This window comes from Stieleria sp. JC731 (genome assembly GCF_020966635.1).
Taxonomy (GTDB): Bacteria; Planctomycetota; Planctomycetia; order Pirellulales; family Pirellulaceae; genus Stieleria.
Window position 1 is genome coordinate 519045 of the sequence record NZ_JAJKFQ010000029.1, and the last position, 57671, is coordinate 576715.

Below are 57671 nucleotides of genomic sequence, written 5' to 3' on the forward strand. Positions count from 1 at the left end.
GCTGCCCATTTTGTCGAGCACTTCGTGGACACCCGGAACGACGTTTTCACCATCAACCAAAATCTCCGCATCACGCGGCGCCCTCAGGGCGGTATGCAAAACGGCTCGATCTTCGGTGATGTTGATCTTCTCACCAGTCATCATCGCTTCGATTCGCTCAGCCAACTTTGATTGGCGAGCAAGATCCAACAACAGCTCGATGGTCTCGGCGGTGATTCGGTTCTTCGAATAGTCGAGAAAAATACCGCAGGCGTCGACGGAAAATTTTTGACCGCGTTGGTCGTCAGATTCAAAAAGCTCACGCAGATGCTTGGTTTTGATCGACTCGTGGTGAGTGGTCAACTTTTGCCATGCTGTCTGGTCAGTCAAGCTGGTCATCGATATCGCCCGGAGATAGAAATTTGCTGAGTTAATGACTGTCAAAGAAAGGGCCATCCAGCCCCGAAATGCCATAGATTGAAATATCCGCCATCAATCGCGTCTGCAGTGTAGCGACCTGGTGGTATTCCGGGGACGGTAGGCAATCGGACATCGTGTGATGACGAAACGACCGGCGATTCATCCGAAATGCGATTCTATTGGGCCGCGAAATCGGAAACAGGCGATTGCGAGATGACAAAGAGCCCCTCACCGGTTACAAATACCGACACGAGTCACGGGCGAGTATTCACCAGCCCCCCGGAAACACCAGAAATCCGCTGATCGGGCCCGATTCCCCGAAAAAATACAGCGGAATTAGCCCTGTACGCACCTGCAGTCGGCCGATACACTCTGGGGCCCGAAATCGAACAAAATTACGTCCTCGGTTAAATAAACGAGATCAATGTACGCCATTATCGTTGACGGCGGTCGCCAGTACCGCGTCGAGCCAGGCATGGAAGTTGACCTGGACTACCGCGAAACTCCCGCCGGTGAAAGCCTGAAGTTTGAAAAGGTCCTTGCAGTCGGTGGCGACTCGGGCCTGAAACTTGGCGCTCCAACCGTCGACGGAGCAAGCGTGACCGCTTCTGTCGTCGGAGCAAAGCAAGGCAAAAAGATTTACGTTCAAAAGTTCCGCCGTCGCAAGCACAGCAAGAGCCGTGTTGGCCACCGCCAACTCTTCACCCGCGTTAAGATCACCGATATCGCAGGTGCCTAATGCCTTCCGACCAGCTCACTGATTACGAGCTGGGCGATATCCTAGGCGTCGGAACCGTTGGCACGATCTACCTGGCAACGGAAAAAGAATCAGGGCGCCAAGTCGCCCTGAAAAAGCTCCACCCCAAAGTCAGCCAAAACACCCTGATCCGCGCTCGCTTCAAGCGAGAGATGACGATCATGGAGCGACTGCGACACCCCAATGTTGTCGCATATCTTGGTGGAGGTCGCGTCGATGGCGACCAAACACTCTTCTATGCGATGGAAGTCGTCTCCGGCGGCACCATTGCCGACCTGCTGGAAAACGGCGGGCCCCTGCACTGGACCGCCGTGGTCGAAATTTCGCGGCAAATCTGCAGCGCACTGCAATGCCTGCACAACCACGGCGTCGTCCACCGGGATCTCAAACCCAGCAACCTGTTCCTGACACCCGACGGCATCGTCAAACTTGGCGACTTCGGAATCGCACGCGACCTAACCGCTGGCGACCTGACCGTCGGCCAAGTCACCGTCGGGACGCACGCCTACATGGCCCCAGAACAGATCACCGCAGACCGAAACGTCTCCGGCAAGGCAGACCTCTACGCCCTGGGTTGCTGCATGTTCGAAATGCTGACCTGCCGAAAAGTTTTCCTGGGCGAAAACTACGCACAGCTCTTCGACCAACACCTCAAACAAAAACCGCCATCGGTACGCGACTTTGCAGACTGCCCCGCCGAAGTCGAAGAAGTGATCCTGAAGCTACTAGCCAAAAAACCAGACGACCGACCCTTCAACGCCAGACAAGTCCAAGCCGCCATGCTTGAGGTCGCTGACAGCTACCGACAAGACCATGGTGAGGCACTGCTACCCGCAGAGGAACACACTTTTCCCGCCGGCCGCAAAGAACTGATCGAGCGAATTCGCAGGCGATTGGAACCAGAAACGCGGGAAATCAACGGCACCCGCTTGGCAATCGCAGCATCGATCATCGCTGGGGCAATCATTGCCCTGATCGCCATCGCGTCCATCACCGGGGCCTAAGAAGACGGCGAGCAAAACCCATCCAGGCAAAGCTCAGCCAGGCCCCAAGAACTAGCCTCGCGTCAATTACGCAGAGACAACGTTGATTCGGCGACCCTTTTGGTCGAACATGACATTGCCATCGACCAGGGCGAACAAGGTGTAATCGTTTCCTTGTCCTACACCGCGTCCAGCACGCCATTTCGTGCCACACTGACGGATCAGGATGTTGCCTGCTCGCACAGCTTCGCCACCAAATTTCTTGACGCCACGACGCTGAGCATTCGAATCACGACCGTTGCGGCTTGAGCCTTGTCCTTTCTTGTGTGCCATTGTTCCAAGTGGGTGAAATGGGCGTTGATCTATAAATAGATGTGTTTTGTTTTTTTAGGGCCCAGGAGAATATCGCCGAAACGCCGGCGATTCAAGACGCATCCGGGGGGAAAGCACCAGTAATTCCCGGTCAAAATGGGCCGCCATTCGCTACAGACGCGGTCGCAGCCCCCTCTCGAGCATCGCTCTCCCCAAGTACGGGAACGGCGACGGGGCTCCTGAACCACTTTATCGCAGTGGATTACATCGTACAGAAACGCCAGAATTCTTTAATCGCAGGCTTTTGGCGGTGAAAACCTCCCGGCCCACACGGGACGAGTGCTTCGTTCCATATGAAAACACGGGTTCGAGTCATCAGCCGATGGGCATTAGCCCCGGTTACTGCACTGAAACCGTGGCTAACGCCATACGGCTAATCCAAAAATCGAGTTGAAACGAAGCACTAGGTCCGAATGTGGCCGTTGCCTTTGACGATGTATTTGTATGTTGTCAGCTCTCGCAGGCCACATGGACCGCGAGCGTGGAATTTGTCGGTTGAGATTCCGATTTCGGCTCCCAATCCGAATACGCCACCGTCGTTAAACCGGGTGCTTGCATTGACCATGACGGATGAACTGTCCACACCACCAGTAAAGATCTCAGCCGCGGACAGCGTGCCGGTCACGATCGCTTCGGTGTGATGCGAACTGTATTTGTTGATATGGCGAACGGCTTGCTGAATCGAATCGACGATTGCCACGCTAATGATCGGGCCTAGGTACTCGGCCCCCCAATCCTCTTCGGTCGCAGGGACGCTCTCAGGGATTAACTTTTGAGCCCGCTCGTCGGCGCGAATCTCGACCGAGTGCGCCCGCAGCTTCTCAACGATCTTCGGCAAAGCAGCCTCGGCGATCGATTCGTGCACCAACAGAGACTCGCATGCGTTGCAGACCCCCATCCGCTGACACTTTGCATTTTCTACGATCTTGGCAGCCATCTCGATATCGGCGGTCTCATCGACATAGACGTGACAGTTCCCGTCATAGTGCTTGATCACAGGCATCGTTGCCTCCGCGGCCACCCGTCGAATCAAACCTTCGCCACCGCGTGGGATCGCCACATCGATTAGCTCGCCAAGTGCCAGGAACTCGCCCACAGCAGCCCGATCGGTGGTCCCGACCAACTGCACCGAATGCTCAGGAAGCCCACACCGAGCAGCAACTTCGCACATCACCTGCACGATTTCCTTGCTGCTGTGGATCGCTTCCTTACCGCCACGAAGGATGACCGCGTTGCCGCTTTTAACGCAAATCGCTGCCGCGTCTGCGGTGACATTTGGACGGCTTTCGTAGATAAAGAAGACCACGCCCAGCGGCACACGTTTTTTGATAACCTGCAATCCACCTGGCCGAGTGAACCCATCCAGGACTTCGCCGACCGGATCAGGCAACATCGCGATTTCACGAAGTGCCGTGGCGATCGACTCGATTCGTCCGCGGTCCAAACGCAAGCGATCGATTGCAGCATCACTGAGGCCATAGTCTGGCGCGGCTTGCAAGTCATTTTCGTTCGCTTTGATAATCCGTTCCGCCGCCTCAACCAATGCATCGGCGGATTCGTTCAACCAGCGGTTTTTGACGGCGGTATCAAGAGTTGCCAGCTGGGCTGATGCCTCCTTGGCATTTTGTGCAGTCTCGGCGCAATAGGCAGCTAGATCAGTGGTCGTGGCTGCGGTGTTCATAGATCTCAGGGTGTTGTAACTACAAGAAGTAGGGAGTCATTGTCAGCGGAGCATTCCAACCGGGACCACAGATGAGCCTGGCGGATGTTGATTTTGCTCGGATGAAATACGACAGCGACACAATCCTTGTTACGGATCGGGGAACCCGCACAACGGAGGCAAGTCGCGGTAAACAGAACTATTCTCTCTGCCCAGCGGATTGTGGCAACACCTACAATCTGTCTTAACGAAGGTGTCGCGAGCGTTGACGGCCAACTTTGCCGCCGTTACGGTTGAGCCTTCTGCTGCCCACAGATCCCCTAGCGGCGTCTGCAGCCGAAATGCTTGGCGAACACTCGGGCAAAGAGACATCGAGGCTCCCGACAGCAACTATGCCAACCGAACGGCCAATTCCGAGTTGCGATTTTCAATCTCGGCCGATTACCAAACTGCTTTTCCACCAACACGGCGAGTCAATCGACCACCATGAAGTTTCTATTCCTCGGTGATATCGTCGGCAAACCGGGGATGAACGCGGTCCTGCAAAACGTACAACGCATCCGCGAGGAACGAGACCTGGACTATGTCATCGCCAACGCCGAAAACGCATCCGACGGCTCGGGCCTGATGCCCAAGCAATTCGAACTGCTGATCGACAACGGAATCGATGGCGTCACCCTTGGCGACCATATTTTTCGCCGCAAAGAAATCATTTCGTCGCTGCAGAAAAGCGATCGGATCGTCAAGCCGGCGAACTATCCCCACAGCGCGGCAGGTCGGCGATGGACGCTTATCAAACGTTCCGGGCGCCCGCCACTGGGATTGATATCGCTAATGGGACGTGTCTTTATGAAGCCGGTGGACTGCCCATTCGAAGCGGTCGACGACGTGCTGTCAGAACTGGAAGAACATACCGATCACATCCTGGTCGACGTCCACGCCGAAGCGACCAGCGACAAGCAGTGCCTAGCCAGATATCTGGATGGGCGAGTCACCGCGGTCCTGGGAACGCACACGCATGTTCCCACAGCCGATAGCTGCATCCTGCCTTCGTCGACCGCGTTTCAATGCGACGTCGGAATGTGCGGCCCCTACGAAAGCATCATCGGTCGTGACATCGAACGCGTATTACACACAACACGCACTGCAGAACCGTGTCACTTCCATGTCGCGACCGGCGACGTCCGGCTTTGCGGAGCCATCGTCGAATCTGACGATGAAGGACGAGCGATCTCAATCAACCGCTTTGAACAGCGAGTTGTTGTCAACTGAGTCGCAGATAAGTCACAGAGATCACGCTCGCCGTGAGAGAGTCCCGGGATCAATGAGGGACGAACGACACGCCGCTGCGATCGTCACGAACTGACGCAAGTACAGCCCATGATAAAGCGGCATTGTTTCACTTATCCCATGGCTTCAATGATCGCCAGGCGGCAGCGAACGCATGAGGCCGCAATTGGGTGGAGCCACCTAAAGGCTCACCGCACCGGATGCACCGAAGCACATCGAAAGAATGCGTTTCGCTTGATACGGCAGAGTCTTCGCTCTGCTCTCTGACTAGCATCGTGCACAAATGAGCGTTGCGCCAACCAGCCCAACCCAATCAGTTCTGCACACTGACATAGTTCACAACTTGCTTTCCACATGCGACCGGAAAGATCGCTTCTTGCGCAAGTTGCTTGTGATAAAAGCTTCGCACGCTACCGCGCAGTTGAAGTTCGTCACTTTGTTCGTCAACGCGCAATGTTCGCAACTCAGGTACTGAACTGCTGGCCAAAGCTTGTGACGCTGCCACTGCGATTTCTTTTGTGTCCGTAGTTTCCATCTTTTGCCCGAAGTCTTTTCGCTTAATAAAAGAGGCTGCCCCAATAACTCTTCACACAACAACTATTTCACACATCAACCAAACGGACCAATTGATTTCCGTAAATTCTGACGGTTGAAGATTCGTTGTTTCACGTTCGTCACATGTGACTGCAACAAAGCGTGTCTTTGTTCTAACCCAACAACCAAGTGTTGGCGCTGCAAACAATACCACATGCATCTATTTTCTTGAGTCTGATTCATTGATAGCAAAAAGATTCAAGAAAGTATTTCAGCAGTTCGAATCGATTTGCCTTGACCCCTGCTGCAGGGCTCACGTATTCTCCGGCCATCGCGGCAAGGGAATCAAACGATCCTTCGATCACTTGTTTTTCATGTCGTTGATCAAGCCAAATGACTGGCGGGATCCTGCACAGGCACCATGACAAACCATTGTTTTGGTCGCTGCGGACGCTTCGCGAATTATCATGAGATGGAGATCACAGATAGTCGCGTGAGGTCATTCAAGTTGGCTTTATTCAAGTGTTCGACCGGCGACCGCAAGGATGCAGGTTGTCCAGTCGAACCAACCAGCCACCGGCTCCCGGTCCGATAGCACGTAATCCTCCGCCCCCCTAGGATCTCGTACTGGACCGGGGGCTTTTTTTTATGCGCCGCACTATCACTAGCGCTTCGTTCGATATGAAAATACGGGTTCGGGTCATCAGCCGATGGGCGTTCGCCCCGGCTATTGCACTCAAACCGTGGCTAACGCCATACGGCTAATCATAAATTCGAGTTGGAACGAAGCACTAGCGGCACCTTCCAACGATCATCAATCTTGTCTTTCCCGGTTGAAGCATAAGCCACCATTGTGTGGACCATCGACCAAATGAAGGATCAGCCTCATGATCTGATGGAAACAAGACGGTTTATCCCTGCAGGGTCATAACAGATGACACCTTTTGTTCATGGACACACGACAGCCTTCACATTGGACCCGGCGAAACATCCGGTCATGCTGGAGTATCGCATTGACGGTTACCCATCACTGCCTTTGGCATTGGCAATCGAATTGATCGCACAAGTGGCTTTGAAGCAACACACGAGTGATCCGATGCATCGTGACCTGACACTCGCCGGTATCCGAATGCAGTCGCCATTGATGGCTTACGGCGATGACGCGTTTGCGATTGAAGTCGGAAATCATGCACATCACCGACAGACTTGGAATCTCTGTTGTGACTTGCGAAATCAAGATGGCGTGCTAATTGAACCGTCGAAACGATATGCAACGTGTACGTTCGAACCAACGCCGAACTCCCTTTCGCCATCAGACCCTAGTAACGACAGCGTTACAGATCGGCAGGCAATCGAAGCTATCGAGCAATCGCCCATCGAGCCGATTGACGAAAACGCCGTGATGTTCCTTGGGCACCTATTCCGAGGTTCAAAACTTGGGCAACTGACCTCCATCGGTTATGGCAGCGCCCCGTTTGCAGAACAGATCCCCACAGCGGCTGCACACTTCAACGTTCCCCTCGCGAACAGTGTCTGGGGCGAAGCGATCGGCGGCAAACCCGCAATCACCCCTACAGCAACGATCGACTTGATGCTCGATGCAGTTCAGCGACTGGCAGACCGGCGCACCGGCGAGGAATGCATTATCTGCGGCATCGATGAACTCCAGATTCACCGCCACCCAAATGAAGGCGAGTCGCTGACGACGCTTGCGAAGTGGATCGCGCCAAACCTTGATGAAATCGGAGGCACCGCGGCGGCCAACGTCTATGGCGAGGCTGGCGATCTTGTGGTCCGAATGATCGGCATCCAAATCGAACAGCATCTCGGCACTCGATCCATTTTCATCTAATCACAAAACGCAAAAAAAGCCGCTGCGAGACTTTTCCCACAACGGCTTTTTTTCGAATCTAAGTTGGCAAAATACGTTGGCCTTGCCTTAGGCAGCCCGACGTAGCGGCGTATCCGCTTCGAACCGCTGCAGTCGTGCGCGACGCGCCACATCATCAGCAGTTGAGACGCATGCCGGGTCGATTGATCGACGAATCGCCGCGAGGTTGTCGCGGTACTTCCGCATCCCAAGAGTTTCCCCGAAAGAACTCTCGCCGAGAAAGACGTCTTTCAAGCTGGCCCCGAACGAAGGCACCCGTGCCGCGGAGAATAGGTGCGCGGCAATCGAAGCCAATGTTTGACCACGGGCAAAGTCGGACACATCTTCGGAGACAAAGGCGTTCTCCATTTGCAAACTGAACCCTTTGGCCGCCTGAATTTTCCAGCCCGAACGACGCACCAGTCCGCTAAACGCGTAAGCTACGGCGATTGGGTCATTCAATGCGGGGGCGACAGCATCAAGCAATTCACCAAGAAGCTGTCTTCTCAGCACCACACCGCCAAGAAAAAATCCATCGACGGGGCCGGCTTGTGTATCCACCGGCTGGCAAAGTCGACTCTTGGTGTCTTCCCACCCCGCAGCACAAACCGGTGTACGTTCTTGGCAGGGAACGATAGCACCGATCGAATCGTCTTCAAAGCGATCCATCGCCGCATGCAGCCAACCGGCCTGAACTTTCATCCCGCTCGTCACGAGATGTACCAGCGGAGCGGTCGTTGAATCGAACGCATCACGAACCAAATCAACCAAGCTGTTTGAGCGGGCTGTCACAATGGCCAACTCGCTCGCCAAATCAAAGGGGTCTTCATAAGTGCCGTTGTGCACGGCGATCACTTCACAGTCCTCGTCGGCGTTTTCCAACACACTTAACAAGGTGTCCTCGAACAGCTGAGCTTCTCGTTCGAGCGGCACCACTATAGAAACGCGGTCATTCCGCAAAGGGTTTGACACTGGAGATCTCCAGTCAAGCGAAAGAAACATCGTCGCCTATCTATATGCGATCGAAAGTTTGCATCGGAATGTGCACCGCTATTTTTCACTCACCCTGGGGTGGAATCACCTGTGTGATAACCGTCGCGGGCATCTTCAGAGGAATTATCGCTAGACCTTCCCAGTTGCTAGCATTCAAAATGCGTTCACTTGGACTAAGGGAAGTCCGCCATGGGGATGGGGTGCTGGAACAACCAGCCAGAATTCGGTAGTCGTCGCGAGACCTTTTCAGGCAAGCAGTGATGCGACGACGCTGGTTTTAAAATCAGTCCGCAATGCATCCTTGTCCGACTGATTTGAAACGAATACGCGTATGTCGTCATGGTCAAATTGAGTCAGATCGACGTCACCGGAAAACCGCCACTCGTATTCTGAAGTCCAATCGTAGGTCTTACCTTGGGCTTGAAAGCGAAAGAGCTGTTCGCCAGGAAGGTCGTCGCGAACCGAAGCGCCGCCATAGATCACCGGTTTGCATCCCAAATCGACCGCGGCCGACTTGCGAATCGCAATCCCATAGGGTTCGTAGTCCCAGCGATGCAAGTGAGGTCGATAACATCGCTGCGACAGCAACCCGGCCAATGGACAAGCTGAAAAGCAAACGACGGGGAAAGCCTGATGACTGGTGAGCGCCGATCCAACGAGTCGCTGCATTTTAAGAATGCGCTGCAGCGTCCCTAGACAACTTCCCCGGTAGTGGTTCGTTTGATGCGAATCATTTAAGAGCATCCAGTCCTGGTATTGGCTGACCGATTCACCGGGCCATGGCCCCACGCAAGATCGTGTGCAGTGCACAAGCCATTGCCCATCATCTTCAGTACACCACCTCAATTCGCGTTCAGCGGTTTTGTCGGATGCCAAATCGCATGCTTCCGATCCCAGAACCTCTGCTTTTGCGAATGCATCAGACTCGTTGCTGCTTTCTGATACAACACGGCCAGACTGATTGGCAGGTGGACAGTACCAACCGACCGCGCCAAGCTCCAACAATTGCTCGTAGGAGCGTCTCGATTGCGGATGAACAGCCAATGGCGACGCGATACGAACGGTTGCGTCCTGGTTTTCAATTAGCCGTTGCCGCAACACTGATTCGATCGTCCCACCGGCTCGTACAAAAACACAGTCCACTCGATCGGCCATATTGATCAGCACTTGATCACGACCGAGCTGTTTATCGCAACTCACATGGATCCATGGGCTCGGTCTGCCCAACCGATCACGATGATTGATGGAACCATTCAGACTGACTTTCACAAACGGAACACGAAAGGTTTCGGCTGCCCGAATCGCCCATGTTTCGATTGCAGACCCTTCGGCGACTAACAACACCTGTTCTGTGATTCGTGCATGCAGCATCGCGAGTGTCAGATAGCGACAAACATGCTGGTGCAGCGGCAGTGATCGCCCCAGATGGCTGCTCACGACTGCTATAGTGGATGCCTGATCGAGCAAACGCTGTGCGGATTCGCTAGCGCGGACTTCGAAGTCGATCTCCGCCGCTTGGGAATCAGAATTCTGCAGACGAGTTTGCGGATCGAGCTTCGGCATCGCAGAATCCCTCGCATTCGTGTCAAACGCGTGCGTCTAGAAACCTATGCCTAGGTACACGGCCAGTCGACTTGAGACATGGACAGAACACCACAACGTCCAACCTAGCAACTAAGCTATCGGGTTCAAGTGCTGAACGGCCTTACCAACAAAACGCAGCCGATTGCGTTGAACAACAAACCAGTCCCACCTCCTGTCCGCTTGATGCTATCAATGAACAACTCCTTGCTTCACTTCACAGCACTGATCGCGTTGGGCATTTCCCTGACCGTCGGCCATTCAAGATGCGATGCGGACGAGCGTCCCAATGTGGTCTTGTTCATCGCGGACGATGTCAGCTGGAATGATTTCGGGTGCTACGGAAACAGCGCCGCTCGCACACCGAATATTGACCGCTTGGCATCTGAAGGTATCCGATTTAACAACGCTTACCTTACAGCCAGCAGTTGCAGTCCGTCACGAAGCAGCATCGTCACCGGACGGTATCCGCACAACAACGGAAAAGGTGCGGAGCTACATCAACCGATTTCGGTCCACCTTCCTTGGTTTCCCGAAGTGCTTCGTGAGAGCGGCTATTACACCGCGCTGTCCGGAAAGCACCACATGACAACAACGAAGCCTGGCCCCGGCGAATCACCGCGGCCCAAACCGTTTGATCATGTCGACGCGGGAAGAGTTCCTGGTGATTCATCCGGCTCGGCCAACTGGCTTAAAGTTTTGAAAGACCGCCCAAAAGATCAGCCATTCTTCTTTTGGTTTGCCTCTTATGATGCGCATCGAGGCTGGGATGGCGACAAGCAATGGGATCCCTCGAAGTACGGCCCGATGCATCGTGCCGAAGATGTGATCGTGCCGCCGTTTCTGTCCGATGATCCCGAGACTCGGTCCGATCTGGCGTCTTATTACAATGAAGTCACTCGATTTGATTATCGAATTGGTGTCGTTGTTGATGAACTTCGTCGCGAAGGGATCTTTGACAACACCCTGATCTTCGTACTCGCCGACAACGGTCGTCCGTTTCCTCGTGCAAAAACTCGGCTTCATGATTCGGGAATGAAAACCGCGTTCGTCACGTCTTGGCCTAAAGGATTCGCCTACGGCAGCGATTCCAATTCGCTGGTAAGTGTCATCGATATCGCGCCGACCGTTTTGACGGCGGCCGGTTGTGAAATTCCTGAAACGATGCAAGGTGTTGCGATGCAGCCCCTTTTCAAGTCATCAGACGCATCGATTCGCAAGTATGCGTTCTCCGAACATAACTGGCACGACTACGAAGCTTTTGGACGCAGCGTCCGCGATGGTGAATACCTGTATTTGATCAACGAACGTGTCGACCTTCCTTGGCAAGGTCCGGCCGATTCGGTGCGCAGCCCGTCACACCAACAGCTTCGCAAACTTCGTGACGAAGGCAAACTTTCAAAATCGCAAGCGGACGTTTTCTTGTCACCCCGTCCCTCGGCTGCGCTGTTCAAGACGGCCGACGATCCTCATCACCTGGAAAACATCCAAGGGGATCCTGCATACGCGGAAGTGGAAGCACGCCTCGCAGGGGTGCTAAGCCAGTGGATGGACGAAACCGGAGATAGCGTTCCGGAAAAAATCTCCCCAGATACGTTCGACCGCGAAACGGGTGATCGGCTAGGAAAAAAACAGGTCGATACCGAAGGAGCCATCACGCCAGGTGAAGACCGTAGTGCGGACCATGTGCTTTCGCCGGGCCCCCGCTAGTCCGTCCCGGCCGATACATCCTTGAAAAGACGAACGCGGCAAATCAGCTTCTTACCTGCCGGTTCACGCCACCCGTGTTCGTCTATTCGGCATGTGAATTTAGCGGATACGTTTTTGCTGGGGCTGGCTGAAGTTGGTCTGTTGCGACAACAGCGCCCCCGCGGTTCGATTTTCGAACCCTTCTCATTCGGCGCGACAATCGCTACACAAACCGGTTAGTGACGCGAGTGCGGCCAATAGCAGGGGCTTTATTGCGACCAATCCAAAACCGTGCCACAATCCGCACGCGGTAAACCATGTCCTGATGATCACATCGTCCTGGTGAGCCATTGACGACCAGCCTTGGTTGCCCCCCCTGACGCCCCCTCCGGCAGAAACTGCATCGACAGCCAGCCAATCTCGGTTGCACGCTATCGAATCACAATTGGCAAACGACGACGCCAGCTGAATGCGATCTGCCTTCCCGATATCCATATAGAAAGCCTGCCCGGATGATAGGAATCCTAATTCCTCTAGTTCTGATCTTCTTCGCCTGTCTGATCATTTGGCGTGCCTGTGATGGCTTCGAAATCGCTTCGGAATACATCGGCCGCAATCTATCCGAAGGTGTTCGCGGTGGAACGATCAACGCGATTTCCAGCTCGATCCCCGAACTATTCACAACGCTGATCGCCTTGTTTGTACTTGCAGACCAAGACGGATTTGCTGTGGGAATCGGGACGACTGCGGGCAGCGCCCTGTTCAACGGAATGATCATACCGGCGACATGTATCCTGGCAGTCATCGGAACAGTCCTGGCCGGCGTGAAGGTCACCTCGGTCAACGTTTCGCGAAAAGTCATCCTTCGCGACGGGCTATCGCTAATCGTTTGTGAATTCGTTTTGATCTTGTTGATCAATGGGGAGAAACTTCATTGGTGGCAAGGGCTGATCATGATGGGGATGTACGCCGCTTATCTGATCTACATGATCAAGTCAATGAAATCGGCATCGGCGAATGAAGAGCCCAGCGATGATCACAGCGATGCCGCTTCATCTTCAGAAGACGATGAACCACAGTCGGGACCGGTCGGTCAACTGTTTTACTGGCTATCGGGTGGCCCGCTGCTGGACCTCGAAGGCATGTTCGTCAAAGAAAAGCAACAGAAAGCAATCCGTGAGGAGACCTGGAACGGTTGGCCGTTGCTTTTAACAGCGACCGCGATCATCGGCGTCGCTTGCTGGTTCCTGGTCAAAGCTTGTGAATGGCTGGGTACCGGTAACGAAGCCCATCCATCGTACACCTTTGCCGGAATGGAGTTGGTCGGAATTGGGATGCCGGCGATGTTCGTCGCAGTGATCTTTGCATCGATGGCGACCAGTGTTCCCGATACCGTGATGTCGGTTCGCGATGCACTTGATGGTGACTACGACGACGCGGTCGCGAACGCATTGGGCAGCAACATCTTCGACATCTGTTTCGCGTTGGGCTTTCCGCTGTTCTTGTTCACGATTTACCACGGGCCGATCGAGATGTCGCCTGAGGTCGCCGAACAAAGTGGCGAACTGCGATTGCTCCTATTGTTGCTGACGATCGTTGGTTTCTTTGTCTACTTTCTAGGGAAGAAACAACGAAGCAGTTCCGGTATCGAGTATGTCGAAATGCGACGGGGCAAAGCGTTCGTTCTATTGGCGATCTATATCGTATTCGTCCTCTACATCATCGGGCTGTCCATCGGATCGCCGACCGCCGAATCGGTCTCACTGTGGCTACAGAAGATCTTGGTAAAGTTGCCCGCGATCGGATAGGCATTTAGAACGGAAATCGCTCGTCGACATCACTCTCGGCAAGCTCGACTAAGAACCCGGAAAGCCGCTTGACAAGAACCTCCATCAGCCGCTCACCCTTTTCGGCAGTTGCCGGATGCGGGTTTCCTGAACCTGTGTTTGTGGTTAGCAAATGCCATGGCCTGGTGATCGAAACCCAGCCCTCGTTGACAGCTTCAAACCGAGTCGGCTTCACAGCGCCATCGTCAGCAGTGATATCTCCCTGGTCATCTAGATCGACAAACTCTGGAAAGAACGCCAAGCCTAGCGCCGTCTCCATCTCACCGGCGTGATCTCCGGGCTCGGTGAAGATTTCTTTTTGGATATCGGCGGAGATGCTTCGAAACCAATCACACAAAAACATTTTGCAAGGCGTCTGATTAACCAGTTCACGCAGCATTGGTTTGAATTCGTTGCCACCGTGGCTATTTAAGATCAAGAGTTTCTTGACACCACTGCCGACAAGCGACTGCAGCAAGTCACGAATGATCGTCATCAGTGTCGAGGGGTGCAGATTCATCGACAGAGGAAACTCGGCTTGGTTCGTTTCCGTCCCATAGGGGATCGGCGGCAACATGACGACGCGAGCCCCCCGTTCCCATGCCACTTCACATGCGCGACTGGCAATTTCCGTCGCTTGAAAGGTGTCAGTGCCGTAGGGCAGATGCAAGTTATGCGGTTCGGTCGCACCAGTCGGTAACACGGCGACTTCGTAAGCGCAGTCTTTAACAAAGCCGTAGTTCGTTTCAGCTAAGATCCATGGTCGCATTGAATTCATCCTTCGTTGAAAGTCACCGAATTAGACCCAATGCGGAACCGCTTCGCAGCAATGCGGACATAAAAAAAACCGCGCGCCGATCAACTCGACACACGGTTCTTAGTTCGCAAACAGTAACGCTTGGGTTACTTGCTTTCACCAGCGGGTGCTGGTGCAGGTGCGGGAGCAGCTTGTTGAGTCAAGCCTGGACGCACTCGTTTGTTGATATCGGTTTCCAAAACGCCGAAGACTGCTTCGTGACGAGCGATCGACATTTGCAGAGCAGCCAACAGACGCTTTGCGGTGTAGAAGTTAACGATGATACGTTGCTTCACTTCGATCGGCTCCTTAGGTACACCGATCGGTTGTGGGTTCAAACCGAAGTCAACGATCAGCTCTTCAGGCGATCCGGTGACGCGGCAGAAGTTAGCGTAAGTAGCCAGTGCGTTGTCGTCGTTGACTTGAACCTGAACGGGTTGTTGCGATTGTGCTTGCTCAGCTGGAGGTGCAGCAGCTTCAGGTTTCTTTGCTTCATCAGCCATCGATGAAAATTCTCCACAAAGGGGTTAGGGTCGCGACCGTGATCCAACGACTTGGGGCAGATCGCACAAAACAGGGAAAGATCGTTTTGCGAGCAGAATCCCTCATCAATGACCACTCGAGGCGATGTTGTAAGACTTCGCATCCTACCGCCACCAGGTGATCCGGGAAACCGCCGCTGTGTAATTCAGTGAACGTCAGCAGTTAAATAGATTGAAGATGTGATAACTAGGAAAAACACGCTGTTTAACAAGGGAAACTGATGACATTGGCGACGCGATTTGCGCCACCGGTTTAAAACTCAAAATTGAACGTTTTAGCAATCACGCGCCAAAGCCTTTGACCGAGCGACTTGTCTTCGACGTGAACTTTGGCACTACCGCGATATCCGGGTCGGAACGGCAAATCGCTATCGGAATTGATTTCCAGAGGCACACGAGCTTGATAGGTCACACTTCGCGGTTTGACCTGTCCGGTCGCGGGATCGATTTCGGTTTGCAAGTCACTTCCGGTCTGGCTAGACATCGATGTCGACGTATTGCGAAGCGGTTCTCTTGCCATTTCTTCGACGGTTCCGGAAAAGGTTTCCAGTCGCCTGGAATCCAACTTCATATCAACCGCTTGCCCCACGCTGACCAATTGCACGTCGCCTTGGTCGATCGCCAAAATCGCTTCGAAATCGTCTGGGTTGCCGATCTCGCAAAGCAAGTCTTCGGCGCTGACTGTTGCACCACGGTTGCGAGAATCCAATGGCGACCCATACCAGGTTGGTAACTGTCCCGACTCGGCACCTTGAAGCGGCTTCTTCGGTGGAGGAATCACGATTCCTTCAATCGGAGCGACCACGGTCAATCGGTCTAGTTCGACTTGTGTCTTGCGTTTTAGTTCCCGAACCGCCTGCAACATTTTTTCTTGGGTTTCGATCAGCGCGGCCAGTGATCGGTCACTGATTCGTCGTTGATTCAGCTTTTCCAAAGTCGTTTCGGCAACCGCTTCTTCGATTTGCAAATCCTGCATCCGCATTTCCAGATCAGGATTCTTAAGCACAGCGATCGTCTGGCCGGCTTCGACATATTGACCGGGTTCAACCGTGGACACGATTTGACCGCTGCTGCCGGCATAGACTCGTCCGGCTTCGCTAGGACGGACTTCGAACGCGGCATCAACGTGGTGTGGCAACGGGATATAACAGACCGCCGCGACAGCCACCGACACAATGGCCAGCGAAACCATCACATTGAATCGTTTCACTTTTGAGAGTCTCCCGGGAGTACGACAAAATTTCCAAGTTTGGATGACAGGCTGTGCGACCAATCCAAAGAAACCGACAACCGCGACGGCCCGTCCGATGACTTCCAGGCCATAGGGCTCGAGCACCTTGATGACAAACCAACAAATCGAGAACACCACGACCCAACGATAGATCACGCTGGCGATGGTAAACATCGCGAACCAGAATTTCCCGCGTGTGGGCAAGAACGGATCGTCTTGTAATTCCAGCCCCAAACAAGTTTTCTGAAACCAACGCTTCAGAACTTCGGTGCTCTTTTGACGGAGGTTGGGAATCTCCAACATGTCCATCAAGATGTAGTAGCCGTCAAACCGCAGCAACGGGTTCCCGTTGACCAATACGGTACTGACCACATTCAAGAACATCATGTTCAAACAAAGGTCGTTGACCGTCGTTCCTGATTCGGTAAAGAACCAAACGAATGCGGCCAGCGACGCCAAGATCATCTCGACATAGATCCCGCCGGCGCCGATCCAAACCCGTTTCCATTTATTCGGCAACATCCACGAGTCTGACACATTGCAGTACAGACACGGCGTAAAGACCAGCAGCATAAAGCCGATCTCGTGACATTCACCGCCAAACTTTTTACAGCTCAGTCCGTGCCCAAACTCGTGCAGAACCTTCACGATCGCCATCGTCGCGGCCAAGATGATCCATCGATCGGCAGCGAAGAATTGCTGGAACGTCGGAAGCCGCGAGTAAACCGTCTCGTACTGAGTCGCCAAGAGCAGCGACGCGGCGCCCAATAACCCGATAAAGAAGAACAACGCGGGAACGGTAAAGATCCAGCCGAACCACGGCAGGATTGTGTTGAGAATCTTTTCCGGATCGAATCCACGAAAGCGAAGCGCGAACACGTTGGCTAACTTGCCCAACGTCTCTTTATTCTTTTTCTTTCGACCGCGGTGACGAAGCGCCTTGCCTTGGCCTGGCGAATTGCTGATCACCAAACCACTACGGTGCAGCATCCCGATGAATTGCTGTAAGTCACCAAAGGTGATTTTCTGTGGCGCGAATCGCTGCTCAAAACCGTCTTTGATCTGCTGCAGGCTGACGTGCCCATCAAGCATGTTCAGGATGAAGTACTCTTCGTCGTGGAAACGAAAGTACTGCAGACCGACCGGCTCCTTTAAAACCCAATAGCCCGTTCCCTGATAGCGATGCCGACTGGACGCTAAATCCGGTCGTTTGCGCACCGTCAGCGGACGTGACGAACTGCTAACGAGTGATTCGGCAAGTGTGGCCATGAAGGAATGTCAGTGGGAAACGATTTGCAATGACCGCCAAAGGCGATTCGATGTCCGAAGTGGTTTACGTCCGCCGAGATGTCAGACAAACCGCAGGCGACGAAGGACGGTGTTGGAGACGAGGTTAAATAAGCTGATGTGTAGTGACCAAGCCGGTTGACTACGGATTGACGTACATGACCGCTTCCATGCCCGGCTTGATCAACCAGTCGTCGCCAACTTTGCGATTTTTAATCTTGGCCCAAACACGATGGGCTTGCTTGAGGTCCAACTCGGTACTGATGTAGTCCAGTGTCGCGTCGAACTCTTCGAACACAGGTTCGTCAGCTGTTCCGCCGACAACGATCCGGATCTTTGCGGATTGGCCACGACGCAATTTGCGGCCATAGCTGAGTGCATCGACTGCCCCTTCGACTCGCAGTTCGTCCATCTGAACCAGTTCGACGATCGGGCTGCCACGTTGCACCCATTCACCCAATTGTGCGAATCGGTTTTCGACGAATGCGTCAAAGTCAGCGCGGACGGTCCGCATTTCGATCTCGTATTTCGCCAAACTCGTTTCGGCTTGTTTGACCATGTACTCTGCCATCGCAGACTTTTCGTTCAGCTCGGCAAGCTCGATCCGTAGCTGAGCGCGGTCAGCTTCGGCTTGCTTCTTTCGCATTTCCCAAAAGGGCGCGGCGCTTTGGTCGAACAATTCTTCGTATGCTTTGGCTTCCGCTCGCGCGATCTTTTCGGTCGCAACAGCATCACGATAGTTGATGTGGTCTTGCGCTTTGATCTTCGCCACAACCTCTTCGCGAAGCTTCAGTTCCATCGTCAATTCAGCCTGGCGATTATCGACCAACGCGATCACGTCGCCTTTCTTGACCAGCTGGCCTTCTTCGACCATCAAGTCCGTCAGAGGTCCATCCGCTTTGGCCGGCACTTTGGTTTTGTAGTTGAACTGAACGATGCAACCGCCGATCCGAATTCCGTTCTCGTACTGCGAAGAACCTTGGCTGGGCGACAACTGCGACGGAAGTTCGTACTGATTTTGGGCAGACGCCTGATTTTGCACAGACGTCAGCGATGCGATCGCGACGAACCCAAACAAGCAGCCGAAAACGATGCCGCGGATAGAGTTGCGTGGTTGAAGCATTGTTCTGGTCAAAGCGTGAGATGTGGTTGGTTTGGGGGATGCCTGACGAAGGCCTAGAAAAAGAACTTGCACAGCCATTCCCAGATCTCGTGAAAGAAAACGAAGCCGCTCGCTCGCCGACCGCAATGGATCTTGGCAAGGACACTCGAACCCGGAGGCGGCGCCATCTGTTTCAGAGGTGCGGCGTCTGGAATCGCTTCCATTTCAATGATCGCGCCGTGTTCTTCATGTGCTTCTGCCCGAGGCGAGATGTTTCCGATCGGCAACGATGCTTCTAGCGGATCCATCGTCGGATCGAGCTGCATGATGTAGGTCACTTTCAGCTCGTCGCTGATCTTGTTGTCGCGGATGAATTGGTCCAGGTGACCTTCGCGTTTTTCGGGCAGTGCGATTTTCAGCTCGTATGGCTGATCCAAATCGGCAACTTCCAAAAGAACCTGTCCGGTCATGATCGGTCGACTGCGTAGGGTGTTTTCCACGTCAAAGGTCGTGACCACCCCGTCGATCGGTGAGCGAACCTGCAGCTCCTCTTTTCGCTTCATCTGCAGGTCTCGCTTCTTACCAAGCGATTCAAGCTTGGTACGAAGCTCGCCTTCTTGTCCCTGAAGTGCCAGTAGATCGGCACGATCCATTTCACGCCGGCTGATTCGCTGCTGTCCGATAACCTTGGCAAGTTCAGCACTGGTGGTACTGATTTGTCCCTGCAGGTCTTCGAGTTGAATGTCGATTTCCGGATTGCGAAGTTCGACCAGCAACTGGCCTTTCTGCACGAGATCATTTCGCTTCACCAGAACGTCGACGACTTCGCCATCAACACTGGCAAAGATTTGACGTCGAACGGTGGGCTCCAACGTGCCTTCGGCTGACAGGTTGAAGTCTTTTTGGATGAACGTCAGACCCAAAGCCAGAAGACAAATCAAACCGATGATGCCCAGTGTCTTTGGCAATGTGCGTGCACGCAAAATCCACGAGGCACGCCCTAGTGCTCGCCAAACCGGCATCATGAACAGATTGCTGTGCGACTGTGAGTTCGCGATCGCTCGTGTGCCGTGTTCGTAGACCAAGTCACATCGCTGGCGAAAGATTTCACGAGGGATGTCGGTTTCGATCTGTTCGACGATCAGAGCGCCGATGACTTCACCGCGGTGAGCGTTGTCACGGTCGATCTCACCAGCGGCACCTGTTTCTTCTTCGGCGCCGAGCTTTCGCATCGGTTCACGAAGCGGCAGGACCGCGATGTTTCGGCCGTAGGATTGATCAACATAATCTTCCAATGCCTCTTCGATTTGTGGAGGCAAATCTTCGGTCGCCCCGTCGTGATACAGAGGCTCACCGGCAGCGCAGACCCGAGTCGCCAAATTGTTCAGCGCCGCGACGATGTTTGAGCGGTTTTCGATCGTGTCCTGACCACTGATTGCTTCAACCTTGCAATTGCGGCCTTTCTTGATGGCGACGCTAACGCGGTCGCAACCGATCAGCCGGCGACCTTCATTGGCGATGACATAGGCTGTTTCTTTTAGATCAAGCGATTCATGAGCAGCACGTGCAAACGAGTCCGCCTGCTGCCACAACGTCTGGCGATCACCGAGCGAACGCAGTTTCTGGCTGCGAAGCCATTCTGCCGCCAACGAACACATCTGTTCGAGGAATCGCAGATAGCCCCGCTGTGTCTCGGGCGCCGTGTCCGGACGCTGGAAAACTTCGATCAAGCCATCTTTGTGGCCATCATGAGCCAGTGCACCAAGCACTAACAAGTATCGCGTGGGGTTGCCTTGGGCATCGCCATCCGTCGTACCGCTGTACGGTGGCACCAACAGAGATTGGCCAGCATTGGCAACCCGATTGATCAACCTGGAGTGCCGTACCGAGTCTTCGGTATCGTCAGCCAGAATCGCTGGCTCGGCATTGATTTGATATTGCAGCTTGAGTTGCTTGTCGTCGTCGAGCAACCAAATCGCACCACCGGCAGCTGCCAACGCTGTAATGATTCGGCTCAAGAGCTCGGGATAGAACTCGTCCGCAGTCGCGCCGCTCTTGGCGAGGGCGGCAATTTCGTTGACCAGCCCGCGAATCTGCGCCTTGGTCTCTTCAACCGTTTGCTGATTGACCGACATCGATTTGACGTAGAACTCCGAGGAAAATGAATCTGGGACGAGGCGTACAAGACTACGTCCGGAATTAGGCGGTCGGGCGACAGTAGTAAATTCGGCCTAAGGAATCCATGTTGACCTTAAACGGCGGGTCGGATTGTCCGCCCGCCCCCACAACGTGTACCGGTTTTGGCGATTCAACCTCGACATCGTATACACTTTGTATATGATTGTCCACACACATGGAATATGAAAGCCCCCCACCGAGACGACAGCACGCCGAAACGCAGGAAATTGAGCGGACCGGCGCGTCCATTTCGGAGCTATCGTTCGCGACCGACCCGCCAGCGAGCAAAGTGCCGCAACCTGCTGAATCAGAACAGGTTACGACAGAATCAGCGGTGGAATCCGTGGCCGCGGCCATGGCTGCAAACCAGTCTCAGGTGACAAATCCTGCGCTCGACCCGGCAAGACTTCTGGGGGATCTGAAAAGAGAGATGAATCGCCTCCAGCGCGAAATTCGTCTCACGATCCAGGCCCAACTGGGGCAGATGGCTGGCCGCACATTGGGGACGATCGAAGCCAACCGAGAACTTGTTGCTGCAATTCACGAGATGCTGGACTCCCATGGCCTGCGAGTCCGCTGCACACAGTGCGGTCAACCGTCGATCCTGCGGGTCTCCCCTCGCACGGGTGCGAGCGCAGGGGTTTTTGTATTTGATCACAGCGTCGATGGACGTCGAACTTTCCATGGCGGACGCGTGGTGATGCCAGAGATTCGGCTAATGGCAAAGCCGCCGAGAAAACCACGAAAGTCAAAGTAAGCGGTCTTGGATTTTGGACTGAAACCCAAATCTATCGAAGTCGTTTACCGAACGTTCATCCGATGTTCCGTGAAACACGATCGATGAGTTCTCACCTGGATTGAAAACTTTCAATCTCCTTTCATCGAAGCAGCGTGCCGGTATCATTTTGTCGTTCGATGGATTTGGAAATTCCCATTCGCTCTTTCGCCGGCAACGATGTCAGATTCTCAAGAAGCTTCGGTCAGTCTTCCCAGCCCTTCCACCGCGATGGATATCCTGGTCGGAACGATTGAGCAGATTAAGTTTGCGCGTGACTACACGCTTCAGTTGCTCGACAGCACTCCGCTGGACCAGTGGTTCACCATCCCAGATGGGCTTCCGACCAACATCGCTTGGCAAGTCGGGCACCTGACGGTCAGCCAATACGGATTATTGATGTTCCGCATCCGGGGTCGGCAACCGAGCGACCTCGATCTGATTCCTGGAAAATTCCGTAAATCGTATGGTCGTTCGACAACTCCCAATCCGGATGCGAGCGTTCAGCCCAGCCCGGATGAATTGCTCGAACGCTTTGACAAAGTATTTGTTGAAGCACTCGGTGAACTTGATTCGGTCGATTCCGATACGTTGCTCGAACCGGTCGACATGCCCTTCGCAGGATATCCGATCAAACTGGGAGCGATCATGTTCTGCCCTCTGCATGAACATATCCACGCGGGACAAATCGGTTTGGTCCGACGCGCGTTGGGACTGAAACCGGTGCGATAAGACGATTCACGCGTCCATTTGCTTGACTAAACGTTGTCACACTGCCTGACCAAGGACGTCCTAATTCGGTGGATCGATCGAGAACTCGGTGCGATAGAACGATCCTGGCTGAATCATCAACCGAGTTGGATCCACAAAACCGGGTGGAACGTTTTCGATGACTTCGTCGTACGACTGAATCGATAGGTCACCCCACAGGCTCAAACGATCGCAGATCACGGCTCCGGTGATTGCCAGCGGCGAACCGTCGGTTCGTGGAAAGCAATCGATGTCATCGCTGCTATAAACAATGCCTCGAAGCGACGTCGGAAACTGATCACCAACCACCGTGTTTTGATCAAAACCGCGATAGGGCGTCGACGGAGGATTGAAGTTCGCGCCGACAACCGATTCATCCAAGATCGGATTCACGTCATAAAACCTGACCGGTGAATCGGTCACCAGTAGGGCACCTGGTGACTCCCAACAGATCCCGCCTGTCACAAGGATCTGATCGGCATCTCGAACGACAAGCGTGCCTTCGATTCTTGACTGAGTGATTGTTAGGTCGCTTCCGTTCGCATCAATCCAATAGATTCCCTGCGGATTGACTTCGCCGAAGCTGTTCTCACTTGCGGAAATCACCGCCCCGTAGATGGCTCGGTCGGAGTTATGAATTGGCAGCGATGACATCGGAATCTCAGTGCCTAGGTCTTCGCACCTCTGGACGATGTCATGATCCACGACGGCGATATCATCGGCGGTTGATCCACCCACGGTTGAAACTCCGATGTAACCGTCGCAGTGAAGCCTTGGTGAGACAATCATTCCGTTTGTCGACGTCCAACAATTGTCCCCCACCTGAACCTCGCGTTCAGACATCAGGGTCGCGTGCTCCAATCGGAGATCGTCCATTACGGTGATGCCATATCGAAGCCACGACAAAGGTTCGCCGGCAGGAATGAGCTTGGCACCAACAGCAGCACGTGCGTGCCCCAAGGTCACAAAAGCGACGACGTCGACTTCATCAAAGCTGTCATCGTCCAAATCACCATCAGCATCGTTAAGCACCATTGCCGCAAAAGAATTCGGTCTGCCGGACAACGATTCGGCATCCACCCAACCGTTCACTTCGCCCGCATCAAATTCGTCTCGCCACTGCGGTGTCTGCGATAGGATTTCGCTGACTACCGCCAAACTCGATTCCCCCAAACGCAGTGCGGCACGGCGATCGCCTTCACCTGATGCTGTTCGCAGTCGAGACGTGTGAATCGAAAATGCTGTCGCGATTGCACCGGCGACAATCAAAGACGTAAACATGACGGCGATGTAGAGATATCCATTCCGCCGCCGCTTTCGTGGCCTCAATCGATTGTTCATTGTGTCGCGTTTAATTGTCATCGCATGTCATCGGATCAAAAAGTCGATGGCCGGTTGCGATGCGGCACCAAGACATCGGTTTGCTGCCCACCAGATAATTGCAATCGGACGCGTTGTAGACGAAGGTGATTTACGTCGTTCCGTACGCCTTGCCCGTTGCGTGCCACGATTCCGCGTCGAACGATCTGCATGCCATCTGAATCCGTCACGGTCACATCGATGATTCGTAGCGGATTGTTTAGATCAGAAGTCGCCTCAGGAAAAACGGTCTGTAGACGTGCCGGTGAAACAGCGACCTGAACAGTCCAACCTTCATACCCGGGCATCGGTTGTCCATCACGAAACGTCGGCGTGCTCTGGGTCCATCCTTGATAGTCATCCAGGTCGTCCATCACACGTTGCGATGTTTCATCATCCTCGACACCAAGCTGTTGATTTCCGTCGGGGTCGACAAAATGCAACACGGAGATTTCATCTAAAAAGTACCCGGCAAGCCGCTGTGCCTTGGAATGAAAGACATCTTCGTTCCGCTGACGAAGCAGATTCGCAGATGCAGATAGCGAAATTACCAGGATGCCGGAGACGAGGATTAAAGAGACGACGACTTCCAACATCGTCAAACCCTTTCGCCGTGAGCGGTTGCTGTTGATCATGGGTTGGCCCCTTCGACTTCAACGGCCATCGTTACCCAATCGGTCGAATATCGGTGCTGGACTCTTGGCGTGAATTCCAAACTCGGCAGCGGTCCGGTTCGAAAGGTGGTCGCCAGCGTGCATGCGCCGTACGTCCATGGCGATCCAGTGACAACCGCAGCATCATTGAAACCTGACAGCCTTGTCCCCGAGTCATAAAACGGGTGACCGGCGGCGGCAAAGAAGTTCAGGTTCAAAGTACCTGTGTCGATCGTCGAGGAATTCTCAATCGCGGCCGGATGGGTCGAAGCAACACTTTGGTCGGAACTGCCGTAACTCGCCCCTGCCCATCCGAACGGCCAATTGCTTTTCGGATTTTCGATGGCCAACATGACCGCGGCGACATCGGCATAGGGATAAAAACCGATTGTCAAGTTGCTGGGCGTCGCATCCTCTTTATAGGAATAGTCTGTGGCAATTCCGATATAGTTCCCTGCGGTGTAATGACTTCGCGTCCATCCGCTCGACAACGGAAGCACATCAAAGGTATTGCGAAAACCACAAACAACCATCAACAAATCACCCGTTCTCGCTCCGTCAGGGACTTGAATGGTCAGCGCTGAATCCGCAGATCCAGTTGTCTGTGCGGTGGTGAAATCACGGATTCGCGGACGCACGTTCGACTGCGTTGCAAGCTCGGCAGCATTTAAACTGTCGGTATAGTTTGTCGCGGACGGCGACTGTGAAGAGAGCACCTGGACGTTTCCGCCAACCGAACGTGTCAGTTGATCATTTCCGGTTTGATAGAGCACAGATTCGATGGTGCCGGTCGAATCAGGACGCTCAATCAAAACCGTTGTCGGCCCGAGAATCTGAAAAGTCGATGCGTAACGAAGATCTGTATGAAGCTGATCTTCGATTCGCTTCGCTTGCCCGACTTCGACATCCTCACTCGCGTCATCGAGAACATCAATTGAAACGCCAACGCTGGTTGCCAAACCAAGAAGCAATATGGTTGCCGAAGTCACGGCGCTAACCAACTCAATCAGCGTGTAGGCGCTGCGAAATGTCCTTTGGTGCATCCAGCTAAAACGTCTCAACATCCCAGCCTCAATCTAGGAATTCAATGACGTCATTGTCTGTTGGAACGACGATGACTTCGTTGCCTCTGGAATTGAAGCGAACGTCATATCCTTCGTTCCCGGAGACCACACGGATGATTCCCATCGACATCAGTTGATCGTTCACGATCGGACGACCGTCAAAGTCAAACACCATGGACAATCGCGAATCAAAAGAAGCGTACAGATTGATGGTAGAGTCGTACGCCGTCCGCAGGTTCAACTGAATTGTCGTTCCCGGAGTGGAGGACGCATCCACGTTGGTGCTGATTACCGCGCACTGTTCCGGATCGACGGTCAGATTCGCCGTTCTACCTTCGGTGATCGCGACGGACTGGACGTAGCGAACGGTGTCGGCGATTTCTAATGCGGCATGTCGCAATTGACGATGCTGCAAAGTGCTCGCGAAACGTGGGGTGCTGATCGCGGCCAACAGACCGACAAATAACACAACGACCGTCAGTTCTAGAAACGTGACGCCGCGTCGACGAGAAGGCATGGCGTGGGCAGACATCGCTGGCACTCATTCGAATAGGAAGCCATCGATGGATGCTGTCGATGCATCCAATCAGGTGAGGGTCTTCCCTAAACTTAGGTCAGCTTCAGCGATAAACGACGACGCTTGAGAACGGATTGGAAGGAAATTCGGTTGATCGCGGCGAGACGCGACTGTTGCGATCGAATCGACCGCTACAACGCGCATCACCGGGCTGGATCCACGGCGCCACCCAACCGTTTTCACGAAGGTGCGCGTCCCGTCTGAATCGTCGCTCTAGCTGGCCACCCGGCTTCCATCCCACCATGCGTCGTTTCGATCCCAAACTTCATCTGGGATGTTCTCTTCCATGTCGGCGCTAGCGTATCCCTCATCTTTGGAACGATACGATCCGTTGATCTTCGCCGCCGCGCGTTCGTCTTCGCTGATCTGGCCATCGGCCGGTTCTCGCTGATACCAAGCCCAACCGATCGAGGGACGCTGGTTATTGACCGGCAGCTCCTCTTCATCCTCGTATTCATCTTCAAATGAATCGAGATGCCGCTCGATAACGATCGGCCTGATTCGCTGTGGCTTCGGCTTGGGAAGCGGCTTTTCGGGACGAGGTTTTTCAACGGCCTTCGGTTCAGGTTTCGGTTCCGGCTGCGGCTCAGGCTGGGGCTCAGGTTCTGGCGGTGCGATAGCTACCGGCTCGGGTTCGGGCTCAACGACAGGTTCCGGTTCGGGTGCTGGCTCTGGCTCAGGCTCCAATTCGGCGACCTCTTCGTATTCCGGCTCCTCTTCGTACTCGTCTTCCAGCTCTTCGTATTCAGCGACTTCTTCCTCATAGATTTCTTCGGCGGGTTCCAGAATCGTCGCGCGGCCTGGTGCCCCTTGGGCTGGCAGTTGTCGCACTTCGACGCCGATGGAATGGAAGATGTCAACGATGTGTGCGTGACATGTAAACATCAGGACTTGATGCCCCAGCTCGGCAAATGTTTGCAGCGTTTCGGCCGCATGCAGTGCACGATCACCATCGAAGTTCACGAGGACATCGTCGAGGATTAGAGGCAGCATGACTCCGCGTCTTGCGTACGCGGCAGCCAACGACAAACGCAGAGCGATGAAGACCGCTTCGCGTGTCCCGCGACTGAGCACTTCGAGCGCCAACGATTTGTCATCTTTCGTATCGACTTTCAGTTGGTTGGTGCCCAGCGGCGTCCAAATGCGTGTGTACTTTCCGCCGGTGAGCTGAGCCAAGAACGACGATGCTTCTCGTAAAGTCTCTGGCTGACGCTCACGTTCGAACTTTCCGCAGACTTCTTCAACGAGGCAACTTGCTGTCGCTAGAGTCTGCCAGCGTCGGGCGATCGTTTCGACCTTTCGATTGACGCACCCAAGTTCAAGCTGCACGACGGTCAACCGGCTGTCATCGGCCAAGTGCTTCATGTCCGCAGCGGACTCGCCAACCTGGGTTTGCAAGGTCGCGATTCGTTGCTGTGTTTCGGTGATACGTCCTGACAAACCGTCCCAACGTTTCTCCAAATCAGAAGCAGTCGCCCCATCAATTTGCTGCGCGATGTCGTCGTACTTCAAGGATGTTCCGATCATCGAACGGATCTGTTTGTCGATTCCGCCAAACTGATCACGAAGCTCCACCAAACTCGCTTTGCTGTCGACCATTTGGTAGAACTGCTCGGCAGTCGCGACACCGCATTTCGCCCACAAAGCACGACGTTGTTGTTCGCCACGCTGAATCGACCTGAAATAGGCAGCGTGCTGACGCTTGTACTGGGAATCTTGTTCCTTCAATTCACGCCGGCGTTTGATCCAGTGCTGCTGACGCGACAGCTCTTCTTGCAGATGGTTCAGCTGATCCAAAGGCCCACTTCGAGTGGGACGCTTGGCTTGTTCTGCATATTTCGAAGGCAACGCGTCTTTGTTGTCCTCGTCATTGGCGGCCTCCGCCTTTTGGTCTTCTTCGCTGATTTCTAGTGATTCGAGGTAAAGCTGCTCGATTCGTTTTGCCAAACCTTGTCGTTCGTTTTGGCGTTCTTCACGTTCCTTTTGCAGCTCTTCCAAACGACGCAGGCTACCTTGCAGCGTTTCATAACCTTCGCTGAGCTTTCGGACGCTACGAGGTGACATCGATTCGGCAAGACCAAGCTTTCGTAGTGTTGCCGACCATTCTCGACGAGCTTGCTTGAGCTGCTCAGCCGCTTTGACCGCTTTGGCTCGGGCCGTTTCATACGATTGTTGTGCGGCTGCCTGCGCATGGTACGTTGGCACCATGTTTTCCAATTCCGCGATCAGCGTTTCCGCATGACGGACACGTAGCTCGATCGGATGATTGCTGCCGGGAAGCTCGCTGTTGACTTCATCTTCTTCCGCTTCTAATTCGCGAATCTGACGACGAAGCGTTTCGATTTGTCGATCGCACTCTTCGCGATCAAGCGCGGTCGCACGTTGCCCGTTCTGTTTGCTTAGAAAGTAAACGGCCAGCGACATCAAACCGAAGAACAACCACAGCATCCCCGCTGTTGGCGTGGGATCACCAGTGAGGAACCAGGTGACACCCAAGAGGTGAGAAAATGCGACGATCAGACAGCTGCCGCCGACAACAAACGGCAGCCCCATCAAGAGCAGACGATCGATCGGCAAGACTTCCGCAGTTGACAAATCGACCGATTCATTTTCGAGCGATCGATAATGTCGCTTCAGTTTTTCGATGTGCTCTTCAAGTTGCTTTGCCCGACGAAGCGTTGCAAGATGCGAGTTTTCTTCGCGGATCGCTTGTTGCAGATCTTTCGAGCGAGTTCGGTTCAGAACTTCGCCCATTTCTTCGGCGAGATGCTCCGATCGCTTTTTGTATTCGGCCCCTTCGCTTCGTGATTGCTTGAGAACGAATAGATGTTCCTTGACCCGCTTCGCAGGACCCGAGAGCGCGCCTAGGTTTTGCCGCGACAGGTCAGGCATTTGCGACGAGTCGCCTTTGACCAGCGCGTCGCGGTCTTCTTCACTGATCCCTAGACGTTCCGCGTCGGCAAAGAGTTGCTGACGTGCCTTGCCAATCTGGGCATCGACTTTTTCAATCTGCTGCTCAAGTGCTTCGACCCAGGTCGCCTGTTCGGCGGCGGCCTCGATACGCCCCTGCAGTTCCAACATCCGTGGACTGACGGGCAGTTGCGATGCTTTTTCACGCAGCGCACGCCGCTTGCCTTTGACCTCATCCAGCTTTGCTCGACGATCTTCGATCATCGCATCGATTTGCACCAATTGGCCCGGTGCCTCATCGGGAAGCAGTGTTTCCGCTTCGATCTCGCGAATCTGCTTGGCCAATTCAGCGCGTTCGGTCCATTTATCGAGCACGCTGACCGCGGTTTCGACTTGCTTGGTTTCACGTTCCATGGAAACCAGACGGCTTTGCAAATCTTGAATTTCTTGCTGCTGCGATTGCCGAAGACTGGCAAGCTCGCTGTACCGGCGGCTATGACCGGTCAGTTTGGTCACTTCGTCACGAAGTTGCTCGCGTTTGCGAAGCAGCGATTCCAGCTTATCGGCATCGGCGTTGGCTTTTTCTTTGCTTCCACCGATCAGCTGTTTGCGACCGAGCCGCAAAGAACGGATCACGTCAACCAAAGAAACACGATCCAAGCCGCTGGACAACTTGTACAACTCGTCGGCTGCGGCGGTGTCGTCCAAGGTGTTGAGTTCTTGAAGTTCGCGCATGCCGATGGCGAAGACATTCGTAAAGATCGCTTCGTCGATTTGCCCCAGCAGCATCGTCAGGCGGTGCTGTCCTTGGACCAATCCGTCCTGACCGGCAACCGACAGTTGCCCAACGGCACCTTCATCGGTCAACTTCGCGTGGCGACGGATGTGGTAGCCGCCACCGGGACCGGTAACACGAATCGCTCCGCCAGGCGTCCCGCCATGGATCGGCGGCAGGTATTTTTCACGTCGGTCGGGGGTGAATCCGTAAAGCATTGAACGCAAGTACTGCATGACAGTCGTCTTGCCGGCCTCGTTGGGGCCGTAAAACAAGGTCATGCCGTCTTGTAGTGAGTCAACGCTCAGTCCGGTCCAAACGCCGAAACCGTCGATGTGCAGGTCTTTGACTTTCATGATTGATTTACCCAATCTGGCTTGCCGCCTCGAAGCAATTCGACGCCGAGCAGTGTTGCCTGGTCCAGCGTTTCCTGTTTGTTGTTTGCTGGGATCTCAGCCAGCATGGTGGTGGTCGAAGTCGGCAAACCTGGATGCTCTTCGGTCATCGGCAACAGGTTGAATGCCTTCGCTTCGCCCTTGCGATGGTCAGCAACGACTCGCAAGTAATCGCCCAAGATCGTGTCCTCGTCGTACCAGCTCTTGGGATACTTTTGTGGCGGACGAATTCGCAAACTTGTTGACCACGCGGCGGGTGCACCGTGTCCGTATTCACGCTGGATCCAGTCCAACAGGGACTCGCTATCACCGACTCGGCCCATCAGTTCGCTGCTGTCGATCCCGATGTCCCAGCCGATGATCAAGTGACGCCCACCTGCATCGTGCTGCAATCGCACGATTCGCTCACCGATCAGATTTTCGATCGTGCCAACGCCAGCGACATCCGCCGAATCCAATTTGATGTTTTCGTAGCGGAAAACGTCGCATGGCATTTCACTGACGCGCACGTTTTGGTCAGCATCGACGTCGATGATGGAAAAGCCGTGTGGGCCGGCCTCTTTTAGACTCCGCCCTTGAGGACTGCCGGCGAAGACCGCGACGATACCTTCGCTGTCTTCAAGTTCCAGCCGATTGTGACGGCCGCCCAAACACCAGAAATCGAAACGCGTTTCCGCCAAGGTTTCCGTGGTCGCGTCACCATGACCGACACCGATCGTGAACTCGTCACTGCTTTCGGTTTGAAATCCCGGCATGTGCAATGAAGATCGCCCGTCGCTGCTGCGGCCAACGAGCCGACAGATAGCGCGGCCACCGCGAACCACGTTAACCGCGGTCGCTCGATCACGAGAAAACATCGTCACATTTGGCGGAAACACACATGCGTCCGGCCATTGCTGAGGATCGTCGGCGGTCCCCGCAGCCCAATACACTGGCGTTTTCGCCTTGTTGAGCTTTTCAAACTGAGTCAGCAAACGGTTGATGCCGTAAGGCCCAGCAGAACTGGGGTTGAGCAGATCACCGGTCAACAGAACGAAGTCGATATTGTTCGAAAGCGCAGCATCAAATACCGCGTCCATCGCCTGGTGCGGTGCCAAAGCCATTTGATCTTTCAACGGCGGAGGCAGTTCATCCAAATCCCCAAGCGGCTTTTCTAAATGAAAGTCGCTGGCATGGATGAATCGAAAAGATTCGCCCGGCATCGGTTCCCTCCGTTATTGCTCGGCCAACACAAACGCGATCCAAATGTCGCGAATGATTCGTGTCGCTGGCGTGTGTTCCTCGTTTCAAACGATTGCCCGCAGACCCTTCATAGCTCTGCATCCTTGGCGATCGTTTGTCTGTTGCCCGACGGCCTGTCGGCCGCGCGGTTCTGCGAGTTTAACGAAAAGTTGAAAAAAGCACCAAGCCAGTTTTTCCCGCAATGCTAGCAACTGGAAACAGAAGCGATCGGGCCGCCGAAGTCAGACTTGATCACCAGCGAGACTTCAATTCACTTCGTTGACAATCCTCAACGTCGCCTGCTTGGACGATTGGCAACGTCTTGTTGTTTTTGTGCAACTCGATGTGGCGTGATTGAACCGGCTTGACCTTGTCATGAAACCCTCGATGACTTATTTACGGGCTCCGATTCGAATGGAAAAAGGATGGACGCTCGAAAATACTTGACCTGCTTCTGGCCGGGGCTGAGCGAACTGTGGTGGCGTGGACGATTGTCGGCGCTGCCGGCTGCGATCGCTTTTGGCGTCGGTTTGAACGCTTACCTAATCCTGAAATATCTGTTTCCGACGTGGCTCGACCCGACGCTTGTCCGTTCCGCGTTTTGGGTCGGCGCGATCGTCTGGATTTACTGGAGCCTCAAAAGTATTCGGGAATTGCCGGCGTTAATCGCGCCGCGTGAAGCGACCCAAACGCCGGATCACTTTCCAGAAGCTCAGGCCGCGTACCTGTCGGGCGATTGGGAGAAAGCCGAATCGCTGTTACTGCAAGTCTTGCGTGTTGAGTCGCGAGACCCGCCGGCACTACTGCTGTTGTCGAGCGTCTACCGTTACTTGGAGCGGCCTCAACATTCGCTCGCACTGCTCGCCGAAATCTCCCGATTGGAAGTCGGTGATCACTGGCACATCGAGCTTCAAGCGGAACTTGCGCGTGCAGAACGTATGCTAGAGGAACGGGATGTGCCAGAATCGGAAGCAGCAACGGACGATGCTGCCGAAATGACAGCAGCTTGATTGACGAGGGTTTACCGACGATCAAGAGCTGACGACGAGACGGATTGGGGGCTCAGATTTTTGTACCGATTTTTTTCACCCGCATTTTTCGGGCTAATTTCCCTATCGGTCGAACTTCTTTGCTTCGGACTCCTATCCCCGAGAAATTGTAAAACCGATAGAATCAAAAGTAGCTGAGCGTTTGCCGAACGAACACCCGCTGTACAACCACTTACGGGCGGTCGACGGTAACGAAATTCGCTTCCAATGGCGTACGGTTTGCTCAGAAGGGATTGTCGAGGATTTTCGTCGAAAGATTCGCCAACTTGACAGCGAACGCGATTTCAAGAGCGAGCGCCGTAAGCTTGGTTTGTTGATACTTCGATCGACTGAACTGATCTTCTTTGATCGAACGACTGGATCAATTGCCCCTCCGATGTGCCGCTTCGGCAGCACGACGTTGGGCACACTAAGGGTAACGAGACAAACATATGTACGAACGATTTACCGATCGCGCCCGCAAGGTCATGCAATTGGCCAACCAGGAGGCGCAACGATTCAACCACGAATACATCGGAACGGAGCATATTCTGCTCGGTCTGGTCAAAGAGGGCAGTGGCGTTGCGGCCAACGTTCTTAAGAATCTGGACGTGGACCTGCGAAAGATTCGCCTGGAAGTTGAAAAGCTTGTGCAAAGCGGACCTGAGATGGTGACTGTGGGCAAACTGCCCCAGACCCCGCGTGCCAAGAAAGTGATCGAGTACTCGATGGAAGAGGCTCGGAATCTGAATCACAGTTACGTCGGAACCGAACACATCCTGCTCGGCCTCCTGCGTGAACAAGAGGGCGTCGCCGCTCAGGTCCTGATGAACTTGGGTCTGAAACTGGAAGACGTTCGCGAAGAGGTACTGAATCTTCTGGGCCACGGGCTCGAAGGTGCCGAGGTCGGCGAACGTGGCGGCCGCGCTAGCGAAGAAGGCAGCAGCAGCGCATCGAGCAAAAGCGGCAAAAGCAAAACGCCAGCGCTCGATAGCTTTGGCCGTGACTTGACTGAACTGGCTCGCAAAGGCGAACTGGATCCGGTCATCGGACGTGCTCGCGAAATCGAACGTGCGATTCAGATCCTTTGCCGTCGTACCAAGAACAACCCAGTTCTGTTGGGTGAAGCCGGTGTTGGTAAGACCGCGATCGTCGAAGGCTTCGCACAAAAGGTGATCGAAGGCGAAGTTCCTGAGATCTTGGCCGACAAACGCATCGTCGTTCTCGACCTCGCAATGATGGTTGCAGGCACAAAGTACCGCGGTCAGTTCGAAGAACGCATCAAAGCGGTCATGACCGAAGTCCGCCGCGTTAAGAACACGATTCTGTTCATTGACGAATTGCACACCCTGGTTGGTGCCGGTGGTGCAGAAGGCGCGATCGATGCGGCTAACGTTCTAAAGCCCGCTTTGGCACGTGGCGAAATCCAGTGCATCGGAGCGACAACGTTGGACGAGTACCGCAAGTACATCGAAAAGGACAACGCCCTGGCTCGTCGATTCCAAGAAATCATCGTCGAACCGACTGGCAAAGAAGAGACCGTCGAAATCCTCAAAGGCCTTCGCGAGCGTTACGAAGAGCACCACCGTGTGCAAATCACCGATGACGCGGTCGCTTCGGCCGTCGAAATGAGCGAGCGTTACATCACCGCCCGCTGTCTTCCCGACAAGGCCATCGACGTGATCGACGAAGCCGGTGCACGGGTCCGACTCCGCACCATGACTCGTCCACCAGATCTGAAAGAGATCGACGAAGAAGTCGAAAAGCTGAACAAGGAAAAGGAAGACGCGGTCGCCAATCAAGACTTTGAAAAGGCTGCCAATCTCCGTGATCAGGCCGAAAAACTTCGCAAGAAGAAAGACCAGATCACCCAAGATTGGCGTGAGAAAAGTCAGCAAACCGACGGCGTCGTCGACGAAGAGGTTATCGCGGAAGTCGTCAGTAAGATGACCGGCATTCCGTTGACTCGCCTGTCGACCGAAGACAGCTTGCGACTGATGAAGATGGAAGAAGAACTGCACAAGCGAGTCGTCAGCCAAGACTTGGCTGTGTCGGCTGTTGCCAAAGCAGTTCGCCGTAGCCGCAGTGGATTGAAAGACCCACGTCGTCCTACCGGCTCATTCATCTTCGCCGGTCCGACAGGTGTCGGTAAAACGTTGCTTGCCAAAGCTCTCGCGGAGTACATGTTCGGCGATAGCGATGCCCTCGTTCATATCGACATGAGCGAGTACATGGAAAAACACAACGTCAGCCGTCTGATCGGTGCGCCTCCCGGATTCGTTGGATACGAAGAAGGCGGCCAATTGACCGAAAAGATCCGCCGTCGCCCCTATGCGGTTGTCTTGTTCGACGAAATCGAAAAGGCACACCCCGACGTGTTCAACATGCTGCTGCAGGTGATGGAAGAAGGTCGCTTGACCGATTCGTTCGGTCGCAATGTCGACTTCCGAAACACGATCTTGATCATGACCACCAACGCCGGTGCGGAAGCGATCAAGAACGAGGGTGGCTTCGGATTCCAGAAAGCGGACAGCGATGCCAGCTACGAATCGATGAAGAAACGCGTGATGGAACAGATCGAGCGTGTCTTCCGCCCTGAATTCCTGAACCGTTTGGACGACACCATCATCTTCCGTCACCTCACCCGTAACGACTTGAAGATGGTTATCGACTTCGAACTTTCGAAGGTCCGTGAACGACTGCTCGAACGCGGCTTGGCTTTGGAACTCGAAGACGCCGCCAAGGAATTCTTGATGCGTCAAGGGACCAACTTGGATTACGGTGCACGTCCGCTTCGCCGAGCAATCGAGCAACGCGTTGAGGATCCGCTTAGTGAAGAACTGCTACGCGGAACCTTCGAAGGCAAGGACACCATCGTCGTCAAGGGAATCCTGGAAAACTCCGATGGTGACGCGGTCAAGCAAGATGATGTCACGATCACCGATGAAGGAAAGATGATCGACCCCGATGGCAAGCGAGTCAAAGCGGTCCGACTGGAATTCCAAGGTGAGTCGCGCGGCATCGCGGACGCGAAAGAGGAACCCGTCAGCGCTGGTGTTAGCGAAGGCGATAAATCGGAAGGCGACTCGGACAACTAGTCTGAATCACTAGCGTCAATTGAATTACGGAAAGGGCTCGCTAATCAGCGAGCCCTTTTTTTATTGCGATCGCAGTTTGCTCGCTTCGCCGTGGTCAGCGAAATCACCTCGACAGGTTCAGCCCAAAAGATATGCGTAAAGCCCGACCAAGGTCTTGGCATCACGAATCTTCCCATCCTTGATCAGACTAGGGATCTCTTCTTTCGCGACGATCCGATTGACAATCGATTCGGTCGCTTCGCGCTGAGCCTCGCCCTCGACCAATTCGCTGGCACGATAGAGAAACATCAATTCGTCGCTGATGCCTGGTGCCGAGTAAAACTCCAACATCAGGTCCAGCTTACCCGCGGTATAGCCGGTTTCCTCGATCAACTCGCGTCCCGCCGTGATGATCGCTTCCTCACCGGGTTCGCGAGTTCCGGCGGGAAGCTCCAATAGCGTCTCACCGACAGTTGGACGTGTATTGTCGATCATCACCACGCTTCCGTCGCCCAAGACTGGCAACAAAACGACCGCCCCGGGGTGACGAACAACTTCACGCTGGTACAACTTTCCGTCATCGCCCTGTAGCATCAGACGTTCGACGTTGAACCTTGCCCCTTTCAACAACGTCGGATCATCAGACTCGTTCGGTAGATTCATAGACAGTCCCGCAGGTTAGAGTCGCCGTTTCGTGTGCTCAATTGCTTCCACAGTTCATCAAAAGCATGTTCGGATTTCTAAATTGCAACAAGCCCGCTGGATTCTCTTCTCGTGACTTGGTGAATGTTGTCCAGGGCCGATTGAAAGGTCGAAAACTAAAGATCGGACATTGTGGGACCCTGGACCCGCTCGCTGACGGCGTTCTTGTCGTTGCGGTCGGTCCCGCGTCGCGGTTGGTTCCGTTCGTACACGAAACCAGCAAAGCCTATCACGGCACATTTCGGCTCGCGGCGGAATCACCGACCGGTGATATCGAAGTGGAACCGACAATTTTCTCCGACCATCCGGTTCCGACGATCGAACAAATCCGTACCGCGTGCCGTGATCTGACAGGAACGATCAAGCAGACCCCTCCTGCATACTCGGCAATTAAGATCGACGGACGCCGCGCGTACGACTTGGCCCGTCAAGGCCGCGATGTCGAAATGCCAACCCGATCTGTCGTCATCCATTCGATCGACGTTATTCGCTACGACTATCCAGAACTGGAACTTTCGATCGCCTGCTCAACCGGAACCTACATCCGCACGCTTGGTATCGATTTGGCCAAGTCCCTTGGAACCATGGCGGTGATGTCTGCGCTACGCAGAACTCGAGTTGGCGAGTTTGAACTGAAAGACTCGATCGAGATCGCTCAACTGCGTGATCAACCGATTGACACCTTTCTGCAACCGGCAGTTCGTGGCGTTTCGCACCTTCCACAGATGATTGTTGATCCCGAGCAATGTCAACGGTTGATCAATGGACTGTCGTTAGAAGATCGACAAGCTCAGCTCCCGACAGATCCGGTTCCCGAGCATGCCGCCGCAGTTCGCGAGGATGGAATCCTTCAAGCGATCATCGCTCCGAAGCGGGGCGTCTGGATTCCGAAACGCGTATTTAAACCGTCGTTGGGTTGATACATATCGAGGGATTGCGGGTGGATGAATCGCCCAAAACTCGTCGCGAGGCTCTGCCTTGCGACGCACTGAATGGCAGCCTCCGGCTGCCGCAAACCGCAACCCAAACCACTCAACCGCGGCTAACGCCTTCGCGGTTCAATGGACCAAATAAACTGAGCCGTTATCGCGCTAGCGACGGTTTCTTGGGTGTGATGGCAATGACTCACTCAACCGCGGCTAATAGGGACCGACAAACTGAGCCGTTAACGCGCTAGCGACGGTTAAATGTGTCTCCAAAACTCGTCGCGAGGCTCCGCCTTGCGACGCACTGAATGGCAGCCTCCGGCTGCCGCAAACCGCAACCAAACCACTTAACCGCGGCTAGCGCCTTCGCGGCTCAATGGACCAACAAACTGAGCCGTTATCGCGCTAGCGACGGTTAAATGTGTCTCCAGAACTCGTCGCGAGGCTCCGCCTTGCGACGCACTGAATGGCAGCCTCCGGCTGCCGCAAACCGCAACCAAACCACTTAACCGCGGCTAGCGCCTTCGCGGCTCAATGGACCAAACAAACTGAGCCGTTATCGCGCTAGCGACGGTTTCTTAGATGTGATGACAATGACTCACTCAACCGCGGCTAATAGGGACCAACAAACTCACCTGCGTTCTCGCTCGCGACGTTTAAATGTTCTTCGGACTCACATGGCGGGCAGAGCCCGCGAGAAAGCGCATTCGAGGCGGGAGCCTCGCACGAGCGATGTGTTTATCAGCTTCGACGCGGCACAATCCCCATACACCAGCTACGCGACAACAGCCGCACTTGCGTCTTCGATGTAACTGCGTTGCCAACGATTGATTGTCTGTGAATCTTCCGTCCCACGATGAATCAACACTCGATATCGCAATCGGGTCGGCTGAGTATCAGACAACTCGACAGGATGCTGACCTGGCCAGACAGGATTCTGCATGCTGCGTTTAGATCTCAAAATCCACGGCTGCGGATAACCCACCGAAACGGGATGCGTTAGGACGGTGATACTACTTTGCTTTGCCGAATTGAAACTCCCTCGCATCGTCATCCATGGAGATGCCGCAACGGTTGCGTACGCAGGAACCTCTGGCCCGTTCTGACTGGCAAACCGGAGGTCATCTGGCATTTTGACGCGAAGAGAAAAGCCACCATAGCCTTTATCGTCATTCGAGCCACCGATTCGGGTACCTGCACTCGTCGCTTTCAGCTGCACATCAAAATCGATCTGTCGAAGATTCTCTTGGTCTGGAAAGAACGTCAACGCGGTTTCTTCCACCACGACTGGCTGCTCCCCTTTTTTAAAGTCGGGTGAGGTCCAATGCACCAATAGGTTTAGACCGGCCGCGTTGTTGCTGCGGTCTACCGATTCGCATTCTTTGACATCCCAGTTGAAACGCTCAATCATCCATCCGTCGCCAATTGGATGGCCATGAACAGTCAGCTGATGCCACGCCCAAAATAGCCCTCGGTGGTGCAAGTGATCTTTAGGAAAATCCTCGGTCAACTCATCGCCATCCAAGTCATAAACCGGATGCAAGTAATGCGCACAAGCATGCTTTCCGTCGCGTTGATTTAACGCTCGCTGGTAAAAACAAATCCTGGTGTCATTGGCCGAAACCCAAACACCGTCTTCGTTCGCTTGCAGACTGATCGCATCTTGTGACATCTGATCCTCTCTTCGTACGTAACCGCCCCTTTTCTCAATCGATGTTGTCTCGAACTTGCGGAAGGACCGTCTTCGACGAAAACGCGGGATTGAGAAGCAAACCATCGGCAATTCGCGATGGTCGCGTTCGCTAAATATAGTCACTCACCAGCCACCGATGCTTTGCGCTGCAGGGAAAGCACCGGCAGCGACATGACAAAGCATACTTTTCTTGACCCAAGATCAGAAAACGCCATCGAGATCGAACACGAAGGCGTTTTTGATAAAGCGAGATTCAAAAGACGGGCGATAGAGGGCTGCTAAACATCGCCCGTTTTCATGCCCAGCTGTTTCATCTTTCGATAAAGATTGGATCGGTGCAGATCCATTCGCTCGGCGGCCTCAGTCATATTCCCGTTGCATCGATCGATCGATGACAGGATGTGATTGATTTGGAACAATCGCGTCGCCTCGGCCAACGAATCTGCATCAACCGCAACATGAGAAACAGCGTTCCCGCCGGACGGTTGCCCTGACAAAGAACGAATTTCCAGATCAACAGCTTGGACGATATCGCCGGACGTCAAGTAACAAACACGTTCAATCGTGTTCCGTAATTCGCGAACATTGCCGGGCCACGGGTGCGACAACAAAGCAGCCTTTGCCGATTCAGACAAGGTCGGAACCTTGCGTCCGATTTCATAGCAGAAGTGCTGCATAAAGTGCTCCGCCAACAGCAAGATGTCATCGCCTCGTTTTGCCAAATCTGGCAAAACAAGCGACACAACATTCAAGCGGAAGAACAAATCTTCCCGGAAACGTTTCTCGGCGATCAGTTGTTCCAACGGTTGGTTCGTCGCTGCGATGACACGCACATCGACCGGGATTGGGACGCTTCCGCCAACACGGACGACCTCACGCTGCTCGAGAACGCGAAGCAGTTTGGCTTGCCCGCCAGGGCTCATATCCCCGACTTCATCGAGAAACAACGTTCCTCCGCTTGCCAATTCGAACTTGCCGACACGGGTCGAGTTCGCGTCGGTAAAGGCACCTTTCTCGTGGCCAAACAATTCGCTTTCGAGTAACGATTCGACCAATGCGGCGCAGTTCACCGCGACGAATGGCTCTCCGCGACGTTCACTTTCATAGTGGATGTGCCTCGCGACGACCTCCTTGCCGGTACCATTACTGCCAAGGATCATGACGGTCAGGTCTGTGCCTGCAACCCGAGTCCCTGACTGCCGAATCGCAACGATATCTGGATGTTCGCCGATAAGCGGACTGCTGCTGGCGGCATCACGAACCAGGCGGTCCCTGGACGCGGTCAATCGCTTCTGCACTCGCAACGCTTCGATCGCACCGGCCGCATGAAGGGCCAAGTCGTTGAGCAACGAGACATGGGAATCGGCAAACGCGTTGTCGCGATGATTGATCGCTTCGAACACGCCGATCGTTTCGCCACGCTGTCCGATCAATGGCACTGCGACCAATGATGTGGTCTGGAAATCCAGTGACTGATCGACTGAACGGTTCACCCGTGATTCATCGTCATCGCCACCATTCCAAATTTGGGGTTCACCGGTTGCCAGCACTTCACCAACGATGCCAGCGTCATCGGAAATGACCAATGGGTCGTCGATTCCGATAGATGGTTTTCCAACCAATTTTTTACGTCGCTTGTCCCATAGAAAAATGCTTACCCGTTGGCAATCGAGCAACTTGATTGCGGTGTCAGCGATTTCATTGAGCAACGAGTCTTCATCACTGGAGGGCTGCAATTGATTTCGCTGCCAGCGCGAGGCTGCACGCAAAACTTGGCTGAGCTGCTCAATCCGAAGACGCTGACGCTCGCCCTGTTCGGCGAGAACGGCGTGCGAGAGAAAAACTTTCGAGACGCGCAGTAAACGATTTTGGTCGACCTGCCCTCGATCAAAATCTGCTTTGGGCAGGTTGATTACCAAGCAAGACAGCGGTGATTTGGTGCTTTGCTGCGTGGTGCCATTGGAGATGGCGGGGATCACAAACCAGCCTTCATTGACCACAGGTGCACCGTTGTCGATAGCACTGGCGATCAAGTCGACTGGCAAAGATGGCGGGTTTGCGCGATCTGGGCGGTAGGCGTCATGATTCGATCGGGAATCATATTGGTTGGATGCTGTGGCACCTGACCAAGCGTCAACTTTCCATCCCCCCTGTCGCTGGGTGACGATAGCGGCGCCATCGAGACTGAGTGCACGGACAAATTCTGGTAGTGATCGCTTCAGAAACGCGGTTCGTCCACGAACCTGGGTCACTGATTCGGTCAGCTCACGAAAAAACGCGTAGGAGTCCACGGGGCTGGAAAATTCACGGGTGCGGGTTGTAGTCACTGGATTAGTCATTTCTGGCTCGTCGCCGGCTTCCTTGATTCGACAGATTTGACACACGAGAGGCGCGGTCGCGGAATTGAAAAGGCTCCTACTCTTTCCGGCAAAGACGCCAAATAGACGACATCACCATGTTCACGTTATCTTGTGCAGGCCCCGTTCGGTGGCGTTTAATCAGCACAGATGAATTACTTTTTCAGTAGGACAATAAATCGAGATGCAATTTCAGGGAAAAAAGGGGCTGATTTTAGGAGTCGCCAACGAGAATTCGATCGCTTGGGCCATTGCTCAGGAAATCATGAATGCGGGTGGAGTTTGCGGGTTTACGCACCTCCCAGACCGCCCCGATGATGAGCGTAAACGGAACCGCCGTCGGGTGTCTCAGCTAACCGACAAACATGAAAACGCGGCCTTTCTGCTACCAATGGACGCGCAAAAGGACGAAGACATCCGCAGCGTTTTTGATGCGACGGCAGAAAAGTTCGGAAAAATTGATTTCCTGCTGCACTCGATGGCGTTCGCCGACCGTGATGACCTGGCCAAAGACACGATCTACACCAGCCGAGCGGGCTTTGCCCTGGCAATGGACGTCAGTGTTTACACCCTGTTGGCGTGCTGTGCTGCGGCAAAACCGATCATGAATCCAGGCGGGGCGATCGCCACCATGACCTATTTCGGCGGCGAAAAATGCGTGCCCGGATATAACGTCATGGGGGTTTGCAAAGCCGCCCTAGAAGCCGCTATGCGATACGCGGCGTACGACCTGGGCCCCAGCGACATTCGTGTCAACGCGTTGTCCGCAGGTCCCGTCCGAACCCTGGCCGGTCGTGCCGCCGGTGTCGAAGAGATGCTGAAACTCTACGGCCGTATGGCACCGCTTGGACGCAATATCACCCACGAAGAAGTCGGCCGAACCGGAGCGTTCTTGCTTAGCGACCTAAGCAACGGGATCACCGGCGAAGTTCTTCACATCGATGGTGGTTACAACGCGATGGGCAGCCCCGGACGACTTCTCGAAGACGTCAAATAAGTCGGCTGAAAATCCCGAGACGTGCTGGTCTGGCTGCTACAGTCCTTCAAACACTGATGACTGCAGCAAAGCTGGACCGACAATCTTCGCGTGAAACGCCATATTCAAGCTGCCACGTCCATTGCGGACTGGCAGCTTATGGGCTGACAACGTACTGCGCGGAAGGGAATCGCATGGCATCCAAAACACTCGCCTTGCCAGCGTTAGCCAGCAAGGTATCTGATGTCAGCACAACGACACCTTCGCGCTAATTGCCGAGAACTCATTCGCGAATACCTTGTCGCTCAGCAACATTTCAGCTCCGCGTGAAATCAATCGTTTGCTGAGCCGGACAATCAATTCTCCTTCATCCCCCAAAGACCGAAAGAACGACCATGGTACGTACCGCAAGCACAATGTTGCCTTTGGGCACCAAGGCTCCCGAGTTCTCGCTACCAGAATGCGACGGGGGCACCGTTAGCTTGGCAGATTTCCAAGGCAAAAAGGCCTTGTTGGTGATGTTCGTTTGCAACCATTGCCCCTACGTAAAACATGTCGCTGACCAGCTGAAATCACTGTCTGACGACTACTTGGCCAAAGACGTCGCAGTCGTCGCGATCAGCAGCAACGATGCAGATGCCTATCCGGATGATTCGCCAGAAAAGATGAGCGAAGAAAAGAAGACTCGAGGCTACGTGTTTCCGTATTTGTATGACGGCGATCAGAAAGTCGCCCAAGCCTACGCCGCTGCCTGCACACCGGATTTCTTCTTGTTCGACTCCGAACAGAAACTGGCCTACCGCGGACAATTGGATTCATCTCGTCCAAAGACGGATATTCCTGTCACGGGCGAAGATTTGCGTGCGGCGATCGACGCGGTTTTGGCAGGTGAAAAACCGACCGACCAACAACGTCCATCGTTGGGATGCAACATCAAGTGGAAAGAGGGCAACGAACCCGCATACTTCAACTCTGCTGGCGTTAGCTGAGTGCTCTCCTACCTTCAATCGCTAACGCTTCGACTCGCCGCCGGTGCATCGCAGCTCGATCCGGCAATCAGGGATCACCACGCCCAATGGCTGATCAGCCAACAGCGTGATGACGGCGGGTTCGCCGGACGCGAAGGCGAAAGCGATCCGTACTACACCGCGTTTGCTTTGCGAGCGTTGTGGATCGTTGATGCGTTGTCCGAACCGATAGGCCACCGGGCAGCACTATTCCTGCGGTCACGGCTGAATCGGCGAGAAAGCGTTGTGGACCTGATCTCGCTAATCTTCGCTGCTGCCATTTGCGAGATGTCCGTTGGGGCGCAGGTCTTGCAAGATGACGATGCGACCTGGGCCGACAATGTTGCAGGACTACTGGAATCGCTGCGGACCGACGATGGAGGGTTTGCCAAATCGCCCGAAGGACGCGCCGGCAGCACCTACCAAACGTTCCTGTCCGTTCTTTGCCTGGAACTGATGGGACGGCAACCGATCGCTCCCGAATCCATACGCGCTTTCATCGATTCGCAAGCCCACCAGGATGGTGGATATCTGGAGATCCGCGCGGCGAAGCGGCCTGGTGTGAACCCAACCGCGGCAGCGATCGGCACGCTAAAGACACTGGACCAGTTGGGATCCGTTGACACCAAAGCCACAGCAGAATTTTTAGCGGACATGCAATCCGACGAAGGTGGCTTTACGGCGAACACGCGCATTCCGTTTGCGGACCTTCTTAGCAGTTGCACTGCAATGATCACGTTGGAAGACCTAGACGCCATCGACATGATCGATCGAAATGCGGTTCGGCGTTATGCACAGTCGATGCAAATGCCATCAGGAGGCTTCGTCGGTTTCCAACTCGATCAAACCGCGGACGTGGAATACACGTTCTATGGCCTCGCAGCTTTAGCAATGTGCGAATCCGTTTAGTCGCGACTCGAACTAGGCGAACGCAGTGCAAAACGCATACAATGAAACGCACACAATGCGATTGAGCCAATCAGTTTGTGACAGAGTTCACCCAATCGTTGTCGAACCGACATCACGCACCTTTCCAATACCGCGTCACCTGCGCTGTTTGACAGCCAACAGCGAAACGCATGTGCTTGATACAGGAAACTTTTGGCAGCAAGTTGAGAAAGTTCAACCGATCACAAATTGCTGCTTGGCATTTCACCGCTTTTCGACATACCGACAGTTTTAATTCATGGGCGAGTCAGCAACCGCGATCATGGAGAGTCACAGGACATTGACCGCCTCAACGAACCAGCCAAACGTTGACCGCCACACTTCTGATAGCGGTGCCGGACTGGCAACGAAAGTCATCCTGGTGGGCCTTGTCGTCTTTCTTCTATTCGGCGTAGGTGTCTTCGTCCAAGTCATGCTGCGACGCGGACCGGTCACCGACCAGTCGCCTTCGAGCGTTCCGATTCCTGAACGTTATGACTCGGACCGTGCGATGGGATATCTCACGAAGCTTTGCGAATTCGGGCCGCGTCCGTCTGGTAGCGAAGCGATGGAGCGACAGCAGCGGTACTTAGAAAGCTTTTTCTTGGAACGCGGCGCCAAAGTTACTCGTCAAGAGTTTGAAACGCGCAACCCCAACGACGGGAGTGCGTTAACGATGACCAACTTGATCGCATCATGGCATCCCGAACGTCCGATCCGTTTCCTGTTTTGTGCACACTATGACACCCGCCCATTCCCGGATCGCGATCGGCAAAACCGCAAAGGCACATTCATCGGTGCCAATGACGGTGCCAGCGGTACGGCTGGGCTAATGGAACTGTCCAATCAACTCGATGACCTTCCTGATGACATCGGTGTCGACTTGGTCATGTTTGACGGTGAAGAGTTCGTGTTCGCGGAAAACCGAGATCGTTATTTCCTCGGTTCGACTTATTACGCACAAACCTATCAAGACAGCCCACCGGAAGTTCCGTTCCGATCCGGCGTGTTGTTCGACATGATCGGCGACAAAGAACTGAAGCTTTACTACGAACTGAACAGCATTCGGTTTGCCAAACCGGTGGCGCAATCATTTTGGCAAGTCGCACGTCGTCTCCGCGTCGATGCCTTTGTTCCCAAAGCACGCCACGACCTTCGTGATGATCACCTACCGTTGAATCGTATCGGAAAAATTCCGACGATCGATGTGATTGACTTTGACTACCCACGACCGGGGATCGGCAGTCCTTCGTATTGGCACACGCAACAAGACGTCCCGGATAACTGCAGCGGCGAATCGATCGCTGCCGTTGTTTGGGTTGCACACGAGTGGATCATGCAACAAAGCCGTTCCGCAAAGCAACCAAACCGCTAGGAGAGAACCATGTTTGCAGGCGGGCTTCTGCTCGGCGGTACGCTGCTGTTCTTTGCCGGATGGCTGCAATGGACAGAGCATCAAGGGTGGCCATACGACAGCTTTGATGCCAACGCCGATGATGATGTTGCCTACCTCAGCCAGCGAAAACGCTCGCGCTCGAAAGTTAACTTTCTGATCGGAACCTGCGGCTTGTTGGTTTTGCTTGCCACCGTGTCAAACGATCGGTTGGTGTTTGTCGCCGCATGGACCGCGGTCACATTTATTTTGATGGTGATCATTGTCCTAGCGATGCTAGATGCCTTTCGAACGCATCGGCATCACCAAGATAAAATGCGCCGCATCCGAGAGCGGGCATTGAAGGATTCGTCAAGCTAGTCACCGCCTGTGAACTTTTTAAACGGCACACTGCTAATTGCCATCGCTGCGGTAGGAATCCCAATCGCACTGCATCTGATCGCGCGAAAGGAACCTCGCAAAGTCCTATTCCCTTCGGTTCGACTGCTGTCGCAGCGGTTTGAATCCAATCGCAGCAAGATGCGAGTCCGGCGTCTCTGGCTACTAGCCCTGCGCATCGCGGCGATCGCTGCTGTGGCATTGGCTCTTGCCCGCCCCGTTTCAAGCGTCGGCCTTAGCAGCACTTGGCTGACCATTGGAATCCTGGGATTCGTCGGGATCGTACTACTGCTGATGGCTTCCGTCGCAGCGACAAAGTCAGATCGTAAACCGCTGATCTGGTCTTTGGCAGCTGCCGGTGCTCTGGCGATACTCGCTGCGGTCGGTTGGGCAGGCGGAACCGTGGCCGGAAACGACTCGCCGTCGATTGACCGAACGCAGCCAATCGCACTCGCCATTGTGGTCGATAATGCGATCGACACATCATGGTCGACCAATGATGACGACCGGATGAAACGAATACGCGAAGCCGCGAAATCGGTAGCCGTTGCCGCCGGTCAAAATAGCCGTCTGGTTGCGATCGATCGCTCTGCGACGCCGGCAACCTTTTCCGCCGACACCGCCGGTGCGATTGCAAAGATTGATGGCTTCCGGCCTTCGGAAGTCACACAGGCACTTGCTTCAAGGATCGAAGCGGCTGCCCGAGTCTTAGCGACCAGTGAAATCAAAACTCGTCGCATCGTTGTTTTCAGTGCGTTGACGCAGTCGAGCTTCCCCGAGGACGACTCGACACGTTCCATTCGATCATTGCTCGAAGACGAATCGATTCGATTGACCGTTTGGGACATGGGACCCTACCAAGGTCTTAATCGGCAATTGTCTCTCGCCACGTTTTCAAATGCGTCGCCGGCTCCGGACTCTCCCGTTTCCGTCACCGCTCAATTGTCGATCGGCGAACCGAACGAAAGGCGAATGGACACTCAGCCCGACGAACAAACGATGATCGCCGAGACACTTGATGTGACAGCGGAATGCGTTTTGTTCCCAAGTCAGGCCGGATTGCCAGTGATCCGCGACGGAAAGGTCATTCGCCCAACAGCAAAACCCGTCGACCGCATCAGTGTCGCGATGGCCCCCAATCGAAACGTGGAAATTCAGTTAACGATTCCGCCTCTTGAAGCAGGGCTGCATCATGGTGCGATCCGCTTGATCGGCGATGACGCATTGGCGATTGATGATCAGTGTTTCTTTTCGGTCGAGATCCTGCCTCCCAGTCGGATGCTAGTCGCGAGTGACGAACTTGCCGAAGCCAACGAGTTTGCCGATTTGATTTCGGTCGAAGCAAACGGTGCTCCATCCCAGTACACGATCGAGTTTTCAACGCACAACGATCTTCCCAATGTTCAGCTAGACGACTTCGATGCGATCGCGTTGCTAGACCCACCCGAAGTCGTCCTTCGTGACCAGGAGATCGAACGCTACCAAAGATCTGGAAAACGAACATTGATCGCACTTGGGCCACACTTTGGCACCTCCCCCGGTCCCGTCGCCGGTCTTGTGTTTCAAAGACGCTGGCGAGTTCAAGAACCCGGGACTTATCTTCAAATCTCATCGGATTCGCATCCCGCATTGAAGCCGCTCGTTGACCTACCTGGCGAAATTCCGTTTCATGACTCTCGCGTTTGGCAGTATTGGCAAACCAAAGCAAACAAAGACTGGTCGACCCTGATGCGTTATGCAGGTACAGAACATGCCGCACTGCTAGAGCATTCGAATTTGGGGATCCTTCTATTAACCACCCCGATTCCTGACCTGGTTTCTAGAAAGCCTTGGAATGATTTGTTTCGTACCGACAATGTTTGGCCAGCGTTCGCGCTTACTCGAGAATTGGCTCGATACGCTGCCGGTCGACAATCAGGACATTGGTCGACTTCGGTTGGAAATCCAGTCGCACTACCGGCACGGTATTTCCCGATCGATCGTGACGAAGATTCTCCCAAACGGGTGCAGTGGTTTGCGGCACAAAGCAACGCACCGATCCCGATCGAACTGCCGAGCGCCCAGGAAACCGACGACCAAGCACTGAATTCGAATGAAAAGCTGCTGGCGGTTGGAACTCCACTTCATAGCGGAATTCACTGGATCCGAGGCGCAACACCAGGACTAGGCTTTACCGTCAACTTCCCTCGCGACAAAGTTTTGTTGTCACGTATTGCCGACGGTCAACTGGAGCAACAGTTCGGTGACTCGGTCAACACGATCGAAGGCCTTGATGAAATGGACTGGACCAACGGTGGAGCAGAAGACCGGCTTCCGCTTTGGTCGCCGATCATGCTAATTGCCTTGGCCGCTTTCCTCTTGGAACAGATCCTCGCCAACCGCTTCTATGCTCAGCGTCGTTCGCAGCAATCGCCAAAATCCAAGTCGAAGGCGGTTGCATGACCAGTTTTTCGATCGAACCGATTTATGCCTCTCCATGGATCGTTGCGTTTGCGGCAATGATGGTCGTCGCTGTGATCGCGGTGGTCGCTCCTCCGACGGACGATCCTAAAAAACGTCGATGGCTGATTGCACTTCGTTCCTTTGCTGGACTGGTCCTGTTGCTGGCTGCCGTCCGTCCAACATTAGTTCATAGCGATAACCGACCGTCCCCGGCAGAGTTATTGATTGCGGTGGACACCAGCAAAAGTATGACGCTTCCTGATGGCGAAGGTTCCACGCGATGGAAAACCCAATTGGACGCCGTCACCAAACTGCTCGATGGCATCAGCGACTTGGACGAATCCCTGGACGTCCAAATCATTGGCTATGCAGATCAGTCGACTTCTATTGGGAAAGCAGTCGATCGTGAAAGCTTCGGCGAACTGGACCAAAAGATCAACTCGCTTTCGGCGAGCGGCAACCTTACCGATCTAGGCAGTGGCATCAAAGGGGCGATCGATGCTGCATCCTCAAAAACGCTCGCCGGAGTTGTCTTGCTTGGTGATGGAATGCAGACAACCACGACGGCTGGCCCATCGTCTGAATCCTCATCCACGAACACATCACTCGGTGCACGCTACGGTGCGCAGGTTTTAGATGCCCTGGGCGTACCTTTGTGGACCGTTCCGATCGGACCGCCTGCGACAGGAATCACATCGCGAGACGTGGCGATTGCCAATCTGCCGGACCATCTACAGTTATTTTCGGGCAACCAATTTGATCTTTCGTTTACAGTTGAAACGACGGGGCTTTCGAGCATCCAAGTTCCGATCAGCGTGAACTGGATCAATGATGCGGGTGAACGTGAACAGGTCCGAACTCGAAAACTGGATCCACGTTCGGCTCGTGAATCGATCGCGGTCAACCTGTCGATCGATGCTCCCAAGCCTGGTGTTTACCGTCTTGAAGTTGTCGCCGACAACCAAGATGGCGAATGGGTCACCAGCAACAACGTCCAAACGGCATTTGTCGAGGTCCGTGAGGGTGGCGGACGAATCCTAATCTTCGAAGGCCCCGGCCGACCAGAACTCGCATTCCTTCGTCGAGCCTTACGCGGGTTCCCTGACCTCGACCTGCGATTCGCAACGATTCGCGGTGACCAACAATGGCCGATTTCGATCGAAGCGGCGCTTGCGCCAAACCGTTTTGACGTCTACATCATCGGCGACGTCGATGCGGGCGCATTTGGCGAAGCCCAACTGCAGATGATCGCTGATCGAGTTGGCGAAGGTACCGGGCTGATCACACTCGGTGGGCTATCGAACTACAGCTTGGGCGGCTACGCCGATAGCCCGCTCCAATCCGTCCTACCGATCGGCTTGGATGCGTCGCAGCGACGTCCTCCGGTTCGCTCGGCGTTTTCACCGGCGGAGCGCCAAGCCAGAGTGCAAAGTCAAATCGAAGGTCCAATTGAAATCCAAGTGGCACGCCAACACCCAATCATTTCGATGGGTGGTGCCTCCAATGCATCGATTTGGAAAGAACTGCCATCGTTGACGGGCGCCAATCGCTTCACCGCTAAACCCGCTTCAGGAATCCAGACTCTCTTAGAAACAGACGGCGAACAACCGCTGTTGGTCGTGGGGAACTATGGCAAAGGGCGAGTCGCTTCGTTGGCTTTCGACGAAACGTATCGATGGTGGCGAGTTGGCAAAAGCGAAGTCCATCGCCGTTTCTGGAGACAGCTGATGCTATGGGTGATGTCTCGCGAAGAAACCAATGGTGACAGTGTTATCGCCGAACTTGAAAATCGTCGATTTGAAACCGACGCTCAGCCAACCTTCCAAGCAAGAGTTCAAACGCTACTGGAACGAGAAACACCGATTCGCATGACTGCGTCGATCATCGATAGCGACGGCCGATCGACGGATTTGGACGTGACCGAAAGCACCAACCCGTCCTCACGTATTTCGGGGCGGTTTCCGAAACTGGATCCAGGGTTTTACAAACTGATCGTCGAGGCAAATGATTCGGGGATTTCAAATGACGAAATCGCGTTTCAAGTGGTTGAAACGAGTCGCGAACTGGCCAACCCACTGGCAGACTTCGTCTACCTTCAACAGCTTGCCGATTTGACCGAGCAACATGGCGGGGCATCGTTCGACGTCACACAGCTTGAACCGCTGATCGAAACGATTCGATCGAAGCGCCGCAGCGCCGAGACGCTGGTCATTGAAAAGTTCAGCCTGGGCGATGGCCCGATTAGCGGCTGGATCGTCTTTCTCCTATTCACCACAGCCATGTCGGTCGAATGGTGGCTGCGACGCAAATGGCAACTTGCCTAGCCTTGTGGCGAAGGACTAGTAAGTGATCGCGGATTCGACGCGATAGGGTTCCAACTTGGATTGACCAGCGAGATCAGCCAAGTGGATCAGGAACGAGCAGCCGACGATTTCTGCATCACAACGTTCAACCAATCGGCAACAAGCTTGCATCGTTCCTCCGGTCGCAAGCAAATCGTCGACTAGGACAACGCGTTGCCCTGCTTGTACGCTATCGATGTGCATATGCAATTCATCGGTACCGTACTCCAACTCATACGCATGCGAATGGGTTTCGAACGGAAGTTTCCCAGGCTTGCGAATGGGAACGAAGCCGGCTCCTAATTGGATCGCCATCGGCACGGCAAAGATAAAGCCTCGGGCCTCAGCAGCAGCAACGATATCGACCTTCTCGTCCATAAACGGGGCGGCCATCACTTCTGTTGCCGCTCGCAGCGCATCGGGATTCGATAACAACGGGGCAATATCCCGATACAGAATTCCCGGCTTGGGAAAATCAGGGATGTCACGAATGTGTTCTTGCAAATCAACAGCCATGATCGCTCGATCGACGTCTAGAGGGTTACTTGAGGCAAGGTAGTCCAACGCAATGGCATTCAACCTATCTTGCCGAATACCACACGAACAGTCGGGACGGCCCGTGTGGCGATACGATCAGACGGCCAGCCGGAAAACTTCAAATTCGCTTTACTGCGAATTCATCACCGCGGCAAGCTGCTCGTAAGTTCGTGCACTGTCTTCATTGCTGCCGCGATTATTCAAAGCGATCTGATAGAGATGCTGTCCACAATCGGTCGGATACTGACCTGTCACACAAGCTTGACATAGGCGATCTTCTGGCAAATCGATCGCACGGGTGATCGCTTCGACCGGAAGGTAACGCAGTGAGTCAGCTCCCAAGTCGTCGGCCAGCCGTTGCTGAGCTTCGGGAGTCAAAACACCTTCGGTTCCGAAGTACTTTGGTGCGATCAGCTGATCAATCGTGCTCATATCGATCCCGTAGAAGCACGGTGCGACGATCGGAGGACATGCGACACGCACATGGATCTCTTTCGCGCCGCCGACTTCGCGGATCCGATCCAGTAGCACATTCATCGTCGTGCTTCGAACGATCGAATCTTCGACCAAGATGACCCGCTTCCCTTCCAAGACGTCACGAAGGGGAGTGTACTTCGTCGCGGCCTTGGCCTTTCGGGCTCGCCCGCCTTCGATAAACGTCCGACCTGCATAGCGATTGCGAATCAGGCCTTCACGGCACGGGATCGAAAGCTCGTACGCCATCGCATCCGCAGCGGCTTTACTGGTGTCCGGAACGGGAACGATGATCGTATCCGGATCGTCCAGAGGGATTCGACCGTCGGCGCGCTCCGACCGGGCAAGTTCTTCACCCAAACGGGTTCGCGTTAGATAAACGCTACGATCATCCAAGGTGCTGGCGACGTTGGCAAAGTAGATCCATTCGAAGAAGCAGTGGGCACTTTTTTTGCTTTCCACAAACTGCTCAATCCGAACGCCGGACTCCGGATTGACGACAATCGCGTGTCCGGGTTCCAGCGACTTGATTTGGTTTGTTTCAAATCCCAAGTTCAGCAACGCAACGCTTTCACTGGCGGCGGCAAACAATGGGCCTTCGTTGACGTAGCACATTGGCTTGATGCCAAGGGGATCACGTGCAACCAGCATTTCTCCTTCAGCGGTAAGCAATGCCAGCGAGTAAGCACCGTCAAAGTCCCCCGCAATCTGCCGCAGCACATCAATCCATTCGACGCGTTCGGTGGACTGGCTGAGTACACGTCCGATTTCGTGCATCAGGATTTCGGTGTCGGTGTCGAGCACCAGGTGGTGATCACCATCGGCAAGCAGGCGTTCTTTCAGCAAGCTGTAATTGGCTAGCTGACCGTTGAAGCAAAAGCTGAACCACTTTCGTTTGTGGATGTGTTCGCGTTCGAACGGCTGGGCGTAGTTGCGGTCGTCTTGACCGCAGGTCGCATATCGCACGTGACCGATCGAGGCGTTGCCGGCCAAACCTTGCATGATCGATTCACACTTGGCGCGGTGATTCAGACGAAACACCTCGGTCACGGTTCCGACGTCCTTGCGAGTCATCAACAGGCGAGGTTGGTCGGGATTGTAGGTTGTCATTCCCGCGGCCAGTTGGCCACGGTTTTGAATGTCGAGCAACATCCGCGGCAGCAGCCGGGAGATCTGGCGAGGCCCCTGTTCCGGGCAGACGGGGCTGCGTCCACGGCCAGACAGGTGGTAAATCGCCGCAACGCCGCACTCGTGATTGATCTCACTCATTGAAAAGACTTGCTCGTCAATCAAATCAGGAATTCAGGAGAACCTGAGAAAACAAATGCCAATTATCAATTCAGAATCCGCTCGCGAGCGAAGTGCTCGTCATCGGCTTCCGCTGCCCCATTGTCCAGAAGCTACCGTGTTTGTTGAACCGCCCGGTTGCGGGAAGCGGCGTTTTTTCAAAAACTTCTGCCGCCCCCTGTCATATGGTCGTTTTACGCCGCAAGTATTATTTTGTCGGCGCGTCAGTCCCCCCTTTTTAAGATCTCTCCCCCTCAAAAAACGTGTCCCCCGACTCCTTGGACCAAAGAAAACTAGCGATCGACTCCGCCACCAGCGTTGTCGTCAAAGTCGGCACTCGAGTACTAACGGACAGTTCCGGAAAACTTGATCGCCATAGAATTGCCTGTCTCTCGCGAGCCCTCTGCAAAATCGCAGACACCGGTCGGCAAACCATTATCGTCAGTAGCGGTGCAGTTGGCGCCGGAATTGGCAAACTGGGTCTCGACCATCGCCCCACTGACCTCGGGCAGCTTCAAGCCGTGGCGGCAATTGGCCAGGCTGATCTGATCCAATCCTACGAAGCATCTCTGGCCGAACGCGGACGACATGCGGCACAAGTTCTGCTGACGCGAAACGATCTCCAATCTCGTGAAGGGTATCTCAACGTCCGCAATGCACTGAACTGCATTGACGAACTGGGAGCGATCGCGATTGTCAACGAAAACGACTCCGTCGCGGTCGGCGAGCTTAGGACCACATTTGGGGACAACGACCGTCTGGCCGCGCAAGTGGCCGGTCTTTTGGAAGATTGCCTGCTGGTCATCCTCTCGGACATCGACGGACTGTACGACGGACACCCCGACGAACCCGGCAGCCGCTGCATCGATATCGTCGATCAATTGGACGATGACATCATGGCGATGGCGAATGACAAAAAAAGCTCATTCAGCAAAGGCGGGATGGCAAGCAAGCTGATCGCCGCCCAATTGGCAACCTCCCACGGTCACTCCGTCATTATCGGCCCAGGAAGAGATGACGCGGTGCTAGACAAAGTTCTTGCCGCCGAACAGGTCGGAACCCTATTCCTCCCGTGCAACAAGACTCTTCGTGGACGACGACGCTGGATCAGTGCCTCGGCTGAAATCGAAGGACGGATCATTATCGACAAAGGTGCCGCCGAAGCACTTCGTCACGAAGGCGGAAGCTTGCTGGCGATTGGAATCACTGACGTTATTGGTGAATTCGATGCAGGCACTGTTGTCGTCATCGCAGACAAACAAGGCGAAGAAGTCGCCCGTGGACTGTGTAATTACCCGTCATGGGAAGTCAGCAAGATCAAAGGCAAGATCAGCGAAATGATCGGCGGCATTCTTGGGCACTGCCCCTACGAATCCGTGGTGCATCGCGACAACATGACGCTGGCACAAGGCGCCGACCGGACCTAGGACCATGGAACGCCATCGATCCCCCGCAGGTATCACCCTTGTCGAAGTCGTCGTGATTTTGCTGATCGCGATTGCCGTGTCGGTTCTCTTGATGCTGAAGGTTACCTCCAGCCGCGAATCGTCTCGGCGAATGGAATGCGAGGAAAACTTGCGTGTGATCTCCGCCGCACTTCAAAGCTATTCGCTGGTCAGTGGCTATCTTCCGATCGGCACACAAAACCCGACCGCACCAATCGAAAGCCTCCCCAACGGCTACCATCACAATTGGGCCGAGGCATTGCTGCCGATGCTGGATCAACAAGAAACGTTTGACCAAATTCATTTTGATTCAAGCGTCTACGCACCAATCAATGCACCCGTTGCGGAACTGTCGCTGCAAAACTTTCGCTGCAGCGCCTCGGCAAACAAACTGACAATCAACGCGACGACTTACACAGGCGTCGTCGGATCACAAGCCGCCCCGATCGATGAAAACACCGACGGTATGTTCTCACTGAATCGTTGGCGATCACTGCGTGATGCCGAGGATGGACAATCGTTCGTCTTATCGATCGCCGAAAAGTCTGTTGACTTCCCCGGTCCGACCAACTGGAACAGCGGCACACGCGCCAGCCTTCGAAACGCCGGCCACCCGATCAATCGATCATTCGTTGAGCGTCCCCCAGAAGTCACGGACGTCGGTGGCTTTTCGAGCAATCACATCGGGGGCGCCTACTTGGCGTTTGTCGATGGGTCGTTCCGATTCTTTTCGGAAGCGACAGACCAACAGCTCTTGCAGGATCTGGCATCGCGAAAGGACGCAGCCGCTGCCGCGGAAAGCTCCGACGCAAATCAAGAATGAATCGCTAGAATCGGCTGACCTCTTTAAAAGACGTAACCGGCTTTTCAAAGCAGACTCATCTCGGCGAAGCAACCTACTGCACAAAAGGCTGCGGACAAAAAGCTGCGGTTAGGTGTTCAATCGGCCGAATCTGATTTGGTCGCTTGCAACTGAACCACTTGAACGTCGCTGCCGTTCTTTGCCGGCATCCGATCCGGATCCTGATATTTCGACACATCGAAGTGCCGTGTGTAGGTTCCGAAATCGTTGAACGCGTACTTCTTCGCCCAACGATAAACGAAACTTCGCTCAGGAATTTCGTCGCCGGGCTGAAACTGACTTCGCCTTGGCGTCACGTGATCGAGTTCACGCATGACTTCATTGCGAATCGTGGTGTCTCGTGCCCCATGCTTTTCAGCAAGCTCGATCAACAAATCGGGACGCTCCATGATGACGCAGCCGCGGGTGTGCTGCGCAGTCAACTCACGAAAGTCTTTTAAGAATGCCGAGTTATTAAACGTTTCCGCTAGCGGCCGATCATCGTGAATCGACTCCGATGCCATCTGAATCACCGGGCACGGTTCGATGTCGCCTTTGGGACCGATGTGATGGGTAAATCCTGTTGCCGCGGGACACAGGGCATTCCCCGCATCGTCGTGATACGCGTCGATCACGATGATCGGTTTGGTCGCACGCGTGTCGACGACAAACTGACGAACCCGCTTTTGTTCTTCACTACTAAGGGCGAGTTGTGGATTGGGTTCCGGTCCGACCGGCCGATAGATATGGAACCAGCAATACATCACTCCCATCTCAATCAACCGATCAACCCATGCGTCGTTGACCAAGTCGTCGATATTGGTTTTGCACACACTGGTGCAGACACCGACAAGCAAGTTGTGCTTTAGAGCGGTTTCCAAACCTTTCATCGTTTGGTTGTAAACGCCACCACGACCTCGGCGTTCGTCGCTAATAATTTCGGTGCCTTCGACACTGATCAGCGGAGTAACGTTGCCATACTCCTTTAACCGGGCCGCGACATCGTCGGTAATGAAATGACCGTTGGTGAAAACTTGAAAATAAACGTCGCGGTTCTGTTCAAAGATTTGCAACAAGTCTTTGTGCATGAACGGTTCACCGCCCAAGATGCCAAAGAAACTGTTTCCCATCTCTTTCGCTTGGCGAATCGTTTCGTTAGCCGCATCCAACTCGATGCGATGCTGCTTGGCCGCGACATCAACCCAACAGCCTTGGCAGCGCAGGTTGCAGCTGTTGATCACCGACATGTAAAGAAACGGCGGAAAGAATTCGCCTCGCTTTAAACGACGCTTGTGCTTATGAACGCTCAGCAACCCTTTCACCCCGAGCGTCCAAATCGCCTTGGCTAACAACCGTTTGTCGGTCTCGAAGAGAAATCGTGACGCAAGGCGAAGGTACATTTCGTAACTGATCGGTGGAGGGTGGGGAAAGCCGGAAGCGTTTCCGACGAAGCTTAGCCGATATCATTATGGCCGGCATCGGAATCAATTGCAGTGCAAAACCGCAGTTGTGAAGTATCCGTTTCCGCAAAGTCCGCATGAACCCCTGCCAGGTGCTGAGCAGAGGTGGGAATCATCATGAGCGAATCGAAGGGCGTTTTGCCGGGTTGAATGCATCCAAAGGCCCGTGCACCTTCGTTCGGCGTTTCGGCGGACGCGGGACCGCGACCGAGCGAATCCGCCCCCATGATGGTGGCCATTTCTAGTACCCGCGACGGAGCAAGGTCTTGCCGATGGCTGAGCAAAAAACGCAATTCCTCCCAGATACTTAGATCTGGATTGCTCGCCCGCGAATCGGTCCCCAAGGCCACCCGGACTCCCATTTCCAGCAGCTTTCCGACCGGGTGTGCATCGTATCCGAAAAAATGATGCGTTCTTGGGCAATACACCACCGTCATGTGCCGCCGTTCGGCGATGAACTGCATTTCGCAATCCTGCAAGTCATTTCCGTGGACCACGAGCGCTAGCGGCGCTTCAGCAAGCATTTGCAGGTAGGCCAAGATTGGCTGATCAGCGTCACCCGCGGCCCCCTTTCCCAACGGGAATAACCCAGGCACCCAAAGCCCTGCACGCTGCAAGGAATCTGCAAATCGTCCGGTGCCATGGGTAAGCAATTCTCGCTCGTCAGGCGATTCGGCGAGGTGCATCGCTACAGGACAGCCTTTAGCCGCTGCCCAATCAACACATCGCTGCACCAACGCGATCGGTGTGGAATATGGCGCGTGCGGGCTGATAGCAGGTACAAGGTTGCTCTCGCCAATGCGGCATGCA

44 protein-coding genes (2 of these 44 cut by a window edge) are annotated in these 57671 nt (G+C 54.3%); 20 read left to right on the top strand and 24 right to left on the bottom strand.

Translation table 11 applies throughout. The annotated features are described in order from the left end of the window. Nucleotides 1-378, bottom strand: the 5' portion of a protein-coding gene (gene pgi, locus LOC67_RS26660; protein ID WP_230265900.1) for a glucose-6-phosphate isomerase. Its footprint begins 1239 nt before the window's first position; the window shows 378 of its 1617 coding nt (coding positions 1-378); it begins with the start codon at nt 376-378; its stop codon lies beyond the left edge, outside the window. Between the two features lie 445 nt (nt 379-823). Here pgi and rplU point away from each other — a divergent pair, with 445 nt between their 5' ends. Further along, entirely contained in the window at nt 824-1138 is a 315-nt protein-coding gene (rplU, locus tag LOC67_RS26665; protein WP_230265901.1) for a 50S ribosomal protein L21, read from the top strand. Then, nucleotides 1138-2160 (top strand): serine/threonine protein kinase, encoded by a 1023-nt coding sequence (locus LOC67_RS26670; RefSeq protein WP_230265902.1) that lies wholly within the window; start codon nt 1138-1140, stop codon nt 2158-2160. The genes rplU and LOC67_RS26670 overlap by 1 nt, the downstream gene beginning before the upstream one ends. Before the next feature lie 66 nt (nt 2161-2226). On the opposite strand, the gene rpmA is transcribed toward LOC67_RS26670, so the two are convergent. Continuing rightward, a complete protein-coding gene (gene rpmA, locus LOC67_RS26675) occupies nt 2227-2472 on the bottom strand; it encodes a 50S ribosomal protein L27 (RefSeq protein WP_230265903.1) in 246 nt (81 codons plus the stop codon). Between the two features lie 442 nt (nt 2473-2914). After that, nucleotides 2915-4192: a glutamate-5-semialdehyde dehydrogenase gene (locus LOC67_RS26680; RefSeq protein ID WP_230265904.1), complete on the bottom strand. Its 1278-nt coding sequence runs from the start codon at nt 4190-4192 to the stop codon at nt 2915-2917. Nucleotides 4193-4657: 465 nt separating this feature from the next. Here LOC67_RS26680 and LOC67_RS26685 point away from each other — a divergent pair, with 465 nt between their 5' ends. Next, nucleotides 4658-5443 carry a YmdB family metallophosphoesterase gene (locus LOC67_RS26685; RefSeq protein ID WP_230265905.1) on the top strand — a complete coding sequence of 262 codons (786 nt, stop codon included), beginning with the start codon at nt 4658-4660 and terminating at the stop codon, nt 5441-5443. Between the two features lie 331 nt (nt 5444-5774). Here the strand turns inward: LOC67_RS26685 and LOC67_RS26690 are convergent, their stop codons facing one another. After that, nucleotides 5775-5996: a BON domain-containing protein gene (locus LOC67_RS26690; protein ID WP_230265906.1), complete on the bottom strand. Its 222-nt coding sequence runs from the start codon at nt 5994-5996 to the stop codon at nt 5775-5777. 933 nt (nt 5997-6929) lie between these two features. Here LOC67_RS26690 and LOC67_RS26695 point away from each other — a divergent pair. Next, a complete protein-coding gene (locus LOC67_RS26695) occupies nt 6930-7847 on the top strand; it encodes a hypothetical protein (protein ID WP_230265907.1) in 918 nt (305 codons plus the stop codon). Nucleotides 7848-7934: 87 nt separating this feature from the next. Here LOC67_RS26695 and LOC67_RS26700 read toward each other — a convergent pair whose 3' ends face one another. Then, nucleotides 7935-8837 carry a hypothetical protein gene (locus LOC67_RS26700; RefSeq protein ID WP_230265908.1) on the bottom strand — a complete coding sequence of 301 codons (903 nt, stop codon included), beginning with the start codon at nt 8835-8837 and terminating at the stop codon, nt 7935-7937. A 267-nt stretch (nt 8838-9104) separates the two neighbouring features. Beyond that, nucleotides 9105-10421 (bottom strand): hypothetical protein, encoded by a 1317-nt coding sequence (locus tag LOC67_RS26705; RefSeq protein ID WP_230265909.1) that lies wholly within the window; start codon nt 10419-10421, stop codon nt 9105-9107. A 213-nt stretch (nt 10422-10634) separates the two neighbouring features. Here LOC67_RS26705 and LOC67_RS26710 point away from each other — a divergent pair, with 213 nt between their 5' ends. Beyond that, entirely contained in the window at nt 10635-12149 is a 1515-nt protein-coding gene (locus LOC67_RS26710) for a sulfatase (RefSeq protein ID WP_230265910.1), read from the top strand. 494 nt (nt 12150-12643) lie between these two features. Continuing rightward, a complete protein-coding gene (locus LOC67_RS26715; RefSeq protein WP_230265955.1) occupies nt 12644-13936 on the top strand; it encodes a sodium:calcium antiporter in 1293 nt (430 codons plus the stop codon). A 4-nt stretch (nt 13937-13940) separates the two neighbouring features. On the opposite strand, the gene LOC67_RS26720 is transcribed toward LOC67_RS26715, so the two are convergent. From LOC67_RS26720 to LOC67_RS26740, 5 genes are all read right to left on the bottom strand, one after another. Continuing rightward, nucleotides 13941-14723, bottom strand: a complete 783-nt coding sequence (locus tag LOC67_RS26720; protein ID WP_230265911.1) for a creatininase family protein — start codon at nt 14721-14723, stop codon at nt 13941-13943. A 134-nt stretch (nt 14724-14857) separates the two neighbouring features. Beyond that, entirely contained in the window at nt 14858-15253 is a 396-nt protein-coding gene (locus tag LOC67_RS26725; RefSeq protein ID WP_230265912.1) for a DUF3467 domain-containing protein, read from the bottom strand. 292 nt (nt 15254-15545) lie between these two features. Next, nucleotides 15546-17792 (bottom strand): HlyD family efflux transporter periplasmic adaptor subunit, encoded by a 2247-nt coding sequence (locus tag LOC67_RS26730; protein ID WP_230265913.1) that lies wholly within the window; start codon nt 17790-17792, stop codon nt 15546-15548. 160 nt (nt 17793-17952) lie between these two features. Next, nucleotides 17953-18933, bottom strand: coding sequence for an efflux RND transporter periplasmic adaptor subunit (locus LOC67_RS26735; RefSeq protein ID WP_230265914.1), 981 nt, complete (start codon nt 18931-18933; stop codon nt 17953-17955). Nucleotides 18934-18986: 53 nt separating this feature from the next. Beyond that, nucleotides 18987-21047, bottom strand: coding sequence for an efflux RND transporter periplasmic adaptor subunit (locus LOC67_RS26740; RefSeq protein ID WP_230265915.1), 2061 nt, complete (start codon nt 21045-21047; stop codon nt 18987-18989). Between the two features lie 473 nt (nt 21048-21520). Here LOC67_RS26740 and LOC67_RS26745 point away from each other — a divergent pair, with 473 nt between their 5' ends. Together LOC67_RS26745 and LOC67_RS26750 are read left to right on the top strand one after the other, a co-directional pair. Further along, nucleotides 21521-21847 carry a hypothetical protein gene (locus LOC67_RS26745; RefSeq protein WP_230265916.1) on the top strand — a complete coding sequence of 109 codons (327 nt, stop codon included), beginning with the start codon at nt 21521-21523 and terminating at the stop codon, nt 21845-21847. 198 nt (nt 21848-22045) lie between these two features. Next, a complete protein-coding gene (locus LOC67_RS26750; protein WP_230265917.1) occupies nt 22046-22597 on the top strand; it encodes a DinB family protein in 552 nt (183 codons plus the stop codon). Nucleotides 22598-22657: 60 nt separating this feature from the next. Here LOC67_RS26750 and LOC67_RS26755 read toward each other — a convergent pair whose 3' ends face one another. The 6 genes from LOC67_RS26755 to LOC67_RS26780 form a co-directional block, all read right to left on the bottom strand. Then, nucleotides 22658-23977: a hypothetical protein gene (locus tag LOC67_RS26755; RefSeq protein ID WP_230265918.1), complete on the bottom strand. Its 1320-nt coding sequence runs from the start codon at nt 23975-23977 to the stop codon at nt 22658-22660. A 14-nt stretch (nt 23978-23991) separates the two neighbouring features. Next, nucleotides 23992-24609 (bottom strand): hypothetical protein, encoded by a 618-nt coding sequence (locus LOC67_RS26760; protein ID WP_230265919.1) that lies wholly within the window; start codon nt 24607-24609, stop codon nt 23992-23994. Next, nucleotides 24606-25691: a hypothetical protein gene (locus LOC67_RS26765; protein ID WP_230265920.1), complete on the bottom strand. Its 1086-nt coding sequence runs from the start codon at nt 25689-25691 to the stop codon at nt 24606-24608. The genes LOC67_RS26760 and LOC67_RS26765 overlap by 4 nt, the downstream gene beginning before the upstream one ends. A 7-nt stretch (nt 25692-25698) precedes the next feature. Beyond that, entirely contained in the window at nt 25699-26223 is a 525-nt protein-coding gene (locus LOC67_RS26770) for a Tfp pilus assembly protein FimT/FimU (protein WP_230265921.1), read from the bottom strand. A gap of 258 nt (nt 26224-26481) precedes the next feature. Continuing rightward, on the bottom strand, nt 26482-30309 hold the full coding sequence (locus LOC67_RS26775) for an AAA family ATPase (RefSeq protein WP_230265922.1): 3828 nt from the start codon (nt 30307-30309) through the stop codon (nt 26482-26484). Continuing rightward, nucleotides 30306-31550, bottom strand: coding sequence for an exonuclease SbcCD subunit D (locus tag LOC67_RS26780; RefSeq protein WP_230265923.1), 1245 nt, complete (start codon nt 31548-31550; stop codon nt 30306-30308). The genes LOC67_RS26775 and LOC67_RS26780 overlap by 4 nt, the downstream gene beginning before the upstream one ends. Before the next feature lie 444 nt (nt 31551-31994). Between LOC67_RS26780 and LOC67_RS26785 the strand changes: the two genes are divergently transcribed. Together LOC67_RS26785 and LOC67_RS26790 are read left to right on the top strand one after the other, a co-directional pair. Next, a complete protein-coding gene (locus LOC67_RS26785; RefSeq protein WP_230265924.1) occupies nt 31995-32579 on the top strand; it encodes a hypothetical protein in 585 nt (194 codons plus the stop codon). A gap of 470 nt (nt 32580-33049) precedes the next feature. After that, complete coding sequence (locus tag LOC67_RS26790) at nt 33050-35695, top strand: ATP-dependent Clp protease ATP-binding subunit (RefSeq protein ID WP_230265925.1); 2646 nt, start codon at nt 33050-33052, stop codon at nt 35693-35695. Nucleotides 35696-35812: 117 nt separating this feature from the next. Here the strand turns inward: LOC67_RS26790 and LOC67_RS26795 are convergent, their stop codons facing one another. Then, a complete protein-coding gene (locus LOC67_RS26795; RefSeq protein ID WP_230265926.1) occupies nt 35813-36337 on the bottom strand; it encodes an NUDIX hydrolase in 525 nt (174 codons plus the stop codon). A 65-nt stretch (nt 36338-36402) separates the two neighbouring features. Between LOC67_RS26795 and truB the strand changes: the two genes are divergently transcribed. Beyond that, on the top strand, nt 36403-37296 hold the full coding sequence (truB, locus tag LOC67_RS26800) for a tRNA pseudouridine(55) synthase TruB (RefSeq protein WP_230265927.1): 894 nt from the start codon (nt 36403-36405) through the stop codon (nt 37294-37296). A gap of 781 nt (nt 37297-38077) precedes the next feature. On the opposite strand, the gene LOC67_RS26805 is transcribed toward truB, so the two are convergent. Beyond that, a complete protein-coding gene (locus tag LOC67_RS26805) occupies nt 38078-38974 on the bottom strand; it encodes a DUF6807 family protein (RefSeq protein ID WP_230265928.1) in 897 nt (298 codons plus the stop codon). A 299-nt stretch (nt 38975-39273) separates the two neighbouring features. Next, nucleotides 39274-41334 carry a sigma-54 interaction domain-containing protein gene (locus tag LOC67_RS26810; protein WP_230265929.1) on the bottom strand — a complete coding sequence of 687 codons (2061 nt, stop codon included), beginning with the start codon at nt 41332-41334 and terminating at the stop codon, nt 39274-39276. Between the two features lie 202 nt (nt 41335-41536). Between LOC67_RS26810 and LOC67_RS26815 the strand changes: the two genes are divergently transcribed. The 7 genes from LOC67_RS26815 (at nt 41537) to LOC67_RS26845 (ending at nt 50799) form a co-directional block, all read left to right on the top strand. Next, the gene (locus LOC67_RS26815) at nt 41537-42349 is read left to right on the top strand and encodes an enoyl-ACP reductase (RefSeq protein ID WP_230265930.1); all 813 of its coding nucleotides are present in this window, start codon (nt 41537-41539) and stop codon (nt 42347-42349) included. Between the two features lie 374 nt (nt 42350-42723). Continuing rightward, nucleotides 42724-43317, top strand: coding sequence for a thioredoxin family protein (locus tag LOC67_RS26820; protein ID WP_230265931.1), 594 nt, complete (start codon nt 42724-42726; stop codon nt 43315-43317). Beyond that, nucleotides 43318-44244: a prenyltransferase/squalene oxidase repeat-containing protein gene (locus LOC67_RS26825; RefSeq protein WP_230265932.1), complete on the top strand. Its 927-nt coding sequence runs from the start codon at nt 43318-43320 to the stop codon at nt 44242-44244. 277 nt (nt 44245-44521) lie between these two features. Then, nucleotides 44522-45637 carry a M28 family peptidase gene (locus LOC67_RS26830; RefSeq protein ID WP_315861091.1) on the top strand — a complete coding sequence of 372 codons (1116 nt, stop codon included), beginning with the start codon at nt 44522-44524 and terminating at the stop codon, nt 45635-45637. Between the two features lie 9 nt (nt 45638-45646). Further along, nucleotides 45647-46015 carry a hypothetical protein gene (locus LOC67_RS26835; protein ID WP_230265933.1) on the top strand — a complete coding sequence of 123 codons (369 nt, stop codon included), beginning with the start codon at nt 45647-45649 and terminating at the stop codon, nt 46013-46015. 9 nt (nt 46016-46024) lie between these two features. Continuing rightward, complete coding sequence (locus LOC67_RS26840) at nt 46025-48475, top strand: BatA domain-containing protein (RefSeq protein WP_230265934.1); 2451 nt, start codon at nt 46025-46027, stop codon at nt 48473-48475. Beyond that, the gene (locus tag LOC67_RS26845; RefSeq protein ID WP_230265935.1) at nt 48472-50799 is read left to right on the top strand and encodes a glutamine amidotransferase; all 2328 of its coding nucleotides are present in this window, start codon (nt 48472-48474) and stop codon (nt 50797-50799) included. The genes LOC67_RS26840 and LOC67_RS26845 overlap by 4 nt, the downstream gene beginning before the upstream one ends. Nucleotides 50800-50814: 15 nt before the next feature. Here LOC67_RS26845 and LOC67_RS26850 read toward each other — a convergent pair whose 3' ends face one another. Further along, nucleotides 50815-51333 (bottom strand): adenine phosphoribosyltransferase, encoded by a 519-nt coding sequence (locus LOC67_RS26850; RefSeq protein ID WP_230265936.1) that lies wholly within the window; start codon nt 51331-51333, stop codon nt 50815-50817. 150 nt (nt 51334-51483) lie between these two features. Continuing rightward, on the bottom strand, nt 51484-53097 hold the full coding sequence (locus tag LOC67_RS26855; protein ID WP_230265937.1) for an amidophosphoribosyltransferase: 1614 nt from the start codon (nt 53095-53097) through the stop codon (nt 51484-51486). A 281-nt stretch (nt 53098-53378) separates the two neighbouring features. Between LOC67_RS26855 and proB the strand changes: the two genes are divergently transcribed. Next, nucleotides 53379-54542, top strand: coding sequence for a glutamate 5-kinase (gene proB, locus LOC67_RS26860; protein WP_230265938.1), 1164 nt, complete (start codon nt 53379-53381; stop codon nt 54540-54542). Between the two features lie 4 nt (nt 54543-54546). After that, nucleotides 54547-55383: a DUF1559 domain-containing protein gene (locus LOC67_RS26865; RefSeq protein ID WP_230265939.1), complete on the top strand. Its 837-nt coding sequence runs from the start codon at nt 54547-54549 to the stop codon at nt 55381-55383. A 116-nt stretch (nt 55384-55499) separates the two neighbouring features. Here the strand turns inward: LOC67_RS26865 and LOC67_RS26870 are convergent, their stop codons facing one another. Both LOC67_RS26870 and LOC67_RS26875 read right to left on the bottom strand, forming a co-directional pair. Further along, complete coding sequence (locus LOC67_RS26870; protein ID WP_230265940.1) at nt 55500-56801, bottom strand: radical SAM protein; 1302 nt, start codon at nt 56799-56801, stop codon at nt 55500-55502. 53 nt (nt 56802-56854) lie between these two features. Continuing rightward, nucleotides 56855-57671, bottom strand: partial view of an amidohydrolase family protein gene (locus LOC67_RS26875; protein ID WP_230265941.1) — the 3' portion only. The gene runs 518 nt beyond the window's last position; only the last 817 of its 1335 coding nucleotides appear in the window; its start codon lies off the right edge, out of view; the stop codon is at nt 56855-56857.

Excerpts from the sequence above, each read along its gene's own strand:
- LOC67_RS26745 (WP_230265916.1), top strand. The coding sequence starts at position 21,521 with ATGAATCGCCTCCAGCGCGAAATTCGTCTCACGATCCAGGCCCAACTG.
- LOC67_RS26855 (WP_230265937.1), bottom strand. The coding sequence starts at position 53,097 with ATGAGTGAGATCAATCACGAGTGCGGCGTTGCGGCGATTTACCACCTG.
- LOC67_RS26865 (WP_230265939.1), top strand. The coding sequence starts at position 54,547 with ATGGAACGCCATCGATCCCCCGCAGGTATCACCCTTGTCGAAGTCGTC.
- LOC67_RS26755 (WP_230265918.1), bottom strand. The coding sequence starts at position 23,977 with ATGACAATTAAACGCGACACAATGAACAATCGATTGAGGCCACGAAAG.
- LOC67_RS26795 (WP_230265926.1), bottom strand. The coding sequence starts at position 36,337 with ATGAATCTACCGAACGAGTCTGATGATCCGACGTTGTTGAAAGGGGCA.
- LOC67_RS26845 (WP_230265935.1), top strand. The coding sequence starts at position 48,472 with ATGACCAGTTTTTCGATCGAACCGATTTATGCCTCTCCATGGATCGTT.
- LOC67_RS26850 (WP_230265936.1), bottom strand. The coding sequence starts at position 51,333 with ATGGCTGTTGATTTGCAAGAACACATTCGTGACATCCCTGATTTTCCC.
- rplU (WP_230265901.1), top strand. The coding sequence starts at position 824 with ATGTACGCCATTATCGTTGACGGCGGTCGCCAGTACCGCGTCGAGCCA.
- LOC67_RS26770 (WP_230265921.1), bottom strand. The coding sequence starts at position 26,223 with ATGTCTGCCCACGCCATGCCTTCTCGTCGACGCGGCGTCACGTTTCTA.
- LOC67_RS26730 (WP_230265913.1), bottom strand. The coding sequence starts at position 17,792 with ATGGCCACACTTGCCGAATCACTCGTTAGCAGTTCGTCACGTCCGCTG.
- LOC67_RS26735 (WP_230265914.1), bottom strand. The coding sequence starts at position 18,933 with ATGCTTCAACCACGCAACTCTATCCGCGGCATCGTTTTCGGCTGCTTG.
- LOC67_RS26810 (WP_230265929.1), bottom strand. The coding sequence starts at position 41,334 with ATGACTAATCCAGTGACTACAACCCGCACCCGTGAATTTTCCAGCCCC.
- LOC67_RS26765 (WP_230265920.1), bottom strand. The coding sequence starts at position 25,691 with ATGTTGAGACGTTTTAGCTGGATGCACCAAAGGACATTTCGCAGCGCC.
- LOC67_RS26750 (WP_230265917.1), top strand. The coding sequence starts at position 22,046 with ATGTCAGATTCTCAAGAAGCTTCGGTCAGTCTTCCCAGCCCTTCCACC.
- LOC67_RS26815 (WP_230265930.1), top strand. The coding sequence starts at position 41,537 with ATGCAATTTCAGGGAAAAAAGGGGCTGATTTTAGGAGTCGCCAACGAG.
- LOC67_RS26760 (WP_230265919.1), bottom strand. The coding sequence starts at position 24,609 with ATGATCAACAGCAACCGCTCACGGCGAAAGGGTTTGACGATGTTGGAA.
- LOC67_RS26830 (WP_315861091.1), top strand. The coding sequence starts at position 44,522 with ATGGGCGAGTCAGCAACCGCGATCATGGAGAGTCACAGGACATTGACC.
- LOC67_RS26870 (WP_230265940.1), bottom strand. The coding sequence starts at position 56,801 with ATGTACCTTCGCCTTGCGTCACGATTTCTCTTCGAGACCGACAAACGG.
- LOC67_RS26695 (WP_230265907.1), top strand. The coding sequence starts at position 6,930 with ATGACACCTTTTGTTCATGGACACACGACAGCCTTCACATTGGACCCG.
- LOC67_RS26680 (WP_230265904.1), bottom strand. The coding sequence starts at position 4,192 with ATGAACACCGCAGCCACGACCACTGATCTAGCTGCCTATTGCGCCGAG.
- LOC67_RS26740 (WP_230265915.1), bottom strand. The coding sequence starts at position 21,047 with ATGTCGGTCAATCAGCAAACGGTTGAAGAGACCAAGGCGCAGATTCGC.
- LOC67_RS26805 (WP_230265928.1), bottom strand. The coding sequence starts at position 38,974 with ATGTCACAAGATGCGATCAGTCTGCAAGCGAACGAAGACGGTGTTTGG.
- LOC67_RS26780 (WP_230265923.1), bottom strand. The coding sequence starts at position 31,550 with ATGCCGGGCGAATCTTTTCGATTCATCCATGCCAGCGACTTTCATTTA.
- LOC67_RS26775 (WP_230265922.1), bottom strand. The coding sequence starts at position 30,309 with ATGAAAGTCAAAGACCTGCACATCGACGGTTTCGGCGTTTGGACCGGA.
- rpmA (WP_230265903.1), bottom strand. The coding sequence starts at position 2,472 with ATGGCACACAAGAAAGGACAAGGCTCAAGCCGCAACGGTCGTGATTCG.
- LOC67_RS26720 (WP_230265911.1), bottom strand. The coding sequence starts at position 14,723 with ATGCGACCATGGATCTTAGCTGAAACGAACTACGGCTTTGTTAAAGAC.
- LOC67_RS26710 (WP_230265910.1), top strand. The coding sequence starts at position 10,635 with ATGAACAACTCCTTGCTTCACTTCACAGCACTGATCGCGTTGGGCATT.
- LOC67_RS26725 (WP_230265912.1), bottom strand. The coding sequence starts at position 15,253 with ATGGCTGATGAAGCAAAGAAACCTGAAGCTGCTGCACCTCCAGCTGAG.
- LOC67_RS26785 (WP_230265924.1), top strand. The coding sequence starts at position 31,995 with ATGGACGCTCGAAAATACTTGACCTGCTTCTGGCCGGGGCTGAGCGAA.
- LOC67_RS26670 (WP_230265902.1), top strand. The coding sequence starts at position 1,138 with ATGCCTTCCGACCAGCTCACTGATTACGAGCTGGGCGATATCCTAGGC.
- LOC67_RS26690 (WP_230265906.1), bottom strand. The coding sequence starts at position 5,996 with ATGGAAACTACGGACACAAAAGAAATCGCAGTGGCAGCGTCACAAGCT.
- LOC67_RS26790 (WP_230265925.1), top strand. The coding sequence starts at position 33,050 with ATGTACGAACGATTTACCGATCGCGCCCGCAAGGTCATGCAATTGGCC.
- LOC67_RS26835 (WP_230265933.1), top strand. The coding sequence starts at position 45,647 with ATGTTTGCAGGCGGGCTTCTGCTCGGCGGTACGCTGCTGTTCTTTGCC.
- LOC67_RS26705 (WP_230265909.1), bottom strand. The coding sequence starts at position 10,421 with ATGCCGAAGCTCGATCCGCAAACTCGTCTGCAGAATTCTGATTCCCAA.
- LOC67_RS26685 (WP_230265905.1), top strand. The coding sequence starts at position 4,658 with ATGAAGTTTCTATTCCTCGGTGATATCGTCGGCAAACCGGGGATGAAC.
- LOC67_RS26820 (WP_230265931.1), top strand. The coding sequence starts at position 42,724 with ATGGTACGTACCGCAAGCACAATGTTGCCTTTGGGCACCAAGGCTCCC.
- truB (WP_230265927.1), top strand. The coding sequence starts at position 36,403 with ATGTTCGGATTTCTAAATTGCAACAAGCCCGCTGGATTCTCTTCTCGT.